Source organism: Neisseria sp. HMSC064D07 (genome assembly GCF_001837185.1).
GTDB classification, from domain to species: domain Bacteria; phylum Pseudomonadota; class Gammaproteobacteria; order Burkholderiales; family Neisseriaceae; genus Neisseria; species Neisseria flavescens_C.
This window is the reverse complement of the sequence record NZ_KV831670.1, coordinates 33,700-80,697: the sequence shown is the minus strand read 5'-3', so window position 1 is coordinate 80,697 and position 46,998 is coordinate 33,700. Positions and strand designations below refer to the sequence as shown.

Annotated in this window: 40 protein-coding genes, 3 tRNA genes and 1 pseudogene; 24 read left to right on the top strand and 20 right to left on the bottom strand. The window is 49.0% G+C overall.

Annotated features, from left to right (window positions below):
* Together HMPREF2608_RS03820 and HMPREF2608_RS03815 are read right to left on the bottom strand one after the other, a co-directional pair.
* Window positions 1-706 (bottom strand): annotated as a pseudogene (locus tag HMPREF2608_RS03820) (glycoside hydrolase family 65 protein); the annotation flags it as partial.
* A gap of 76 nt (window positions 707-782) precedes the next feature.
* Window positions 783-2,135: an SLC45 family MFS transporter gene (locus tag HMPREF2608_RS03815; RefSeq protein ID WP_036493892.1), complete on the bottom strand. Its 1,353-nt coding sequence runs from the start codon at window positions 2,133-2,135 to the stop codon at window positions 783-785.
* A gap of 342 nt (window positions 2,136-2,477) precedes the next feature.
* Between HMPREF2608_RS03815 and ettA the strand changes: the two genes are divergently transcribed.
* The gene (gene ettA / locus HMPREF2608_RS03810) at window positions 2,478-4,154 is read left to right on the top strand and encodes an energy-dependent translational throttle protein EttA (RefSeq protein WP_036493894.1); all 1,677 of its coding nucleotides are present in this window, start codon (window positions 2,478-2,480) and stop codon (window positions 4,152-4,154) included.
* Between the two features lie 63 nt (window positions 4,155-4,217).
* Here the strand turns inward: ettA and HMPREF2608_RS03805 are convergent, their stop codons facing one another.
* On the bottom strand, window positions 4,218-4,853 hold the full coding sequence (locus HMPREF2608_RS03805; protein ID WP_070826028.1) for a multidrug efflux system transcriptional repressor MtrR: 636 nt from the start codon (window positions 4,851-4,853) through the stop codon (window positions 4,218-4,220).
* A gap of 226 nt (window positions 4,854-5,079) precedes the next feature.
* Here HMPREF2608_RS03805 and HMPREF2608_RS03800 point away from each other — a divergent pair, with 226 nt between their 5' ends.
* The 3 genes from HMPREF2608_RS03800 to HMPREF2608_RS03790 are packed head-to-tail and all read left to right on the top strand — an operon-like array spanning window position 5,080 to window position 11,035.
* The gene (locus HMPREF2608_RS03800) at window positions 5,080-6,348 is read left to right on the top strand and encodes an efflux RND transporter periplasmic adaptor subunit (RefSeq protein ID WP_070826027.1); all 1,269 of its coding nucleotides are present in this window, start codon (window positions 5,080-5,082) and stop codon (window positions 6,346-6,348) included.
* A gap of 11 nt (window positions 6,349-6,359) precedes the next feature.
* On the top strand, window positions 6,360-9,572 hold the full coding sequence (locus HMPREF2608_RS03795; protein ID WP_070826026.1) for an efflux RND transporter permease subunit: 3,213 nt from the start codon (window positions 6,360-6,362) through the stop codon (window positions 9,570-9,572).
* A 56-nt stretch (window positions 9,573-9,628) separates the two neighbouring features.
* The gene (locus tag HMPREF2608_RS03790; RefSeq protein ID WP_141761457.1) at window positions 9,629-11,035 is read left to right on the top strand and encodes an efflux transporter outer membrane subunit; all 1,407 of its coding nucleotides are present in this window, start codon (window positions 9,629-9,631) and stop codon (window positions 11,033-11,035) included.
* Between the two features lie 70 nt (window positions 11,036-11,105).
* Here HMPREF2608_RS03790 and HMPREF2608_RS03785 read toward each other — a convergent pair whose 3' ends face one another.
* On the bottom strand, window positions 11,106-12,443 hold the full coding sequence (locus HMPREF2608_RS03785) for a GTPase/DUF3482 domain-containing protein (RefSeq protein WP_070826024.1): 1,338 nt from the start codon (window positions 12,441-12,443) through the stop codon (window positions 11,106-11,108).
* A gap of 574 nt (window positions 12,444-13,017) precedes the next feature.
* Window positions 13,018-13,479: a winged helix-turn-helix transcriptional regulator gene (locus HMPREF2608_RS03780; protein WP_003747450.1), complete on the bottom strand. Its 462-nt coding sequence runs from the start codon at window positions 13,477-13,479 to the stop codon at window positions 13,018-13,020.
* Between the two features lie 216 nt (window positions 13,480-13,695).
* Between HMPREF2608_RS03780 and alr the strand changes: the two genes are divergently transcribed.
* The gene (alr, locus tag HMPREF2608_RS03775) at window positions 13,696-14,754 is read left to right on the top strand and encodes an alanine racemase (protein WP_070826023.1); all 1,059 of its coding nucleotides are present in this window, start codon (window positions 13,696-13,698) and stop codon (window positions 14,752-14,754) included.
* A gap of 59 nt (window positions 14,755-14,813) precedes the next feature.
* Here alr and HMPREF2608_RS03770 read toward each other — a convergent pair whose 3' ends face one another.
* Entirely contained in the window at window positions 14,814-15,557 is a 744-nt protein-coding gene (locus HMPREF2608_RS03770; protein ID WP_036493902.1) for a pseudouridine synthase, read from the bottom strand.
* Between the two features lie 330 nt (window positions 15,558-15,887).
* On the opposite strand from HMPREF2608_RS03770, the gene HMPREF2608_RS03765 reads away from it, so the two are divergent.
* Window positions 15,888-17,969 carry a carbon starvation CstA family protein gene (locus HMPREF2608_RS03765; RefSeq protein WP_070826022.1) on the top strand — a complete coding sequence of 694 codons (2,082 nt, stop codon included), beginning with the start codon at window positions 15,888-15,890 and terminating at the stop codon, window positions 17,967-17,969.
* Window positions 17,959-18,153, top strand: a complete 195-nt coding sequence (locus tag HMPREF2608_RS03760; RefSeq protein WP_070826021.1) for a YbdD/YjiX family protein — start codon at window positions 17,959-17,961, stop codon at window positions 18,151-18,153. Before HMPREF2608_RS03765 ends, HMPREF2608_RS03760 begins: the two co-directional genes overlap by 11 nt.
* A 117-nt stretch (window positions 18,154-18,270) precedes the next feature.
* Here the strand turns inward: HMPREF2608_RS03760 and HMPREF2608_RS03755 are convergent, their stop codons facing one another.
* The 5 genes from HMPREF2608_RS03755 to ppsA form a co-directional block, all read right to left on the bottom strand.
* Window positions 18,271-18,561, bottom strand: coding sequence for a chaperone modulator CbpM (locus tag HMPREF2608_RS03755; RefSeq protein ID WP_049336193.1), 291 nt, complete (start codon window positions 18,559-18,561; stop codon window positions 18,271-18,273).
* Between the two features lie 15 nt (window positions 18,562-18,576).
* On the bottom strand, window positions 18,577-19,536 hold the full coding sequence (locus HMPREF2608_RS03750) for a DnaJ C-terminal domain-containing protein (protein WP_039862375.1): 960 nt from the start codon (window positions 19,534-19,536) through the stop codon (window positions 18,577-18,579).
* 205 nt (window positions 19,537-19,741) lie between these two features.
* Complete coding sequence (locus HMPREF2608_RS03745) at window positions 19,742-20,224, bottom strand: hypothetical protein (RefSeq protein ID WP_070826020.1); 483 nt, start codon at window positions 20,222-20,224, stop codon at window positions 19,742-19,744.
* 171 nt (window positions 20,225-20,395) lie between these two features.
* The gene (locus tag HMPREF2608_RS03740; protein ID WP_070826019.1) at window positions 20,396-21,100 is read right to left on the bottom strand and encodes a peptidoglycan DD-metalloendopeptidase family protein; all 705 of its coding nucleotides are present in this window, start codon (window positions 21,098-21,100) and stop codon (window positions 20,396-20,398) included.
* Window positions 21,101-21,370: 270 nt separating this feature from the next.
* Window positions 21,371-23,755 (bottom strand): phosphoenolpyruvate synthase, encoded by a 2,385-nt coding sequence (ppsA, locus tag HMPREF2608_RS03735; protein WP_070826018.1) that lies wholly within the window; start codon window positions 23,753-23,755, stop codon window positions 21,371-21,373.
* 417 nt (window positions 23,756-24,172) lie between these two features.
* Here ppsA and HMPREF2608_RS03730 point away from each other — a divergent pair, with 417 nt between their 5' ends.
* Window positions 24,173-24,994 carry a posphoenolpyruvate synthetase regulatory kinase/phosphorylase PpsR gene (locus HMPREF2608_RS03730; RefSeq protein WP_003684897.1) on the top strand — a complete coding sequence of 274 codons (822 nt, stop codon included), beginning with the start codon at window positions 24,173-24,175 and terminating at the stop codon, window positions 24,992-24,994.
* Window positions 24,995-25,051: 57 nt separating this feature from the next.
* On the opposite strand, the gene dcd is transcribed toward HMPREF2608_RS03730, so the two are convergent.
* From dcd to rdgC, 4 genes are all read right to left on the bottom strand, one after another.
* Window positions 25,052-25,618 carry a dCTP deaminase gene (gene dcd / locus HMPREF2608_RS03725; protein ID WP_003680541.1) on the bottom strand — a complete coding sequence of 189 codons (567 nt, stop codon included), beginning with the start codon at window positions 25,616-25,618 and terminating at the stop codon, window positions 25,052-25,054.
* A 125-nt stretch (window positions 25,619-25,743) separates the two neighbouring features.
* A complete protein-coding gene (locus tag HMPREF2608_RS03720) occupies window positions 25,744-26,175 on the bottom strand; it encodes an MORN repeat-containing protein (RefSeq protein ID WP_070826017.1) in 432 nt (143 codons plus the stop codon).
* Window positions 26,176-26,197: 22 nt separating this feature from the next.
* Window positions 26,198-26,980, bottom strand: coding sequence for an ADP-ribosylglycohydrolase family protein (locus HMPREF2608_RS03715; RefSeq protein WP_070826016.1), 783 nt, complete (start codon window positions 26,978-26,980; stop codon window positions 26,198-26,200).
* Window positions 26,981-27,058: 78 nt separating this feature from the next.
* Entirely contained in the window at window positions 27,059-27,958 is a 900-nt protein-coding gene (rdgC, locus tag HMPREF2608_RS03710) for a recombination-associated protein RdgC (RefSeq protein WP_070826015.1), read from the bottom strand.
* Between the two features lie 133 nt (window positions 27,959-28,091).
* Between rdgC and HMPREF2608_RS03705 the strand changes: the two genes are divergently transcribed.
* Together HMPREF2608_RS03705 and serS are read left to right on the top strand one after the other, a co-directional pair.
* A tRNA-Glu gene (locus HMPREF2608_RS03705) sits at window positions 28,092-28,167 on the top strand.
* Between the two features lie 124 nt (window positions 28,168-28,291).
* Window positions 28,292-29,587: a serine--tRNA ligase gene (gene serS, locus HMPREF2608_RS03700; protein ID WP_070826014.1), complete on the top strand. Its 1,296-nt coding sequence runs from the start codon at window positions 28,292-28,294 to the stop codon at window positions 29,585-29,587.
* A 66-nt stretch (window positions 29,588-29,653) separates the two neighbouring features.
* Here the strand turns inward: serS and HMPREF2608_RS03695 are convergent, their stop codons facing one another.
* The 3 genes from HMPREF2608_RS03695 to HMPREF2608_RS03685 all read right to left on the bottom strand — a co-directional run bounded on the left by HMPREF2608_RS03695 (window position 29,654) and on the right by HMPREF2608_RS03685 (window position 31,154).
* Window positions 29,654-29,893, bottom strand: coding sequence for a putative hemolysin (locus HMPREF2608_RS03695; RefSeq protein ID WP_070826013.1), 240 nt, complete (start codon window positions 29,891-29,893; stop codon window positions 29,654-29,656).
* Between the two features lie 129 nt (window positions 29,894-30,022).
* Window positions 30,023-30,826: a basic amino acid ABC transporter substrate-binding protein gene (locus HMPREF2608_RS03690; RefSeq protein WP_049347925.1), complete on the bottom strand. Its 804-nt coding sequence runs from the start codon at window positions 30,824-30,826 to the stop codon at window positions 30,023-30,025.
* Between the two features lie 76 nt (window positions 30,827-30,902).
* A complete protein-coding gene (locus tag HMPREF2608_RS03685) occupies window positions 30,903-31,154 on the bottom strand; it encodes an NGO1151 family protein (protein WP_003680526.1) in 252 nt (83 codons plus the stop codon).
* A gap of 165 nt (window positions 31,155-31,319) precedes the next feature.
* On the opposite strand from HMPREF2608_RS03685, the gene HMPREF2608_RS03680 reads away from it, so the two are divergent.
* From HMPREF2608_RS03680 to HMPREF2608_RS03665, 4 genes are all read left to right on the top strand, one after another.
* On the top strand, window positions 31,320-32,120 hold the full coding sequence (locus HMPREF2608_RS03680; protein ID WP_070826012.1) for a hypothetical protein: 801 nt from the start codon (window positions 31,320-31,322) through the stop codon (window positions 32,118-32,120).
* A 121-nt stretch (window positions 32,121-32,241) separates the two neighbouring features.
* Complete coding sequence (locus HMPREF2608_RS03675; protein ID WP_070826011.1) at window positions 32,242-32,802, top strand: DUF3465 domain-containing protein; 561 nt, start codon at window positions 32,242-32,244, stop codon at window positions 32,800-32,802.
* Window positions 32,803-32,945: 143 nt separating this feature from the next.
* Window positions 32,946-34,115 carry an O-succinylhomoserine sulfhydrylase gene (gene metZ, locus HMPREF2608_RS03670; RefSeq protein ID WP_070826010.1) on the top strand — a complete coding sequence of 390 codons (1,170 nt, stop codon included), beginning with the start codon at window positions 32,946-32,948 and terminating at the stop codon, window positions 34,113-34,115.
* An 88-nt stretch (window positions 34,116-34,203) separates the two neighbouring features.
* A complete protein-coding gene (locus HMPREF2608_RS03665; RefSeq protein WP_003747401.1) occupies window positions 34,204-34,410 on the top strand; it encodes a DUF2788 domain-containing protein in 207 nt (68 codons plus the stop codon).
* A gap of 67 nt (window positions 34,411-34,477) precedes the next feature.
* On the opposite strand, the gene HMPREF2608_RS03660 is transcribed toward HMPREF2608_RS03665, so the two are convergent.
* Both HMPREF2608_RS03660 and HMPREF2608_RS03655 read right to left on the bottom strand, forming a co-directional pair.
* Window positions 34,478-35,269 carry a Cof-type HAD-IIB family hydrolase gene (locus HMPREF2608_RS03660; protein ID WP_070826009.1) on the bottom strand — a complete coding sequence of 264 codons (792 nt, stop codon included), beginning with the start codon at window positions 35,267-35,269 and terminating at the stop codon, window positions 34,478-34,480.
* A gap of 198 nt (window positions 35,270-35,467) precedes the next feature.
* The gene (locus tag HMPREF2608_RS03655) at window positions 35,468-36,859 is read right to left on the bottom strand and encodes a 3'-5' exonuclease family protein (protein WP_070826008.1); all 1,392 of its coding nucleotides are present in this window, start codon (window positions 36,857-36,859) and stop codon (window positions 35,468-35,470) included.
* A 115-nt stretch (window positions 36,860-36,974) separates the two neighbouring features.
* Between HMPREF2608_RS03655 and HMPREF2608_RS03650 the strand changes: the two genes are divergently transcribed.
* The 10 genes from HMPREF2608_RS03650 to HMPREF2608_RS03605 all read left to right on the top strand — a co-directional run.
* Window positions 36,975-37,051, top strand: a tRNA-Arg gene (locus HMPREF2608_RS03650).
* A gap of 12 nt (window positions 37,052-37,063) precedes the next feature.
* Window positions 37,064-37,138: transfer RNA gene (locus tag HMPREF2608_RS03645), tRNA-Glu, on the top strand.
* 169 nt (window positions 37,139-37,307) lie between these two features.
* The gene (locus HMPREF2608_RS03640) at window positions 37,308-39,533 is read left to right on the top strand and encodes a DNA internalization-related competence protein ComEC/Rec2 (RefSeq protein ID WP_070826007.1); all 2,226 of its coding nucleotides are present in this window, start codon (window positions 37,308-37,310) and stop codon (window positions 39,531-39,533) included.
* A 316-nt stretch (window positions 39,534-39,849) separates the two neighbouring features.
* Complete coding sequence (locus HMPREF2608_RS03635; protein ID WP_070826006.1) at window positions 39,850-41,370, top strand: calcium-binding protein; 1,521 nt, start codon at window positions 39,850-39,852, stop codon at window positions 41,368-41,370.
* A gap of 90 nt (window positions 41,371-41,460) precedes the next feature.
* The gene (locus HMPREF2608_RS03630) at window positions 41,461-42,969 is read left to right on the top strand and encodes a Tle-like phospholipase domain-containing protein (protein ID WP_210402759.1); all 1,509 of its coding nucleotides are present in this window, start codon (window positions 41,461-41,463) and stop codon (window positions 42,967-42,969) included.
* Window positions 42,970-43,071: 102 nt separating this feature from the next.
* The gene (locus tag HMPREF2608_RS03625; protein WP_070826004.1) at window positions 43,072-43,704 is read left to right on the top strand and encodes a phosphoribosylanthranilate isomerase; all 633 of its coding nucleotides are present in this window, start codon (window positions 43,072-43,074) and stop codon (window positions 43,702-43,704) included.
* A 24-nt stretch (window positions 43,705-43,728) separates the two neighbouring features.
* On the top strand, window positions 43,729-44,331 hold the full coding sequence (locus HMPREF2608_RS03620) for a DNA glycosylase (protein ID WP_070826031.1): 603 nt from the start codon (window positions 43,729-43,731) through the stop codon (window positions 44,329-44,331).
* A gap of 4 nt (window positions 44,332-44,335) precedes the next feature.
* Window positions 44,336-44,746 carry a hypothetical protein gene (locus HMPREF2608_RS03615; RefSeq protein ID WP_070826003.1) on the top strand — a complete coding sequence of 137 codons (411 nt, stop codon included), beginning with the start codon at window positions 44,336-44,338 and terminating at the stop codon, window positions 44,744-44,746.
* A gap of 112 nt (window positions 44,747-44,858) precedes the next feature.
* Window positions 44,859-46,061: a tryptophan synthase subunit beta gene (trpB, locus tag HMPREF2608_RS03610; RefSeq protein ID WP_070826002.1), complete on the top strand. Its 1,203-nt coding sequence runs from the start codon at window positions 44,859-44,861 to the stop codon at window positions 46,059-46,061.
* A gap of 193 nt (window positions 46,062-46,254) precedes the next feature.
* On the top strand, window positions 46,255-46,998 hold a 744-nt coding region (locus tag HMPREF2608_RS03605; protein WP_070826001.1), incomplete at its 3' end, for a DMT family transporter.

Genomic DNA, 46,998 nt, shown 5'->3' with positions numbered 1-46,998 from the left:
CCTGCCAATCGGTTTGGCTGCCGCCTAGGGCTTTGAAGCTGCCGGCGAAGGTTTGCTCGGCGTTGACGATGAATTGTTCCACGCCGAAAGGGTTGGCGACGGTTTGGGTGGCAATGTAGGAGCGGTCGTCTGAAACGCCTTTGTCCAATACCTGCCAGAATTTTTCTTCGTAGTTGGAGTCTTCGTTTTTCACGTCGGCATCAATGATGGAATCGATGCGGACTTGGTGGGTTTTGCCGTCAACGGATACGGCTTCCCAGCGGATGAGAGCCAGCTCTTTTTGCGCGACGGACAGGAATTTGCACACATCGAAACGCACGCCGAATACGGTGAACGAGCGGCGCAACACGCCGTGCTGCATATCGAGTTCGACGGAGAAGTCGGCAACGTCGTTTTTCGCCAAGTCCACCTCTTGTCCATCGACAAAGATTTTGACTTTGCTGAAATTAAGCGCGTTGATGGCTTTGCCGAAATATTTTGGATAGCCGTTTTTCCACCAGCCGACGCGGGTTTTGTCGGGGAACCACACGCCGGCGATGTAGGTGCCTAAGTGGCTGTCGGCGGAGTAGGTTTCTTCAAAGTTGCCGCGCATGCCCATATAGCCGTTGCCCAAGCTGGTCAGGCTCTCTTGCAGCCGTTTGTGCTCTTTTTCCAGTTTTGTCGAACGCAGTGTCCAAGGGCTGACTTCCATGATTCTCGTGTACATTTATGAAGCTCCTGTTATTAAAATTGTCAGATCGGCAAAGGTTTCAGACGGCCTTTGCCGATGGTGTTGAAACGGATTATTCGCCGTGGGTTTCTTTAATCAGGCATACTGAGAAAGCCCCCATCAGCAAGACTGCGCCGGCAACCAAGAACATAGTTGCCTGATGGCTGCCCAGCATAGGGAAGAGGACGAAACTCAGCAGCGAAGCGACGATTTGAGGCATACAGATAGAACCGTTGAACAGGCCCAAATAAGTACCCATGTGTTTGCCTGAGAGGGCATTGGTCACAATCGTCAAAGGATAGGTAATGATACCGGCCCACGCAATACCGATTAAGGTATAAGACAACACCAGCGCGTATTGGTTGCTGATGAAGAAAACGGAGAAGAAACCGAGTGCACCCAAAGCCAAGCAACCGAAATAACCGGCTTTATGGTATTTGTTCGGTACTTTTGCCAGAATAAACGAGCAGATAACGGCAGCAATGGATTGTACCGCCGCCAAAACGCCGTACCAGTTGCCTGCTTCTTGGTAGCCTACGGAAGAAGCATCAGTTGTCTGCCAAACGTTTTCCGCAATCGCGCCTGCCGAGTAAGTCCACATATATTGGAAGGCAAACCAGCAGAAGAATTGTACCAAAGTCACCGTCCAAAACGCTTTAGGCGCGGTTTTCAAGAGTTCGAACCAGTTGGCTTTTTCCTGATTCGCAGCGACGTCGATGCCGTGATAGCGGGCGTAGGTTTCCGGATCGTATTCTTTGACTTTGAAAATCGTGAACGCACTGGTAATAATCAGTAACGCCGCGCCCACATAGAATGCTACGACCACGGTCTGCGGCACAACGCCTTTTTCGGCTGTGTTCGCCAAACCGATATACGCAAACACAAACGGCAGAATCGCCGCCACAACCGCGCCCGTATTCGCTAAGAAACTTTGAATCCCGTAGGCGTAGCTTTTTTGCTCCTCGTTGACCATGTCGCCGACCATCATCTTAAACGGCTGCATCGCCATATTGGAGGATACGTCCAACAGCGCAATCATCAGCGCGCCGAACGACAAAGCCGCCAAAGAAGCGTAGCCGAAACCGAAGCTGCCCGAGTTGGGCATCAGAATCATCACGATAACCGCAATCAGCGTGCCGTAAAGCAGATAGGGCAGGCGGCGGCCGCCCAGGCGCGGCATCCAAGTGCGGTCTGAGTAGTAGCCCACAATCGGCTGAACCAACATACCGGCCAGCGGCGGCAGGATAAAAAACCAGCCCAAATTGTGCGGGTCAGCGCCTAGCGTTTGAAAAATTCGGCTCATTTGCGAGCTTTGAAGGGTAAAGGCCGTCTGAACGCCGAGATAGCCGAAGCTCAGCATCCAAATCGTACTTTTTGCCAGTGAGGGCAAACCTTGTTTTGTTGTTTTTTGCGTATGTTCAGACATGAGGCAAATCCTTATTTTAAAAGTATTTGTATTGGGAAATCTGAAATTGTTTTTAGCGCGGTGTTTCTTTGTCGTTATTATTTGTTTATGTACTTTCAAGGATATAGGCGCATTTTATGGAGCGTATCGAATATTGGCAATGTTTGTTCAAAGATAAACTGGCTTAAATCAAATTTTTTACGGTTTCGTGTTGAAAATTTTGGAGAATGAAAGCATTGGTTCGGCTTTGCTGCATCTTGTGATGCCGATTTCTATTTTCAGACGGCATTTGAACAAGCAAGTATTTGAGCAATCGGTTAAAATGGGCCGTCTGAAATTTGTTTGACCGAATCGAGAAAAACCATGTCCCAACAATACGTCTATTCTATGCTGCGAGTGAGCAAGGTTGTGCCGCCGCAGAAAACCATCATTAAAGATATTTCCCTTTCCTTCTTCCCCGGCGCGAAAATCGGCCTGCTCGGTTTGAACGGCGCGGGCAAGTCCACCGTGCTGCGGATTATGGCGGGTGTGGATAAGGAATTCGAGGGTGAAGCCGTGCCGATGGGCGGCATCAAAATCGGCTATCTGCCGCAAGAGCCGGAGCTTGATCCTGAGAAAACCGTACGCGAGGAAGTGGAAAGCGGTTTGGGCGAAGTGGCCGCCGCGCAGAAACGTTTGGAAGAAGTGTATGCCGAGTACGCCAATCCCGATGCGGATTTTGACGCGCTGGCGGAAGAGCAGGGCCGCTTGGAAGCGATTATTGCGGCGGGTTCGTCCACGGGCGGCGGTGCGGAACACGAATTGGAAATCGCCGCCGATGCGCTGCGCCTGCCGGAATGGGATGCAAAAATCGGCAATCTGTCCGGCGGTGAAAAACGCCGCGTCGCTTTGTGCAAACTCTTGTTGAGCAAGCCCGATATGCTGCTGCTGGACGAGCCGACCAACCACTTGGATGCGGAATCGGTGGAATGGCTGGAGCAATTCTTGGTGCGTTTCCCCGGCACAGTCGTTGCGGTAACGCATGACCGCTACTTCCTCGACAACGCCGCCGAATGGATTTTGGAACTCGACCGCGGCCACGGTATTCCGTGGAAAGGCAATTACTCGTCTTGGCTGGAGCAGAAAGAAAAACGCTTGGAAAACGAGGCGAAATCCGAAGCCGCGCGCGTGAAGGCGATGAAGCAGGAATTGGAATGGGTGCGCCAGAATGCCAAAGGCCGCCAAGCCAAGTCCAAGGCGCGTTTGGCGCGTTTCGAGGAAATGAGCAACTACGAATACCAAAAACGCAATGAAACGCAGGAAATCTTCATTCCCGTTGCCGAGCGTTTGGGTAACGAAGTGATTGAATTTGTGAATGTTTCCAAATCGTTTGGCGACAAAGTGCTGATTGACGATTTGAGCTTCAAAGTGCCTGCGGGCGCGATTGTCGGCATCATCGGCCCGAACGGCGCGGGTAAATCGACGCTGTTCAAAATGATTGCGGGCAAAGAGCAGCCCGATTCCGGCGAAGTGAAAATCGGCCAAACCGTGAAAATGAGCCTGATTGACCAAAGCCGCGAAGGTTTGCAAAACGACAAAACCGTGTTCGACAACATCGCCGAAGGCCGCGATATTTTGCAGGTCGGACAGTTCGAAATTCCCGCCCGCCAATATTTGGGACGCTTCAACTTCAAAGGCAGCGACCAAAGCAAAATCGCAGGTCAATTGTCAGGCGGCGAACGCGGACGTTTGCACTTGGCAAAAACTTTGTTGAGCGGCGGCAATGTGTTGCTGCTGGACGAACCGTCCAATGACCTTGACGTGGAGACCCTGCGCGCGCTGGAAGACGCATTGCTGGAATTTGCCGGCAGCGTGATGGTGATTTCGCACGACCGCTGGTTCCTCGACCGCATCGCCACGCATATCTTGGCTTGTGAAGGCGACTCTAAGTGGGTGTTCTTCGACGGTAACTATCAGGAATACGAAGCCGATAAGAAACGCCGACTCGGTGAAGAGGGCGCGAAACCGAAACGTATCCGCTACAAACCGGTAACACGTTAATTAGGTTTAAACCAAAAGGCCGTCTGAAACTTCAAAGTTTCAGACGGCCTTAAGTTTTAATGTTTAGGATTGTTTTCTTAATTGCGGATGGTTTTCCAATGTATCAATGATGATTTCAATCATACGGGGGGCGGTTTGGGCCAAATCGAAGCCTTGACCTGAAGAAAGCCAGCGCCAAATCAAGCCGTCTAATGAAGACTTGATGAAGATGACCGCCATGTCGATGTCTAAGTTATCCGCCAGGGCTTTTTGTTGTACCGCATCGGTCAGGACGGCAACGATTTTTTCACGCCATAGTGATTGGTGTTTTTTAGCGATGGCAATGACCGCCTCATTTTGCTCGGTGTGTTTGCATTTTAGAAATAAAATGCTGTGGAATTTGTAGTGAAGATCGTTGTGTTGCAGGCGCTCGAAAAAACGGGTCAGGGTTAGTCGGAAGCTTGACCAAGCCTGTTCGTTATTGTTGTTCGAGTCTTCTTTTATGCAGCTTTCGATGTCGTCGCAAATCCGTTGGAACAAGGCGACAAACAAATCTTCTTTGTTTTTGAAATGCCAATACAGCGCGCCGCGCGTTACGCCTGCGGCTTGGGCGATTTCGTTGAGCGAGGTGCGGGCAATGCCTTTCTGATAAAACGTATCCAATGCGGCAAGCATGAGATATTCTTTGGTTTTTAAGGCTTCGGTTTTGGTTCTTCTCATAGTTGTTTTGTGGGGAATGTAAATTTATGGTCCGGATTATAAAAAATTACTTCTGAACATGCAAAAATGTATGTATAATTTAATTCAATACTTGATAGTGTTTCTCAACACTATATAATCAGCCTGTTTTTCATAAAAGCAGGCAATTTCTGTTTGCGAAATATGAGATTAAAGTAATCAATTTTTAATTAGTCAAACCTTTATTTATCATAGAGATAGGAAAATTATGGCTCTTTATGCTTCTAAAATGATGCGTGTCGCGGCAATTGCAGCAGCTACTGCGTTGGCGCTTTCCGCTTGCGGCAAAGGCGATGAAAAAGCAGCCGGCCAACAGGCGCAAGGCAGTCAGCAACAGCAAAAACAACCTGCGCCTGAAGTCCGCGTGGTCACTGTGCATCCGGAAACCGTTGCATTGACAACCGAGTTGCCGGGCCGTCTGGAATCATTGCGTACTGCCGAAGTTCGCGCCCAAGTCGGCGGTATTCTGCAAAAACGCCTGTTCCAAGAGGGCAGCTATGTGCAAGCCGGTCAGCCTTTATATCAAATCGACAGCTCATCTTATGAAGCAAACTTAGAAAGCGCACACGCCCAGTTGGCGAGTGCGCAAGCTACTTTGGCCAAAGCGAACGCCGACCTGGCCCGCTACAAACCGCTGGTTGCCGCCGATGCCATCAGCCAACAAGAATATGATGCGGCCGTAACGGCCAAGCGTTCGGCAGAGGCAGGCGTCAAATCCGCTCAAGCAGCCATCAAATCTGCCGGTATCAGCCTGAACCGCTCCCGCATTACTGCGCCGATTTCCGGCTTTATCGGTCAATCTAAAGTTTCTGAAGGTACGCTGCTGAATTCCGGCGATACCACTGTTTTAGCCACCATCCAACAAACTAATCCGATGTATGTCAATGTTACCCAGTCTGCGAGTGAGGTCATGAAACTGCGTCAACAGGTTGCCGAAGGCAAATTGTTGGCGGCAAACGGCGCGATTGCAGTGGATATCAAATTTGACGACGGTACGGTTTACCCTGAAAAAGGCCGTCTGCTGTTTGCAGATCCGACTGTCAACGAAACAACCGGTCAAATTACCTTGCGCGCCGCCATTCCTAACGACAGAAATATCTTGATGCCGGGCTTGTATGTACGCGTGTTGATGGAGCAAGTGGCAGTAGATAATGCATTTGTAGTGCCGCAACAAGCAGTTACCCGCGGTTCGCAAGATACTGTGATGGTAGTGAATGACAAGAGCGAAATGGAAGCGCGTGTCGTGACCATTGCCCAACAGCAAGGTAGCAATTGGGTTATTACAGACGGCCTTAAAGACGGCGACAAAGTGATTGTTGAAGGCATCAGCATTGCCGCTATGTCGGGTGCTAAACAGGTAACGCCGAAAGAATGGACGCCGCCTGCAAGCGCTGCGGCAGCAACACCGGCAGTTTCAGACGGCCAAGCTGCATCCGAGGCCAAGCCTGAAGCTAAAGCTGCATCTGAAGCCAAATAAGGAACGCGTGAATGTCTAAGTTTTTTATTGACCGCCCCATCTTTGCATGGGTTATTGCGATTTTTATCATCGCAGCGGGTATTTTCGGCATTCAAAAACTGCCGATTTCCCAATATCCGTCCGTTGCTGCACCGACCATTACTTTGCGCGCTACTTATCCGGGCGCTTCTGCTCAGGTAATGGAAGACAGCGTACTGGCCGTTATCGAACGTAATATGTACGGTGTGGAAGGTTTGGACTATATGACGACTTCTGCCAATTCCAGCGGCAGCGGCAGCGTCAGTCTGACGTTTACACCGGAAACCAATGAAGATTTGGCGCAGGTAGACGTGCAGAACAAATTGTCGGAAGTGTTGTCCACATTGCCCTCTACCGTACAACAATATGGTGTAACCGTATCTAAGGCGCGTTCCAACTTCTTGCAAGTGGTCATGCTTTCTTCTGAAAAGCAATCCATTGAGGAAATGAACGATTACGCCCAGCGCAATATCATTCCTGAACTGCAGCGTATCGACGGGGTAGGGCAGGTACAATTGTTTGGTGCGCAACGCGCCATGCGTATTTGGGTTGACCCGAAAAAACTGCAAAACTACAACCTGTCTTTTGCAACGGTAACCAACGCACTGGCTACTCAAAATATCCAAATTTCTGCAGGCTCTATCGGTTCTTTGCCGGCGGCTGCAGGTCAGACCATTTCGGCGACCGTTACTGCGGAAGGGCAATTAAGAACGGCTGAAGAGTTCGGCAACATCATTTTGGTATCAAATACCGACGGCTCTAATGTCTATCTGAAAGACGTTGCCAAAGTCAGCTTGGGTATGGAAGACTATTCTTCTTCCACCCGCTTGAACGGTGTGAACACCACCGGTATGGCAGTGATGCTGTCTAACAGCGGTAACGCTTTGGCAACGGCGACTGCAGTAAAAGAAAAAATGGCGGTTTTGCAGAAGTATTTTCCAGACGGCATGAGCTGGAAAGTTCCTTACGATACTTCCAAATTTGTGGAAATTTCGATTGAGAAAGTGATCCATACGCTTTTGGAAGCCATCGTATTGGTATTCTTAGTAATGTTTCTCTTCCTGCAAAACATCCGCTATACGTTGATTCCGACTATTGTCGTGCCGATTTCGCTGTTGGGCGGCTTTGCCTTTATTTCTTATATGGGCATGTCGATTAACGTATTGACCATGTTTGCGATGGTATTGGTGATCGGTATCGTGGTTGACGATGCGATTGTGGTCGTTGAGAACGTAGAGCGTATTATGGCGACGGAAGGTTTGCCGCCTAAAGCAGCAACCAAAAAAGCAATGGGTCAGATTTCCGGCGCGGTGATTGGTATTACTGCCGTGTTGATGTCCGTATTTGTTCCGCTGGCAATGTTTAGCGGTGCAACAGGTAACATTTACAAACAGTTTGCCTTGACCATGGCGGCATCGATTGCATTCTCCGCATTCCTTGCCTTGACGCTGACGCCGGCATTATGTGCCACCATGCTCAAACCGATTCAGAAGGGTCATCACGAAGAGAAAAAAGGTTTCTTCGGTTGGTTTAACAAAAAATTCGACAGCTGGACACACGGCTACGAAGGCTGGGTTGCCAAAGTCTTGCGCAAGACTTTGCGCATGATGGTTGTCTATATTGGTTTGACTGTTGTGGGCGTATTCCTGTTTATGCGTCTGCCGACTTCCTTCTTGCCGACTGAAGACCAAGGTAACTTGATGTTGAGCGTACAGCTGCCTGCCGGCGCGACCAAAGAGCGTACCGATGCAACTTTGGCTCAAATCACTCAGCTGGCAAAATCTATACCTGAGATTGAGAACATCATTACCGTTTCCGGCTTCAGTTTTTCAGGTTCCGGTCAAAACATGGCTTTGGGCTTTGTCATTCTGAAAGACTGGAGCGAACGTACTGCCCCGGGCAGCGATGCGACTTCTATTTCCGGTAAGTTGACCGGCATGATGATGGCTACGCTGAAAGACGGTTTCGGTTTGGCGATTGTGCCTCCAGCCATTATGGAATTGGGTACAGGCTCCGGCTTGACGATTTACCTGCAAGACCGTAACAACAGCGGCCATGCTGCATTGTTGGCCAAGCGCAATGAGTTGATTGACAAAATGCGCAAAAGCGGTTTGTTTAACCCAAGTACCGTTCGTGCGAGCGGTTTGGAAGATGCGCCTCAGTTGAAAATCGACATCAACCGCTCTGCAGCAGCCGCACAAGGTATTTCGTTCTCTGATATCCGTACTGCTTTGGCTTCTTCTTTGGGTTCGTCTTATGTCAACGACTTCCCAAATCAAGGACGTCTGCAACGCGTGATGGTACAAGCTGATGCGAGTGCCCGTATGCAGCCTGCCGATATTCTGAACCTGACCGTGCCGAACAAATCCGGCGTTGCTGTACCGCTTTCTACCATTGCTACTGTTTCTTGGGAAAACGGTATGGAACAAAGCGTCCGCTTCAATGGTTATCCGGCAATGGAGCTTTCCGGCTCGCCTGTTAATGGCGTATCTTCCGGTCAGGCCATGACTGCGGTACAGCAAATGGTTGATGACATGGGCGGCGGTTACAGTCTGGAATGGGGAGGCCAGTCTCGTGAAGAGGCTAAAGGCGGCTCGCAAACTGTCGTATTGTACGCATTGGCCGCTGCCGCTGTATTCTTGGTATCGGCTGCTTTGTACGAAAGCTGGTCTATCCCGTTGGCGGTTATCCTTGTGATTCCGTTGGGCTTGATTGGCGCGGCATTGGGTGTGACTGGCCGTAACATGTTTGAAGCATTACTGGGCAGTATTCCGGCATACGCCAACGATATCTACTTCCAAGTCGGTTTCGTTACGGTGATGGGTTTGAGTGCGAAAAACGCGATTTTGATTATCGAGTTTGCCAAAGACCTGCAAGCGCAAGGCAAGAGCGCGCTTGAAGCTGCGCTTGCCGCCGCACACTTGCGTTTCCGTCCGATTATCATGACTTCGTTCGCCTTCATCTTGGGCGTGGTGCCGCTCTATGTTGCCAGCGGTGCCAGCTCCGCCAGCCAACGTGCGATTGGTACGACCGTGTTCTGGGGTATGTTGATCGGTACGATTCTGTCTGTGTTCCTTGTGCCTTTGTTCTATGTGGTTGTGCGCAAATTCTTTAAAGAAACTGCACACGAGCATGAGATGGCCGCCAAACACGCCGCTGAAGCCGGCATGATTGAAGACGGTAAACACGATTCAGACAAGCACTAAAGCAAAGGCCGTCTGAAAAATTTTCAGACGGCCTCAAAATGCTAAAGGATTCTAAAATGAAGAAGATTACATTCAAACCTGTACTGACCGCTGTTGCCGCTGCCGTGGCTTTGTCGGCCTGTACCATGATGCCGAAATATGAGCAGCCTCAAGTTGCCGTTGCCGATACGTTTAAATACGACACTGTTGACGACGGTATCCGTGCTGCCGAATTGGGTTGGCAAGACTATTTTGCCGATCCGCGCCTTCACCGCCTGATCGACATCGCATTGGAACGCAATACCGATTTGCGTACAGCCGCACTGAATGCGGAAATCTACCGCAAGCAATATATGATTGCGCGTAATAACTTGTTGCCAACCGTCAATGCCAGCGGTACAGGTTCGCGTCAAGGCAGCTTGAGCGGCGGCAGCGTCAGCAGCCAATACAGCGTTGGTTTGGGCGCGGCTTCTTATGAGCTTGACCTTTTCGGCCGTGTCCGCAGCACCAGTGAAGCCGCGTTGCAAGGTTATTTCAATGTGGCCGCCAACCGCGATGCTGCGCATCTGACCTTGATTTCTACCGTTGCCAAAGCCTACTTTAACGAACGCTACGCTGAAGAAACCATGGCATTGGCACAACGCGTATTGCAAACCCGTGAAGCGACTTACAAGCTCTCGCAATTGCGTCATAAGGCCGGTGTGATTTCCGCCGTTGATTTGCGCCAACAGGAAGCCCTGATTGAATCGGCCAAAGCGGATTACGCATCTGCGGTGAAAAACCGCGAGCAAGCGCGCAATTCCTTGGCTATGTTGATTAATCAGCCTTTGCCCGAAGACCTGCCTGCCGGTTTGCCTTTGAGCAAACAGTTCAAAATGACCAAACTGCCTGCCGGTTTGAGTTCGGACGTGTTGCTCAATCGTCCGGATATCCGTGCGGCCGAACACGCGCTCAAACAAGCCAATGCCAATATCGGCGCGGCTCGTGCGGCGTTTTTCCCACGCATCAGCCTGACCGGTTCGGTTGGTACGGCTTCCGGCGAGTTGAGCGGCCTGTTTAAGAGCGGTACAGGTATTTGGGCTTTTGCACCGTCAATCACTCTGCCTATCTTTGACTGGGGCACAAACAAAGCCAATCTTGACGTAGCCAAACTGCGCCAACAGGCACAAATCGTTGCTTATGAAGCTGCCGTTCAATCCGCATTCAAGGATGTTTCCAATGCTTTGGTTGCACGCGAACAGCTGGATAAAAGCTATGAAGCGTTGAGCAAACAAAGCCGTGCTTACAACGACAGCCTGCGCCTCATCAGCCTGCGTTACAAACATGGTGTATCCAGCGCATTGGATTTATTGGATGCCGAACGCAGCAGTTACGGAGCGGATACTGCTCTTTTGGCCAATCAGTTGATCCGTTTGGAAAACCTTGCCGACTTGTATAAAGCACTTGGCGGTGGTTTGAAACGAGAGACCAAAGCTGCTGAATAAGTATTTGCTAAGATTAAAAGGCCGTCTGAAACATTTAGGTTTCAGACGGCCTTTTTGTTATGCGGCAATTCTAAGCTTTTAATTTCTCGCTTAAAGTGGCGACATAGGCTGCGCGTTCGTTACGGCTGAGTTCGGGCTGGTGTGTGTTAAGCGAAGACCATTTGCGGTTGCTGCGCGCTTTGTTGAGTTCGCTTGGCAATTTGGCAGCATTCCATGGCACTTTGCGTTCTTTTAGCTCGATGTGTGATTGAGCCGCATGGCCACGCGTTTGCAAGACGTGCAACAAATCCAGTGCGCGTGCGGCGAGCAGGGTAAGGGTTTCCGGATCGGTATGCAGGGTTTGTCGGCCGTTGATTTTGTCGGTGATGTCTTGTGCATTGGGCAAAATACCGCCCAATAGTCCGCCGATGGCTGTACCTAAACCAAGCGAGCCGCCAAGCGTGGCAATATCCAAGCCTAAGCCGATGAGCGCGCCTGCGGTTGCGCCGGTACCAGTACGGATGCCGTAATGTTTGAGCAACTCGCTGTCAAACGGATCTTGTTTGAAGGCTTTGGGCATCCATGTGCTGTCGCTGCCGACTTCGTCGTGATAGAAGCGGTAAAGTGTGAACAGGCGTTGTTGCATTTGCCGTTCGAGTTGGCGGATTTCCGATTGCATGACCTCCAAAGTCGGGGCAGGGTCGTCGTTTTCGGCAATTTCTTGGGTGAATGCGGCGGCATCCAGCAGAAAATCGGCAATTTCACGGCGCGCTTCCGTATCCAGCCGTTGCCATTCGCGACGGCGCATATTGATGAGGCGGTCGAGGATGTCGCGCTTGGGTAACATGGTGGCAAGGTTGTCCCACAATCGGATTTCGCCTTCAAAGTCGAAGGCAACGGTATCGAAACCGGCGTAAACATGCAGGTTTCTGCGGGCGAGCATATTGGTCCAAGCGGTCAGGTCTTGATTTTGGGTGAAGTTGAACACGGGCATGATGGGCTTGGCGCACCAAGACAAAATAGTCAGCTCATCTTTGTATTTGTCGAGGACGGGTTCCCGCGCATCGATGACATACATGGCCATATCGCTTTGCATGACTTGGCGCAGTACTTTGGCCTCTTGGTTAAACTCGTGATGCGCTTCATGGCTGTTGAGGAATTGCTGGATGCGCTCAATGCCGTCATCGCGTGCGGATGTATGGGTTTCCAGCCAGTCCAACACGCCGCCGGCATCTTCAAGGCCGGGTGTGTCGTAGAGGTAAACCAAGCTGTCGTCGCCGTCGTTGATAAGGGCTTCTTCGACATGGCGCGTGGTAGAGGGCGCGTTTTTCACTTCGCCGAAGGTACTGTCGCGCAAAAGCGTACGTAAGAGCGAGGTTTTGCCTGTGTTGGTATGGCCGACGACGGCAAGGGAAAGTGGGGTGGTCATGGTCTTTGGGTTGGGTTGATATGGACTATGAATGTGTGAGTATGGAGCTGTTTATCTTTAGTGGCAATATATGTTTCAGACGGTCCTAAATTTTTTTCATATATGGGCGAAAATAGCAAGAAAAAGAGGGGAATAGCGGATTTGTTGTTTTTTAGCAAAATACTTGAAAATAGATAGGAAAACGGTTGACAGGCGGGTAGAAGGCTAGGATAATTCGCGCCGTTGAGTTGCTTGATGCAGCTTGATTTTTCTCCTCTATTTCTCCTTTGTAGACTTGGCGCATATCAAAACGGTATGCGCATTTTTTTATCTATATTGAAACATGATTACATTTAAAATTTGTAAATCGAATAATTAAGAAACTTTACAAGAAAAATACTTGCGCGGTTGAATATCTTGTTGCATAATTCGTTTCGTTAGCTGGTTCGAGTAGTCAGTTAATAGTTTCTCCTCTATTTCTCCTTTGTAGACTTGGCACACATTCTGTCGGATGTGTGCATTTTTTTTGCCTATTTAAAACAAAGGCCGTCTGAATGTTGTAATCTTTCAGACGGCCTTTGTTTGTTGAATAGAATTAGATGTCTAATACTACTTCTTCTTTGACTTCTTCCATGACAACATAGCTGCGGCTTTCGGCTGCAGCCGGCAGTTGCAGCAGGATATTGCCGAGCATATCGCGATAGGCGGACATATTGGGCAGGCGGACTTTGATAAGGTAGTCGTATTCGCCGGAGACTAAGTGGCATTCCAGAATTTGCGGAATCTTCAGCACTTCGCGTTTGAAGTCTTCAAAAATATTGCCGGATTTGGAGCGCAGTTTCAGCTCGACAAAGACCAGGAGGCTTTGGCCTAAAGCATGAGGATTCAGATGGGCGTGATAGCCGGTAATAAGGTTGTCGCGTTCCAAGCGGCGGACGCGTTCGGTTACCGGCGTGGTGGAGAGGCCGACTTTTTCGGCCAATTCAGTCATGGGGATACGTGCGTTTTGTTGTAGGAGTTTGAGAATTTTTAAGTCGGTTTTGTCGAGTTCTTTCATGGCCTTGATGTCTGTCGTTTTCATTTGGATTGAATCATAACCTTAAAACAGCCTGAGAAGAAGCATAAATGCCTAAAGGCGCGCATGAGTTCTAGATTATGAATAGATTAATCTTGTGTATTTCATGGAATCCTGTGTAGTTTTTGACCTATAATATTTACTTCAAAGTAATAGGGCAGGCCGTCTGAAACGGAATGCCGATAAGAGGAATACATTATGCGTCCGCTCAATGCGCAAATCCGTTTGGATAATTTACGTCAAAATTATCGTTTTCTCAAAGAGTTGCACGGCAATAAATTGTTGGCTGTGATTAAGGCCGATGCTTACGGGCATGGCGCGGTCAGATGTGCACACGCGTTGGCGGATATTTCCGACGGCTTTGCGGTGGCAACGGTAGATGAAGGTGTGGAATTGCGTCAAAACGGCATTAAAAATCCGATTGTTTTGTTGGAAGGCGTATTTGAGGCTGCGGAGTATGCGGATGTTGACCGTTATGATTTGTGGCCGGCAATCGGCAGCCAATGGCAGTTGGAGGCGTTTGTGCATCATGAGTGGCAACGTCCGACAACCGTATGGCTGAAAATGGACTCGGGTATGCACCGTGCCGGTTTCTTCCCACATAATTATGCCGCGGCCTATACTGCATTAAAACAATCCGAATCGGTTGAAAATATTGTGAAATTCAGCCATTTTGCCTGCGCGGACGAACCGGAAAACGGCATGACCGAAATGCAGCTTGAAGCGTTTGATTTGGCGTGTGAGGGTTTGGAAGGCGAAGAGAGCTTGGCCAATTCCGCCGCGATTTTGAACGTGCCTGAAGCACGCCGCGATTGGGGACGTGCCGGTCTGGCTTTATACGGTATTTCGCCTTTCGGCGGGGTGGATGAGCGGTTGAAACCTGTTATGCGCCTGACTTCCCGCGTTTTCGGCGAGCGCGTGTTGCAGCCGCATTCTCCGATTGGCTACGGCGCAACGTTCTACACCAGCAAATCTACCCGTGTCGGTTTGATTGCCTGCGGCTATGCCGACGGTTATCCGCGTCGCGCTTCTACTAATTCCCCTGTGGCCGTGGATGGTAAGCGTAGCCGTATTATCGGCAGGGTATCTATGGATATGATTACGGTTGAGCTGGAAGCCTCGAAAGAAGGCTTGGGCGCGGAAGTCGAGCTTTGGGGCGATGTAATTAATATCAATGAAGTTTCCGAAGTTGCCGGTATGATTCCGTACGAAATCCTCTGCAATATTAAACGTGCGAAGTTTACGTATATTGAGTAAGCAGTAAAAGATAAGGCCGTCTGAAATATGTTTTCAGACGGCCTGTTTGTTATCTGCAATTAAAACGATTCGTCAGCGCGTAAATAACGCCATTTGCCCGGCGGCAGTCTGCCGAGTTTGACTTTGCCCATGCGGATGCGTTTCAAACCGACGACGCGCAGGCCGACCAGTTCGCACATGCGGCGGATTTGGCGTTTTTTGCCTTGTCGCAAAATAAAGCGCAACTGGTCTTCGTTTTGCCATTCGACTTTGGCAGGGCGTAATTTTTCTCCGTCCAAACTCAAGCCGTGGTTGAGTAGGGCGAGGCCTTTGTCATCCAGTTTGCCGCGGACGCGGACGAGGTATTCTTTTTCGCTGCTGCTGTTTTCGCCAATCAGTTGTTTGGCAATGCGGCCATCCTGAGTGAGTACCAACAATCCGACAGAGTCGATATCCAGGCGGCCGGCAGGGGCTAAGCCGAATTTGTGCTTTTCGCTGAAAGGGATACGGCTGTCGTCACCTTCCCAATGGTTGTCGGCGGTAATGAGTTCGGCGGCGGACTTATAGCCTTTTTCTGCCTGCGCGCTGACGTAGCCGACAGGTTTGTTCAGCAGGATGGTTACGCGCGCGGCTTGTTTTTCATGGGCTTGTTTGTTGAGGTCGATGCGGTCGCGCTCGGTGACTTTTTGACCGAGTACGGCGGTTTGGCCGTTTACTTTGACCCAGCCTTGCTCGATGTAGCTGTCTGCCTCGCGGCGCGAGCATAAGCCTAATTGCGCCATGCGTTTGGAGAGGCGCATGGTTTCGGAATCGTTGTTTTGCATGGTATGGCAATATAGAGAAATGGGAATATCGGATTATAGCATTGACCGTTTGTCAGGCCGTCTGAAAACTGAATATTTGGGTTTTCAGACGGCCTTTCGTTTGCTATATGTTAAGGAATATTTGGTTTTGAAGTAAAAAATGAAGGGTATATTGTCTGTTTGTGTTAACCTTACGGACGAACTAATCATTTTGTTTTCAGTCGAATTGGGGTTGAAATGACATTTCACTCATGAAATCATGAAGACTATAATGACTGGTCTTTCTGAAGCGCATTAAGGCAGTTTGTCGCTAAAGCAAGCCTTGGTGCATCACGTTTTAAGGATAAATCAATGAAATCGCTCAAATCATTTTTGATCTGGGGCATTGTGGTTTTGGTAGGCTTGGCCTCCTTTACTACTTTAGCTCTCAGCCGTGGCGAGCAAGTCAGTGCGATTTGGATGGTTACGGCCGCCATTTCGGTATACTGCATTGCCTACCGTTTCTACAGTCTTTACATTGCCAACCGTGTGATGCAGCTTGATCCTAACCGTCTGACTCCGGCAGAACGCCACAATGACGGCTTGGACTATGTTCCCACACATAAAGGCGTACTGTTCGGCCACCACTTTGCCGCTATTGCCGGCGCAGGCCCTCTGGTTGGTCCTGTATTGGCAGCGCAAATGGGTTATCTGCCCGGTACTTTGTGGATTATCTTCGGCGTGGTATTTGCCGGTGCCGTACAGGATATGATGGTGCTGTTTGTTTCTATGCGCCGTGACGGTAAGTCTTTGGGCGATATCGTGAAACAAGAACTCGGTACCGTCCCAGGCGTGATTGCATCCATCGGTATTTTGATGATTATGGTCATCATTATGGCGGTGTTGGCGCTGATCGTTGTGAAAGCATTGGTTCACAGCCCTTGGGGTACGTTCACCATCGCAGCGACTATGCCGATTGCCCTGTTTATGGGTATCTACACTCGTTATATCCGTCCGGGCAAAATTGGCGAGATTTCCATCGTCGGCTTTATTTTGCTGATGTTGGCTGTGATTTACGGTGAAGATGTTGCCCACAGCTCCTTCGGCCATTGGTTCGACCTTGACGGCATTCAGCTGACTTGGGCGATTATGATTTACGGTTTCGTGGCTTCCGTATTGCCGGTTTGGCTCTTGCTGACTCCGCGTGACTATCTGTCTACCTTCCTGAAAATCGGTACGATTGCAGCTTTGGCTTTGGGTATCGTTATTGTTAACCCAACCCTGCAAATGCCTGCTGTTACCCACTTTATCGATGGTTCAGGTCCGGTATTCTCCGGTGCATTGTTCCCATTCTTGTTTATTACCATTGCTTGTGGTGCGGTTTCAGGCTTCCATGCGTTGATTTCTTCAGGTACCACACCAAAAATGGTGGAAAACGAAACCCACGTCCGCATGATCGGTTACGGTGGCATGATTATGGAAAGTTTTGTGGCCATTATGGCTTTGGCTGCCGCCGCTTCGCTTGATCCAGGCGTGTACTTCGCGATGAACAGTCCGGCTGCGCTGATTGGTACAGATGCCAACACAGCTGCCGAAGTCATCACCACTAAACTGAATTTCTCTGTTGATGCCGCAACTCTGTTGCATACTGCTAAAGAAGTGGGCGAAAACACCATTCTGTCTCGTGCAGGCGGTGCACCAACTCTTGCAGTTGGTATGGCACACATCATGAGCCGTCTGATTCCGGGTGAAGCCATGATGGCGTTCTGGTATCACTTTGCCTTGCTGTTTGAAGCCTTGTTCATCTTGACCGCGGTTGATGCCGGTACACGCGTTGCCCGTTTCATGATTCAAGACTTGGGCAGTATCTTCTACAAACCATTCGGTAACACCGATTCTATCCCTGCCAACTTGGTTGCAACATTCTTTGCCGTGGCATTGTGGGGTTACTTCCTCTATACCGGCGTAACCGACCCTCTGGGTGGTATCAACTCGCTCTGGCCGTTGTTTGGTATCGCCAACCAAATGCTTGCAGGTGTAGCGTTGATTATGTGTACCGTTGTATTGGTGAAAATGAAACGCGACCGCTATGTTTGGGTAACCTTGGTTCCTGCTGTCGGCGTATTGTTTGTAACCTGCTATGCCGGTTTGCAAAAACTGTTCCACAGCGACCCACGCGTCAGCTTCTTGGCTCATGCAGGCAAATACCGCGATGCCTTGGCCTCAGGCGAAGTCCTTGCCCCAGCTAAAGACATTGGCGAAATGTCACAAATCATCTTCAACGACCAAATCAATGCCGGTCTGACCGCTTTGTTCCTGGCAGTTGTCGTGATTGTCGCCGTGTACGGTTTTCGTACCGCCATGAAAGCCCGCAAAGTCGGCTGGCCAACTGCTAAAGAAATTCCAGCAGTGTACCGCGACGGTAAACAGCCGGAGGCTCAAAGTGAAGCATAAGCTTGCCTCTTGGTGGAAAACCATCAAGTTGACAGCGAACTTGATGGTCGGTGTCCCGGATTATGAAAATTACGTTGCCCGTCAACGCAGACATAATCCCGACGCACCGGTCATGACCGAGCTGCAATTCCAAGACTACTGCCGCAAACGCCGTTGCGGCGGCAACGGTGGACGCTGTTGTTAATGAAGGCATAAAAAGGCCGTCTGAAAATATTTTCAGACGGCCTTTCATTATGGAATATCAATAAAAATCAAAAACTTTGTCTTGTCATCAATATTTAATTGAACAACTTGCCAATATTTACTCTTCTTCGAGCAGGACCAGCGGACGCTGTATTTTTCTGAGTTCTTCCACCTCGTCCAACAGCCGCATAATCAGCCCCAATGCAGGAATGCCGGCCTCAAAATCACGGCTTAAGCGTTGTGCGCGACGGATGCGGGCAAGATGAAAACCACTGAAGGTGCTTTTTTCGGGCACTCCATCTATGCTGATGATGTCTTCTGCTATAAGTTCCAACAGCCAATCACGACGGCAGCGGCTGGCGGCAACGATTTCTTCAAAAGTAAGGGTAACATCGGAGGACTGAATCATAATTTATCCTTTCTCTTATGCTTGTTTCGCGGCAAAGTGTTCGGCTAATTTTTCCCATGCGGCACGGTCGGCTTCGCTCTCTACTGGCGGAACATTAATGCGGATATTGAGATAAAGGTCTCCGGCTTCTTTTGCAGGAATACCTTTGCCTTTGAGGCGGATGCTTTTACCGCTTTGGCTGTTGGCAGGCAGATTGACCTGCAAGCGGCCTGAAGCGGTAGGGACGATGATTTTGCCGCCCAATACGGCTTCCCAAGGTTTGACATCTATTGTTTGATATACGTCTTTCCTGTTTTTGACGTATAAATCAGGTTGGTCGTGGAACTTGATTTTTAAGTACAAGTCACCGTTTTCTCCACCGTTATATCCCGGCAAACCTTGACCGGCCAAACGGATTTGTTGGCCTTCTGCAATGCCTTTGGGGATTTTGACGTTGAGGGTTTTATTTTGATAAACCGCACGTCCGTATTCGTCTAGAGTTGGCACATTCAAAGTCATGCTACGTTCTGCGCCAACATACGCTGCGTAAATATCAATACTCAATTCAGCATGTTGATCCTCGCCTTTTATTGGGCCGCGGGGTTGCTCGGAACGAGTGTGGGATTGGCGGAATGATGAAAACAGATCTTCAAAATTGAAGTCTCCCGCTCCGAACGGTTCGCCTTCATGACGTTCATAGCGGAAGCCGCCGCCGTTAAATCCATTGCCAAACGGATTGCCGCCTTGACCGAACGGATTGCCTCCGGCGCTGCGTCCGTAAGGATTAGCCAACATTTCATCGTATTCGGCCCGCTTTTCTTTGTCGGAAAGCGTTTCGTAGGCACGGTTGATTTCTACCGTACGTTCGGCTGCGTCAGGTTCTTTGCTGACATCGGGGTGGTATTTGCGCACCAGTTTTCGGTAGGCTTTTTTGATTTCGGCCTCATCCGCATCTTTGGCAACGCCTAGTATTTCATAATAGTTTTTTTCTGCCATGTTATTCCTTTGACTGCTCATATACAAAATTCTTATATTTTTAATAATTGAGGGTAGATATTCTAAAATCAAGGGCATTGGAAATAAAATTCTCTATTTCTGACAATGATTAATGGGTAATTTATTTCTTTGTTTTTAGAGAAATAGAAAATATAAAGGCCATCTGAAATACGGTTTTTCAGACGGCCTTTATCAAATTGGGGTTTTATTTGTCTTGAGTATTTTTTTGTTCGCGAACCACCCATTGTGCAATGTCAGAACCCAAAACTTTAGAAGTGCGATTTAAGACAGCACAAGAGCTTTTATAAGCGCCAAACATGCCGCCAGAAGAGTTGCGGGTAAAGGTTTTTTTATTAACTTGTTTGCCGTCAACATACAAAGTGGCTGAAACCGCCATCCCTTTGGCGTGACCGATAAAGGCATTGCCTGCGCTCATGGCGGAAGTAATGGCGATATCTGCGTATGTGCCTTGTTTTTTACCATCACGGACAACCGTTACATCACTTTTGGCTGCAGTTTCTTGCAAAGATTTGGACATAATACTGCCCACTTCTAAACACTCGGAAACAATACGGGTATCGATTTCTTCTTTATCGCGGTAAGGAATGCTTTCATCAATATGGACATCTGCGCTGGCAAATGCAGATGCAAACAAGAATGCGGTTGCAAGGATGCGGTTAGGAGACATAGTAGGGTACCTGAAATGGAATGTTAAAAAGAGTTGTTATTGTATAATGGCGTTTACACTCAATCAACATAAGTTAAATAGGAAAAGATTTTGTTGAAATAGCTGTTATAGCAAGATAATCAAAAGGCCGTCTGAAATAAAGTTATTTCAGACGGCCTTTTGATTAAGGTATTAATTTGTTCTAGTCAAATAAGGCAGGGGATCGACTGCTTTGCCGTTTAGACGAACTTCAAAATGCAGCTTGACGCTGTCTGTATCGCTGCTGCCCATGGTGGCGATAACTTGGCCGGCTTGGACTTTTTGATCTTTTTGTACTAAAAGCGTGTCGTTGTGGGCATAGGCGGTAATGGTGTAGTCGTTGTGGCTGATTAAAATTAGCTTGCCGTAGCCGCGGACTTCTTCGCCAACGTAGATAACGGTACCGGCTCCGGCGGAACGGATTTGTTGGCCTTGTGTGCCTGCAATATCTATGCCTTTGCTGGTTGTGCTGTTGTATCGTTGGATAATGGAAGATGAGGCGTTATCGGTCGGCCATTGCAAACTTAACCGATTGATCGGGGTAACGGCGGTTGCTTGGCGTTGCTGCGTAGCAGTATTGCGGGAGGCAACATGACGGCGGACGCGCAATACTTGGCCGACTTCGATTTGTGAGGCGTTGGGAAGGTTGTTCCATGCAACCAATGTATTGACGTTTTGTCCGTACCGTTTGGCGATTTGGGTCAGGGTATCGCCGGGACGGACTTTGTAGTAGCCGTCGGGTACGGCGCGGTTGGAAGAAGTGTTGTTGCCGGCGCAGGCTGCTAAGACGGCAATGGTGCTGATGAGTGCCAGACGTTTTAAGGCCGTCTGAAAGGTGGAAATAAAATTTGTATTCATGAGTTGTTTCTAAAGGTATCGTTATACTGTATATGATAGATAGGAAGAGTGAAAAAAGGTTCACTCAAAAGGCATGGGATAAAATACATAAAGGCAGTATATTAACATTGAAAATTTGTGGATATGGCGGCATATTTTTTTATCATTTTGATGATAAAGGACTTTTTCAGCAAGGTAAAAGAAAGTGAAAGTTTTTTCAGACGGCATTGAATAAGGCAATAAAAATCCCCTGCCGAGATAGATGGGCAGGGGATTTTGGTCTCATCGAACTTATTTGTTCAATTCGTTAGCCAAATACAGCCAAGTTTCAATCACGGTATCAGGGTTGAGCGATACGCTTTCGATACCTTCTTGAACCAGCCATTTGGCAAAGTCCGGATGGTCTGACGGGCCTTGACCGCAAATGCCGACGTATTTATTTTGTTTGCGGCAGGCAGAGATTGCCAAGTGCAACATCACTTTAACGGCAGGATTGCGTTCGTCGAAGGATTCGGATACCAAACCGCTGTCACGGTCGAGGCCGAGGGTCAGCTGGGTCATGTCGTTAGAGCCGATGGAGAAGCCGTCGAAGTATTGCAGGAATTGTTCTGCCAATACAGCGTTGCTTGGCAACTCGCACATCATGATCAGGCGCAGGCCGTTTTTGCCGCGTTCCAAACCGTTTTCTTTCAGGGCTTTGACAACAGCTTCGGCTTCACCCAAAGTGCGGACGAATGGAATCATGATTTCGACGTTGGTCAAACCCATTTCGTCACGGACACGTTTCAAGGCTTTGCACTCGAGTGCGAAGCAGTCTTTGAAGCTGTCAGCAACATAACGCGCTGCACCACGGAAGCCCAACATTGGGTTTTCTTCGTGCGGTTCGTAGATGCTGCCGCCCACCAAGTTGGCGTATTCGTTGGATTTGAAGTCAGACATACGGACGATGGTTTTGCGTGGGTAAACCGAAGCAGCCAAAGTTGCCACGCCTTCTGCGATTTTATCGACATAGAAGTCGACAGGAGAAGCGTAGCCGGCGATGCGGCGGGTAATTTCCGCTTTCAATTCGTCGTCTTGTTTGTCAAATTCCAACAAAGCTTTAGGGTGGATACCGATTTGACGGTTGATGATGAATTCCATACGTGCCAAGCCGATACCTTCGCTAGGCAGGTTGGCGAAGCTGAATGCCAATTCAGGGTTACCAACGTTCATCATCACTTTGACAGGGGCTTTAGGCATGTTGTCCAAAGCAACATCGGTAATTTGTACGTCCAGCAGACCGGAGTAGATGAAGCCGGTATCGCCTTCGGCACAAGATACGGTAACTTCTTGGCCGTCTGAAAGCAGATCGGTTGCGTCTCCGCAGCCGACTACGGCCGGAATACCCAATTCACGCGCGATAATCGCTGCGTGGCAGGTACGGCCGCCGCGGTTGGTCACGATGGCAGAAGCACGTTTCATTACCGGCTCCCAATCCGGGTCGGTCATGTCGGTAACGAGTACGTCGCCTGCTTCAACGGAATCCATCTCTGAAGCATCTTTCACCAAGCGAACTTTACCTTGGCCAACTTTTTGACCGATGGCACGACCTTCGCACAAGACAACTTTTTCGCCGTTGATAGAGAAGCGGCGCAGGTTGCGGCTGCCGTCTTCTTGAGATTTTACAGTTTCAGGGCGTGCTTGCAGGATGTAGAGTTTGCCATCCAAGCCGTCGCGGCCCCATTCGATGTCCATTGGGCGGCCGTAGTGTTTTTCGATGGTCAGCGCGTAATGAGCCAACTCGGTTACTTCGGCATCGGTAATGGAGAAGCGTTGACGGTCTTCTACAGGTACATCAACGTTGGTGACAGATTTACCGGCTTCGGCTTTGTCGGTAAAGATCATTTTAATTTGTTTCGAACCCATGGTTTTGCGCAGGATAGCCGGTTTGCCCGCTTTCAAAGTAGGTTTGAATACATAGAATTCGTCAGGGTTGACCGCGCCTTGTACGACGTTTTCGCCCAGGCCGTAAGAAGAGGTAACGAAAACGACTTGGTCGTAACCGGACTCGGTATCGATGGTGAACATCACACCGGACGCGCCGCTGTCGGAGCGCACCATGCGTTGTACGCCGGCTGAAAGGGCAACGATGTCGTGTTCGAAGCCTTTGTGGACACGGTAAGAAATGGCACGGTCGTTGTACAGGGAAGCGAATACATGGTGCATGGCTTCTTTAACGTTTTCCAAGCCGTTGATGTTCAAGAAGGTTTCTTGTTGACCGGCAAAAGAAGCATCCGGCAAGTCTTCTGCTGTTGCGGAAGAACGTACGGCAACGGAAATGTCCGCACCGCCGGCATCGGCAACCATTTTGTTCCAAGCTGTTTCGATTTCAGCATCCAGCTGCTCAGGGAACGGGGTATCCAAAATCCATTGACGGATTTCTTTACCCACGCGTGCCAATTCGGCAACGTCTTCAACATCCAGTTGTTTCAGGGCTTCGGAAATACGCTCGCTCAGACCATTGTGAGCCAGGAAAGCACGATAAGCTTCGGCTGTGGTTGCAAAACCGCCGGGAACGCGCACGCCTTTTTCAGTCAGTTGGCTGATCATTTCGCCCAAAGAGGCATTTTTACCGCCCACTCGCTCAACGTCAGTCATACGCAGGTTTTCAAACCAAATAACGTAGTTTTCGGCCATTTGTGTGTCCAATCCAATCCAAAAAATGTTAAAAAAGAAACAAATCCGCCTGCTTATTGTAGCCATTCGTTTGATGGCTGTCATGTGTTTTATCTTTTTAAAAATCACAAATTCGTCTGTGATATTGTGCTTTTCAGGCGTGTAGCCTTCTGAAATGTGAATATCAGATTCATGTTTTTACGTGTTATCTTCTTGTTAAATATGGAAAACAAAATAAGTTAATAAATTTGATAAACAAGATTTATTTTGTAATTTTAGAATAAAATTCTACAAAATAGCAAAAAATAAAATTTTGTGCCAATTTAAAAATTGTTCAAATTTGTTGTAATCCTGTGTAATCTCTCGGGAATCGCTTTATTGCAAAGGCTGTAACTGCTATGATTGCCGTCTGAAACGTTACCCTCAAGAGGATTCATTATGACTGATCCACGCCAAGTCTTCTATATTTCCGACCGAACCGGCCTGACCGCTGAAAATATCGGTGAAGCCTTGCTGAACCAATTTGGCAATGTTGAGTTCAAACGCCATACCTATCCGTTTATCGATACGCCTGAAAAAGCGCGTGCTGTTGTAGACAAAGTCAACCAGTCAGCTGAAAAATTCGGTGTGCGCCCGATTGCTTTTGTCAGTGTGGTCAATGACGAAATCCGTGAAATCATCAAGAAAGCCAATGCGTTCCATATTAATTTCTTTGAAACCTTTCTCGGTCTTTTGGAAAAGGAACTCAATACGGAGGCGGTTGCCGCCCAGCAGGGGCACCACAGTATCGGCAATACCCAACGCTATGATGCGCGTATGGAGGCGGTCAATTTTTCACTGAATCATGATGACGGCGTCAGCGATAAAAACCTGCAGGAAGCGGATGTGATTTTGATGGGCGTGTCCCGTTCGGGCAAAACGCCGACCTGTCTCTATCTGGCCCTGCAATACGGTATCCGTGCCGCAAACTATCCATTGATTCCCGATGATTTGGAATCGACCGATTTGCCGCGTATGGTCAAGCCTTATAAAGACAAGCTGTTCGGCTTGACCATTCAGCCTGAGCGTCTGCAGGCTATCCGTCATGAACGCCGTCCTAACTCGACCTATGCCAAAATCGATACTTGCCGCAGCGAGATTGCTGATGCGCAAAATATGTTCAAACGCCACGGAGTACCGTTTACCAATACAACGGATAAATCAGTGGAAGAACTCGCCGTTCATATCTTGCAGGCTTGCAAGCTGAAACGCCGTTTCTAAATTAAATGATAAAAGGCCGTCTGAAACTTCAGACGGCCTTTTTTTTATTTTGTATATTTAAGTCTTAGGCAGGGTAACACCGGTTTGTCCCATGTATTTGCCGTTACGGTCTTTGTATGAAGTTTCGCAGACTTCATCACTTTCAAAGAACAAGACTTGAGCCACGCCTTCGCCTGCATAAATTTTGGCAGGTAAGGGGGTGGTGTTGGAAAACTCAAGGGTAACGTAGCCTTCCCACTCAGGCTCGAACGGGGTAACGTTGACGATGATGCCGCAGCGTGCGTAGGTGGATTTGCCTAAGCAGACGGTCAGGACGTTGCGCGGGATGCGGAAATATTCGACTGTGCGCGCCAGTGCAAAGGAGTTGGGCGGAATGATGCAGCAGTCATCTTCGACTGTAACGAAGTTTTTCGGGTCGAAGTTTTTCGGGTCGACGATGGTGCTGTTGATATTGGTGAAGATTTTAAATTCATTGGCACAGCGGATGTCGTAGCCGTAGCTGGATGTGCCGTAGGAAATGATGCGTTGGCCGTTGGCCTCTTTGATTTGGTTGGGCTCGAACGGCTCAATCATGCCGTGTTCTTCGGCCATGCGGCGTATCCATTTGTCGGATTTAATGCTCATGGTGGTTGTCCTGGGGTAAGGGTTGTTTGGAAATTCTTTAAAATCAATACAACAGCCTTTAGGCAGGCTTGTTCATTGATGTTTCAGACGGCCTAAAAGCTGGATAAGGCCGTCTGAAAGGCTGTTTATTTGGTTTTGGAAGCAGATTTTTTAGGCAGTTTGACTTCTTTAATCATACCGTCTTCGCATTTCATGATGAAGACTGGTGTGCCGTTTTGAGAGGCGGTAAAGTTTCCGTGCGCCCTACCTTTTTTGAACACGCCCTCCAGCGTCATATTGCGTAATTTGGCGCTGTTGGAGGAGAAAGGTTCGATAAAGGTTTCACTGTTGCTGGAAACGGTATATACGCCTTTGCCGTCAAATTTGCCGTCTTTAAAGGCTCCGACATAGCTGCGGCCGTCTTGGCATTTCCATGTGCCTTTGCCGGATGGTTTGCCGTCTTTGCCGACATCGCCATCGTAAACGCAACCTTTTTCCTGATAAGGATTGATGGTTTCGGCAATGGCAGGCGTACCCAGCATGAAGGCGACGGGAAGTAGGGCGAGGTATTTCATCATTTATTCCTTTTTGCAGGCAGTTTCAGACGGCCTGATATTGGGATTCAAAAGTCAGCAGGGTTTCAGCAATACGGCGTGGCAATATGGCTAAAGCGTGTTCGCGTATAGACGTAGGGATACCATGGTAGGCTTCGGCAATACTGCCGGTAATGGCCGCCAAGGTATCGCTGTCTCCGCCCAGGGAAACTGCCAGTCGGATGGCGTGTTCAAAATCATCGCTTTCAAGAAAGGCGGTAATCGCTTGAGGTACGGTTTCCTGGCAGCTTTCGTTGAAATGATAATGCGAGCGGATTTGATTGCAACTTTGGCTCAAGTCGTAGCCGAATTGCCGTGTAATGTTTTCTTTGATTTGCGCTTTGCCTATACCGGTACGCGCCCAAAAGATGGTGGCAGCTACAGCTTGCGCGCCTTTAATGCCTTCCGGGTGGTTGTGCGTTACGATAGCGGATTGTTCGGCAAAATGTAGGGTTTCTTCCAATGTGGCAAATGCCCAACCAACGGCAGAAACACGCATGGCCGAGCCGTTGCCCCAGCTATTATAAGGTTCTGGATCTTTCCATTCTATCCATTGTGAGAAGCGGCCGCCATATGAGCCTTTAGGGCAGGGATATGCCCTGCACCAGCTTTGTAAGATTAAGGCTAAATCATCGTTGCAGCCTTGTAAAACCCAATCGGCGATGGCAACAGTGCAAATCGTGTCATCGGTAAAGTCGCTGTCGGGGCTGAAAATGTCAAAATCGGTGTGGCGGTAGTTGTCAAACTCGAATCGTGATCCGGCAATATCGCCAATGACTGCACCCAACATCATGACATCCTTTCTGATACTTCTATTTATATTTCAGACGGCCTTTGATATTTCCCAATCAAAAGGCCGTCTGAAAAATTACTCTTGCCAGCCGCCCAAATAAGAAACCAGTTCTTCTAACATGGTGCTGATGGCTTCGGTCATCAGGATTTGCGAGGCAAAGGCGAGGCTGGCGGCATCGTCGCCGTTGCTTTCGGCTTCTTCTTGCAAAACGTCCAGATACTGGATGCGTTTGAGCGTAAAGTCTTGGGTGAGGATGAACGCGATTTGTTCGCGCCATACCAAGCCCAGCTGGGTAACGGTTTTGCCATTTTTGACGTGTTGTACCACTTCATCGGTGGTCAGGTCTTGTTTGGAAACTTTGACGACCGGAACAACATCGCCTACGCCTTTGAGTTCGCAGTCGCTGTCTAATTCAAAACCGCCTTCGCAATGGCCTTGCAGCAGCCAGCTGGTCATCAGGGAGGAGGGCGATTGTTTGGTGTTGGGCAGGGCTGCTTCCAAACCGCCCAAGGCTTCGCGCAGTTTGGTCAGGATATTTTCCGCTTTGGCAGATGCGGCATTGTTGACCAAAAGATACCCGTGGCGCGTGTCGAAAATCGCCTGTGTGCGGCTGCTGCGCGTAAAGGCACGGGGCAGCAGGTCGTCAGTAATCTGTTCTTTCAGCTCTTGTTTTTCCTTACGGCCGACATTGCGCGCTTCGTTGTTTTGGATTTCCAAAACCTTTTCATCCAAAATATCGCGGATCACGCCGGCAGGCAGGACTTTTTCTTCTTTTTTCAGGGCAACGCGCCAAGTGTAATCGGCAGGGAAAACCAGCTCTGGCGAAAAGGAAACCGGCGTGGAAAAGCCTTCGCTAAACCAGTCCAAACCCTGACAATGGGCAAATTCGGATTGCGCCAATTTGTCGGCAAGGACTTCCAATTCGGGCAACTTGTCTTTGTTGAGCGGATAAAAACTGATTTGCTTAAACCACATGGCGAGTTTTCCTTTTTATTAAAACCGGCATTATACAGGGAAAATAACATACGGAAATCGGCAGCATCTTTAAAAATGCAGTAAAGGCGTTGACAGAAGAAAAGGCTTTCTGTATAGTTCGCGCTTCGGTTACGCGCCCATCGTCTAGAGGCCTAGGACACTGCCCTTTCACGGCGGCAACCGGGGTTCGAATCCCCGTGGGCGTGCCAAAATTCTTAAAAAACGCTCCTGCTTTTGCAGGGGCGTTTTTTGTTTTCAGACGGCCTGTCGCTGTGAAAATATCTTTAAATTGGTTTACAATAATGCCATTCTGAATCTTAACGAGAGAAAACAATGTTAGACATCCAATTGCTCCGCAGCAATACCGCCGCGGTTGCCGAACGTTTGGCCGCACGCGGTTACGAGTTTGATACCGCGCGTTTCAACGCTTTGGAAGAACAACGCAAAGCCGTTCAAGTGAAAACAGAAGAGTTGCAGGCTTCGCGCAACAGTATTTCTAAACAAATCGGTGCGTTGAAAGGCCAAGGCAAACACGAAGAGGCTCAAGCTGCAATGGATCAGGTTGCCCAAATCAAAGCGGATTTGGAGCAGACTGCCGCTGATTTGGATGCCGTTCAGAAAGAATTGGATGCTTGGTTGCTAAGTATTCCGAACCTGCCGCACGAAAGTGTGCCTGTCGGTAAAGACGAAACTGAAAACGTTGAGGTCCGCAAAGTCGGTACGCCGCGAGAATTTGACTTTGAAATCAAAGACCATGTTGATTTGGGCGAGCCTTTGGGCTTGGATTTCGAAGGCGGTGCGAAACTTTCCGGCGCGCGCTTTACCGTCATGAAAGGTCAAATCGCCCGCCTGCACCGCGCACTGGCACAATTCATGCTCGATACGCACACGCTGAAACACGGCTATACCGAACATTACACGCCTTACATTGTGGATGACCTGACCCTGCAAGGTACGGGTCAACTGCCTAAATTTGCAGAAGATTTGTTCCACGTTACCCGCGGCGGTGATGAGAGTAAGAAAACGCAATATCTGATTCCGACCGCCGAAGTAACGCTGACGAATACTGTTGCCGACAGTATCGTGGCCAGCAGCAATTTGCCGTTAAAATTGACTGCGCATTCCCCATGTTTCCGCTCCGAAGCGGGCGCATACGGTAAAGACGTGCGCGGTTTGATTCGCCAACACCAATTCGACAAAGTGGAAATGGTGCAAATCGTTCATCCGGAAAAATCATACGAAGCGCTGGAAGAAATGGTCGGCCACGCTGAAAATATTTTGAAAGCATTGGAACTGCCATACCGCGTGATCACTTTGTGTACCGGCGACATGGGTTTCGGCGCAACTAAAACCTACGACTTGGAAGTTTGGGTTCCGGCGCAAAATACTTATCGTGAGATTTCCAGCTGCTCCAACTGCGAAGATTTCCAAGCTCGCCGCATGAAAGCGCGTTTCAAAGATGAAAACGGTAAAAACCGTTTGGTGCATACTTTGAACGGCTCAGGCTTGGCAGTCGGCCGTACTTTGGTGGCGGTATTGGAAAACCATCAAAATGCTGACGGCAGCATTAATGTTCCTGCCGCGTTGCAACCGTATATGGGCGGCGTGACCAAATTGGAAGTAAAATAATCGCTGTTTAAAAGAAAAAGGCCGTCTGAAACTTGGGTTCAGACGGCCTTTTATATGGTTTAGCAATTATTTGTTGTGTTGACGGAAATATTCCCATTCTTCAACGACTTTACCGTCGGGCAAGTGGCACACGCCGTATTCATTGCCGTCTTTGTCTTTTTTGATTTCGGATTTTCCGCCTTGTTTGACGCAGAATTCAGAAGCTGGATTGGCCACGCCGACCTTAGGAGATTCTTGTTTTTCAGAAGCGGAGCAGGCGGCCAAAGCAGTTGCGGCAGCGAGGCTGAGGATAAGGGGTTTGATCATGGCGCGTCTTTCATTTGAAGGATAAAAACAAGCGGATTATAAGGGATGCTTACGTTTAATGGCGTTAACCAGATTAAAGGCCGTCTGAAAAGTTTTCAGACGGCCTTTAGTTTAGGAAGTCATACCGGATTATTTGGCTGCTTCGGTTTTTTCGCCTTCTTTAGCAAAGTATTTGGCGTAAATTTTGTCGTATTCGCCACTTTCGCGTACTTTTTTCAGCGCATCGTTCAACATTTTGATGGTTGCTTCGTCGCCTTTGCGTGCAGCGATACCGTAGTTTTCGATGGTGAAGTCAGGCAGGGAGATGAAATCCAAGCCTTTAGTCGGGTTGTTTTTCACATAGTTTGCAATGACCGCGCTGTCGCTGACGACGGAGTCCAAACCGCCGTTTTCCAATTCTTTGATAATCAGGGGAACGCTTTCAAAGCGGGCGATTTTCGGATTGTCGTTGCCCAAGAGTTTGGAAACGGAGAAGTCGCCGGTGTAGCCGGTTACCACGCCGACTTTGGCCATGTTTTTCAGGTCTTCGGAAGAAGCTACTTTTTTGCCTTTTGGAACGAGGACAACTTGGGTGATTTCAAAGTATGGATCGCTGAAGAGCATGCTTTGTTTGCGGTCGTCAGTGATGGTTACGCCGGACATAACGATGTCCACATCGCCGTTGTTCAGAGAAGGGAAGAGGCTTTCCCATGGCTGGTGTTTGAATTCGACTTTGAAGTTGCCGGCTTTGGCCATGGCATTCATCAAATCTACGTCAAAACCTTCTACTTTGCCGGCAGAATCCAAAGATTCAAATGGGGCAAACTCGGCGTTGGAGCCGACACGGTACACTTTATCGGCAGGAGCAGAGGCATTGTTGCTTTGACCGCCGCAGGCAGTCAGGGCAAGGGCGGAACAAGCGAGGGCAGTGGCCAGCCATTTTTTCATGTTCATGATATGTGCTTTCTTAATAAAATGTTAACGGATAAAATCTTAGTTTAGCATAATTTTGTGAACAAACTAGCCGAAATCAGTGGTCTTTTTCTCGGAAAAATGCGTAGGTTACGTCATGGAAGAGGTCGGTGTGCGGGCTGTCTTCGTAGCTCAATTCCGCCAACGCGTCTTCAAAGGCAAGTTGGATGGATTCTACGGCATCGTTGGCCATGTCGGAGGGCAGGGAGCGGATGAGGCCTTTGAGGGCGGTGGCGAGGACGTGGTTTTGCATACGCAAAGCGTCGTTGGCCTCTTCCAGATATTCGAGGCGTTGTTCGATGCTGCTCATGATGTATCCTTGAGGGTATATTAAATAAAATAGTGATTATATAGTGAATTAATATTAAAATGTGACGCTTGCGCCGGCTTGCCGGATATGTCCAACCATCGGCCGCAGTTCAAGTGTTTTTTGTTTGAATGCGGTTCACAATAAAAATGAAAAAACGAGATTATTATGGAAAACAACCGTCTTGACCCCTCAGCCCTCGAGGAAGAAGACCTGAATTGGGAAAAACGCCTGGAAAGATTGCGTCAGGCACGACAATTTAATACTGCGCCGACTCATGCGCCATTGGTCAAAAAATCGGACGAAGCTGTCGATGCTGCGTCCAAACCCGCGTCTAAAAAAGAATATAAACTGGATGCTGACAATCGTGAAAAAGTATTGGAAGAATATTTGTACCGTTGGCAGTTGGAACACAATACTGCCCTTGCAGACGATGGCGAAGCAGTGGAAACCGATGCGATGGTGGTTTTGCAGGACAACTGGTTGAGCGCGCAATCGGCATTGCAGGCTGCGGCTTCAGAGCGTCACATTGAATCGACCCGAACCGTCAGACTGAATCCGAAATCGGGTGCCGTAGATTTTGATGCGCCTGAAGTGGAAGAAACTGAAAAAACGGAAAATGATGATGCGGAAGCGGCTGAAGAGGCGGTTTCAGACGGCCTTGAACAAGAACCGGCCATTAATGTCCATATCAATGTATTGAACCCGCAAGCGATTGGCCGTCGGGAAGTATTCTGCGTTTCTGAAAAAGATTTGACCGAGCGTCTGATTAAGCGTTTGCGCCCTCATGTGGCCGATGCGGTCAACGGCATGATTCGGATTGCCGTGCAAAAACAAATGGCCTTGTTCACTTATCAGTTGCAGCAAATGCTGAACGAGCAGGCACCGGGTTTGGTGGAGGATGTATTGGAACACAACGTCAAACGTATCTTGGACGATATGAAGACTGAAATGAAATACCGCCGTTGAGTATCCAGGCCGTCTGAAAAGTTTCAGACGGCCTTCGGCGTAAATTTCCCTTAAAATTTTACGAAGCGTGTATAATAGCGGCTCACGTTTTCGTGATAAATATCCTTTCTAAATAGTTGATATGCCCGATGCAGAATCGGGCATTTTTTTTGAGATTGTTATGAATAAAAATAAAATCATTGTATTGCTGATTGCTTTGGTTGCCGTATTTGCCTATAACAAAATGCAAAACAAGCAGCCGGTACAATCGCAGAATCAGCAGAAAATAGAAGCCGTTCAAAAACAAAATAATGCGGGTAAAAAGAATGCCGATACAGTTCAGCAGCAAATCGGTTCGGGTAAAGAATCAGCCGAAGTGGTTTTGAAACAGGCGTTTGAAAACGAACAAAGCGATATTCAGGTTGAGGGCGAGGGCTCGGTATGGAAAACCCTGCCGGATGACAACAAAGGCACGCGCCACCAACGCTTTATCTTGAAGCTCTCCAGCGGCCAGACGCTTTTGGTGGCACACAATATCGACCTTGCCGATAAGATTAAGGGTTTGAAAAAAGGCGATAAAGTAGCATTTTACGGCGAATACGAATGGTCGGAGCAGGGCGGCGTTATCCATTGGACGCACCATGACCCGTCAGGCCGGCATACTGACGGCTGGTTGAAACACGATGGCCGCCTTTATCAGTAAAAACGGTTTTTCTGTTTTTTTAGACAGCCCGAAACACGGCCTTCGGCTTGAAAGATGGTAGAAATCGGCGCAAAATGTTAACAAGTTAAACAGACGGAAAATATTGTTCCGTCCATTGGAATACACAGTAGATTGGAGAATAAATGAACAAAAAACTTCATCCGCAAACGCTGGCCATCCGGGGCGGCAAAGAGCAGACCGAATATCGCGAACACAATCAGGCGCTGTTTTTGACCAGCAGCTTCATGTGGGAAAGCGCGCAACATGCGGCAGATTTGTTTTCCAAAAAAATTAAAGGCTTTACCTATACCCGTACAGCCAATCCGACTACTGCCGCTTTTGAAAAACGCATTGCCGCATTGGAAGGCGCAGAGCGCGCGGTAGCCACTTCGACCGGTATGTCCGCGATTCAGGCAGCGTTTTTTACCTTCTTGCAAGCTGGTGATCATGTTATTTCCAGCCGCAGCCTGTTTGGTACAACTGTCGGTTTCATCAATAACATCGTTACCAAGTTCGGCATCGAAGTCAGCCATGTATCGCCGGTTGATGTAGATGAATGGAAAGCGGCAATCAAGCCCAATACCAAACTGTTTTTCTTGGAAACTCCGTCCAACCCATTGGGCGAAGTTGCCGATTTGGAAGCTTTAGCCGAACTGGCGCACAGCATCGGCGCGCTTTTGGTGGTGGACAATAGCCTCTTATCGCCCGTCGGTTCGCAGCCTTTGAAACACGGTGCGGATATTTCCGTTTCTTCCGCAACCAAAGCCATCGACGGCCACGGCCGCGTGATGGGCGGCGTATTGGCCGGTTCGGAAGAATTGATGACGCAAGTTGCCATATATTGCAACTCTTGCGGTTTGGCAATGTCTCCGTTTAACGCATGGCAGTTGTTGAGCGGTGTAGAAACCTTGTCGCTGCGTATGGAAAAACAGTTCGACAATGCATTAAAAATCGCCCAATGGCTGCAACAACAGCCGCAAGTCCAAGCCGTATATTACACCGGTTTGCCCGACCATCCGCAGGCAGAGCTTATCCGCAAGCAACAAAACGGTGGCGGCATCGTCATCGGCTTTGAAGTCGCCGACCAAGAAGCCGCATGGAAAGTTGTGGACGGCGTGGAGCTTTTCTCCCGTACTGCCAACCTCGGCGATGTGCGCTCGACCATCACCCATCCGTGGACAACCACGCACGGCCGGATGCAGCCTGAAGAAAAACTTGCCGCCAATATCCGCCCGGGCTTGATCCGCCTCTCTGTCGGCTTGGAATACGTTGACGATTTGATTGATGATTTGCAACAAGCATTGAACAAATAATCTAAAAACAAATTTCAGACGGCCTTAAATTTTAATAGGCCGTCTGAAAGCAATTAAACACACATCTTAAGAATAAAAGGAAAAAATAATGTCTGAAGCAGAATTCGCCTCGTGGGCAATGAAAATCCTCCTCACCGGCCTGATTATCTTTTTAGGTTTTATCGTTTGGAACTTGGGTAAAGAATCCAAAGCCGGCAAATTCGGCATTGCCATGTTATTCTTGGTTTTGGGCTTGGGTGTGTTTGGATTCGTATTTAAAGAGTTGCTGATTAGCTTTTTGGTATTGCCGAAGTAGGCAGGAAGTTTATTGATAGAACAAGGCCGTCTGAACATTTTTTCAGACGGCCTTTTGATTTGATGTTTTAAATTACGCCCAATTCTTGCAAGCCACGCAATACGCCGTCTTCATCGACACTTGGGCAGACGAATTGTGCGGCAGCTTTGGCTGCTTCTTCGCCATTGCCCATGGCAACGCCAAAGCCGACGGTTGACAGCATTTCCAAGTCGTTAAAGCTGTCGCCGAATGCCATCACTTTGCTCATATCAATGCCCAGTTTTTCCACTGCGTGGGCGATGCCCCGTGCTTTTGAACCTTCTTTGCGCAGCAGGTCCACAGCATATTCATGCCAGCGGACGGATTTGAAGCCGTGTTGCTGGGTCAGCGGTTGCAGGATTTTTTCTTCCTCCTTATCCACAAAGACCAACATTTGATAAACAGGTTGTTTGCGGAAATATTCTTTGTCCGTCAGGAAGTTGGGCAGGATATGCGATAAGCCTTCGACAACGCGCGGCGAATGGGAGGAAACGGCAATTTCTTGGTTGTTGACAAAGGCGTAGTCTATTTTGTGTTGTTCAAGCAGGTTGATGGCGGTTTCGATGTCGGCAATGTCCAAAGGGTAGCTTTGCAGGGGTTCACCGCGAAAGGAAATATATTGGCCGTTGATGGTAACGAGCATGTCGATACCGCATTCTTGAATTAAGGTTTTGACTTTGGCGGGAATGGCGGCTTCCGGACGGCCGGTGGCAATCGCTGTCAGAATACCTTTGGCTTTCAATGCGCGCATGGCTTGTGCGACCGAAGGACGTAAGGTATCTGTGTATTTGCGGTAGAGGGTGTCGTCGATGTCAAAGAAGATGATTTCAGGGTTGTTCATGGTTTACTCGTTGGGCTGGGTATACACAGCTTTCATTGAAAATTGTGTGAACAGCTTGTGTATAAATCGGTTTAGTATTTGATTGCTATTATAAAAATAAGTTCTGATTAAAATTTAGGCAGAGTTTTATTTTGAGAATAAAGCGGAAAGTTATTCACAATAGGCCGTCTGAAAATTTGGTTTTCAGACGGCCTTGTTTTAAGCAATCAAACGGATATTTTCTTTGTCTTGCCTGAATTTGTTTTTAATCACGAGAGGCAGGCTGCTGTCGAAATACCAGCTTCCATCAGGCAATGCCAACGCGCCGCCGGCGCAGAGCAGGGTAATGCTGTTTCCAGTCAGGGGGTCGGTTTCGGTAATTTCAATTTCGTGCGCTTTGCCCCAATCGGTTACGGGGAGTAGGGCGGCAAGCTCGGTAATGCGTTGGTTTTGATGTTTGATGCCGTTTGGCTGGCGGCAGTCGCCGTTGCATTTTCCGACGGCCTCGACAGGGCAGGGTTCGCCCTTTGCGTAGCTGGTCGGCAAAATGTTGAGTGAATCTGGACAGAGCCTGTGTTCTTGCGACCATTGGGTCAAAGCGCGTTTGGCTGCTTTTTTGTGGGCAAATAAACCGTATGGACGCCAGTTTCTGGTGCCGCTGTTTAACAAGACAATGCGTGCTTGAAGGCTGCCGTGTTCGTCAGCGATAAAGCGGACGGTAGAAAACGATGTGGACTTTTCAGACGGCATCAGTTGGTATTCCTGCATGGTCTGGGCTTTGAGCCATAATGTATGGAGCTGCCCGACTGCCGGAATAAAACGGATGGAGGCTGCGGCTTTGATGTGCGGCGGCAGTTTTTTGCTGTGCAGCAGGGTGGCGGTTTCGCTGTATGCGCGTTCATGTGCTTCAATGGCTTGGGCTTTGCCGAAATGGTCAAACCAAACCAATACGCCGTAACTGTCGGGCAGGGCATAGAGCTGGTGGGCAAGCGAATCAGGCAACCAAGTGGGCAACATTTTCGGATTCATCAATACATGGACGTGTTCGTCCCATTGTTGATGATTTTTTTCTGCCAAACTTAATTCGAGATAATCACATAATGCGGCAACATCGGTCATGGCGCGGTGGCGGTTGGCCGTCTGTATGCCGGTGCGTTCGATAATGCTGTCGAGGCTGTGTTTGTAAAATTCAGGATACAGGCGGCGCGACAGTTGAACCGTACAGAGCGAGGGGGCGGCAAAGTCAGTATGGATACGGGCAAACTCGTGGCGCAGGAAGGTGTAGTCAAAGCGGCTGTTGTGGGCAACAACCACTGCACCTTGCAATAGCGGCAACAAATCGGCTGCAATATCGGCAAAGACAGGCGCGTTTTTCACTGTTTCATCATGAATCCCGGTCAGTCTGGCAACAAATTCGGGTATGCTGCGGCAAGGATTGACCAATTGCTCGTAATGTGTGGCGCTTCCTTGCTCAAAACGAACAAGGGCGACTTCCGTTATCCTGTCTTGATAGAAATTTCCACCGGTCGTCTCCAAATCCACCACGACCACAGGCCGTCCCAAACGGGAAAATGCTTCGGATAAGAGCGGCCAGCGTGCGAAATCTGACATTTTATTCTCTGTAAATTCAATAGCAAATGCGCATTTTACACGCTGTCTGCAAGTTTTCCAAATAAAACGCTTGACAGTAAATAGCCCTCTCTTTATAATTCAAATCTTTCTTGATGCACCCGTAGCTCAGTTGGATAGAGTATCTGGCTACGAACCAGAGGGTCGGGCGTTCGAATCGCTCCGGGTGCGCCACAAGATTTATCCGCGCCCATCGTCTAGCGGTTAGGACATCGCCCTTTCACGGCGGTAACCGGGGTTCGATTCCCCGTGGGCGTGCCAGTTTATAAAAAAGCGCAATCTGTTTCAGGTTGCGCTTTTTTGCGTATATCGGTTTTGAAATGATTTGAACCTCTCTTTTTATCTGCTCATGCAGGTTGGCATTTGTCATAATCTAATAAAAGCATTTATTATTACATATCTAATAATCATAATTTAAGGAAAAACGTTCATGGCGTGGCAGTTTGTGTTGCCTGCTTGGGTGGTTGGGGTAGTGCTTTCGTTTGCTTTGCCGTTTGTGCCGCCATGGTGGGTTTGGTTGTCTGTAATCATTGGCGCGCTTGCGTTGTGTCGAAAATTTGCTGTGGCTTGGTTGGTGCTGGCTGTTTGTATGGGCATGGCGTTTGGGGTGTGGCGGACAGGGCTGGTGTTGGCCGGTCAATGGCCTGTAGGGGAGGTGACGGCTAAAGTTTTGACGGTTGAAGTGGCGGATATGCCGCGTGATGATGATCGGCGTGTGCAGTTTGCGGCAAGGGCTTGGGATGGGCGTGGGCAGGCTTTTGATTTGATGTTGTCGGATTATCAGCGGCGCGATTGGGCGGTGGGCAGCAGGTGGTCTGTATCGGCGCGGGTAAGGCCGGTAATCGGTGAAGTGAATGTGCGCGGTTTGAACCGTGAAACATGGGCTTTGGCCAATGGTATCGATGGCATGGGTACTTTGGGGCGCGACAGGAAACTCGTGCGGCAAGGTGGTGGTTTTGGTTTGGCTGATATGCGTGATGCGGCAAGCCGGAGTTGGCAGAGAACGGCGGACAAATATCCTGAGTTTTCAGACGGCATAGGGCTGATGCGTGCTTTGAGTATTGGCGAGCAATCGGCGTTGCGGCCGCCTTTGTGGCAGGCATTCCGGCCTTTGGGACTGACGCACTTGGTCAGTATTTCGGGCTTGCATGTGACGATGGTGGCGGTATTGTTTGCCTGGCTGATTAAGCGAATTTTCCGTTATTTGCCGTGGATTCCGGCAAAACCGCGTGTGTGGATATTGGCTGGCGGTGTTGCCGGTGCTTTGTTTTATGCGCTTTTGGCCGGTTTTTCTGTACCGACGCAACGCAGTGTGTTGATGTTGGCTGCGTTTGCGTGGGCATGGTGGCGCGGCAGTGGCGGCTCGGGCTGGACGGCGTGGTGGCAGGCCTTGGCCGTTGTTTTGCTGTTGGACCCGTTGGCAGTATTGGGCGTGGGAACGTGGTTGTCTTTCGGTTTGGTTGCTGTTTTGATTTGGGCTTCATCAGGCCGTCTGAAAGAGTCGGGTTGGCGTTTGGCTGTACGGGGGCAATGGGCGGCAACGGTATTGTCGGTGGTATTGCTGGGCTATTTGTTTGCTTCGTTACCTTTGCTCAGTCCGTTGGTTAATGCGCTGGCTATTCCTTGGTTTTCTTGGGTGTTGACGCCGTTGGCTTTGCTGGGTTCGGTTTTCCCGTTTGAACTTGTCCAGTTGGTAGCGGCATTTTTGGCGGAATATACTTTACGCGGTTTGGTATGGCTGGCTACGGTATCGCCTGAATTTGCCGTCGCAGCGGCGCCCGTGCCTTTGCTGGTGTTGGCGATGATGGCGGCTTTGCTGTTATTGCTGCCTAAAGGCATAGGCTTGAAACCTTGGGCATGTCTGGTTTTATTGGGTTTTGTGTTTTACCGTCCTGCCAAGTTGGAGGAGGGGGTGGCAAGAGTTACGGTGATGGATGCAGGGCAAGGTTTGTCGGTGTTGGTGCAAACGCGTAACCGCAATCTTTTGTTTGATACAGGAACGGAGCAAGTGGCGCAAACAGGTATTGTGCCGAGTTTGAATGCTATGGGTGTGCGCCGTTTGGACAGCCTGATTTTGTCGCACCATGATATTGATCATGACGGTGGTTTTCAAAGTGTAGCGGCTGTCGGTACCGATAAATTGCTTGCCGGACAACCTGAGTTTTATCCGAATGCGGAGTTTTGCCAAGAAGACAAATGGCAATGGGACGGCGTAGATTTCGAGTTGCTCAGGCCGTCTGAAAATGCGGGCAAGGAAGATAACGACCAAAGCTGCGTATTGCGTGTTGTGGCAAACGGCAAAGCCTTGTTGATAACCGGCGATTTGGGCGTGAAGGGCGAGGCCGGTTTGATTGAGAAATACGGCAATGCGCTGTATAGTCAAGTGTTGGTATTGGGACATCACGGCAGCAGCACGGCTTCGTCAGGCAGCTTTCTGCATACGGTTTCGCCACAATATGCCGTGGCATCCAGCGGCTATGCCAATGCCTACAAACATCCGACCGTTGCCGTACAAAATCGTGTCCGCGCGCATGGTATTACTTTGTTGAGAACGGATTTGTCAGGCGCGTTGGTGTTTGCTTTGGGACAGGGCGATATATTTCAAGGCCGTCTGAAAAAGGATAAGTTTTATTGGCAGAAGAAACCGTTTGAGTAAAAAGGCTAAAAGGCCGTCTGAAAGACTTTTTCAGACGGCCTTAATATTTTTTATTGATGGGCATTATCCAAATTTTGTGTGAATCCAATTGTGGATAGTTTGGTTTGATATTTGATAATAAAGAATAAATTAATTGTGATGAAAAAATAGGCAGTTTAAAGATAGGGTAATAATTACAAAGTCATTTTATAACTGTTGTTAATTTGATAAGCATTTTGAATCTGTTCGGCTGAATAAATTCACTTGTTTTTAGCTTGCTTATATAATCTAAACGCATTATTGCACATTCAAATTAAATTTAACAAAGGGAAAAGAAATGACTGAAACTCAAAACCAACCTAATAACGAAGAGTCCGTAGTTATTATCGGTACGCGTCGTGATGATGTGCTGTATGGCAGCTTGGGACACAATATTTTTTACGGCGGTTTAGGAAACGATACCTTTATTGTGAACAACCGGAATGACCAAATTGTTGAAAGGTACGGCGAGGGTACGGATACGGTTTATACCCATACGACTTATACGTTGCCGAATTATGTTGAAAACCTGACGATGACCGGCCACGATAATATTTTTGGTTTCGGTAACAATTCCGACAACGTCCTCATCGGCAACAGCGGCAACAACCGTTTGAGCGCCGGACGTGGCAAGGATGTTCTTTACGGTGGGGCGGGTAATGACTTACTGCTGGCAGGCGATGATGACGACAAACTTTATGGTGGCGACGGCAACGATATTTTGCGTGGCGATCATGGCAACGATTATTTGGAAGGAAACGAAGGCGACGATGTTTTAGACGGCGGAATCGGTGCAGACGTAATGCGCGGCGGTAATGGCAACGATACATATTATGTAGACAGTCAAAACGATGTCGTTATCGAAGAAGCCAATGGCGGCATTGATACGGTCTACACAGGTATGACTTACCGTTTGCCAACTCATGTCGAAAACCTGACCTTGACCGGCAGCGGCAATTATTTCGGCTTCGGCAACCATTCCGACAACGTCTTAATCGGCAACATCGGCAATAACCGTTTGATCGGAGGCCGCGGCAATGATGTGCTTCGAGGAGAGACAGGCTATGACTTGCTGTTGGCGGGCGATGGTGACGACAAACTTTACGGCGGTACCGGCAACGATATTTTACGCGGCGATGCCGGTAATGATTATTTAGATGGCGGCGAAGGAAATGATACGCTTGAAGGCGGTAGCGGAGACGATACTTATGTATTCCGCCGTGGCAGTGGCCATGATGTCATTTCAGACAATCTGGGTCATAACAGCATTCATTTTGAAGGTTTGAGTATGAAGGATATCAGTCTTACTACTCGTCCAAGCGCTAGTAATCCTGCCCTTAAAGATTGGGTATTTACGATTCGTGAAACAGGCGAAACATTGACCCTTAAAGAGCAACACAAGACCTATTCATCTGTATCTAAGTATAAATTCGCGGATAAGGAAATGGATGTTGCTGAAATCTTCAAATATCCCGAGCACGATGCCAGCGAAGACAGCGTAACCATGCGTGTGCTTTATAAAGATGGTCATGCCGTCACACATGCCGCCGTACAAGGGCAGCATCTTCAGACGGCCTCTTTGCAGTATTGGGAAAATATTGCCACTCAAAAAAGAGCCAATGATATTGTCCGACCCAGTTATAAACAGGCGCAACATTCTATCTTTACCAAAGACAGTGATGGCGACGGTTTGGTCGATGCTATCGACCGCCATCCGCAGGAGTGGAATGTTTCCGAGCGTGATTTGCGGATGTTCTCTTCATTGGCGTATCACTCTCCATCTGAACTGCATACTTTATTTAAAGGCGATTATTGGTAGAATACGCAATATGCTTCTATTGCTGAGAAGATTAACAGTAAATATTTTAGCAATCAGGCCAATGTATCTGAGCTGGTTGGGAAATGGCAATTGCTTAGGGCCGATAGTCCGGGAAGTGGTTTGGATTATGCGATTTTCGGCAATTCGAACAAGAAGGGCGGTTGGGAAAATGTCGTGGTAGCGTTTAGAGGTACGCAGGCTACCAGCATTAAAGATGTTTTGGCTGATTTGAAAATTGTGACCGGTAATTTGCCGGAGCAAACCAAATATTTGGATGAAATTGCACGCTATATTGATACGCTTCATGCCAAAAATGTGTATTCGACCGGACATTCGTTGGGCGGCTATCTTGCAGAATACTTTGCCGCACATACCATGCAACAGCGTTATGACTGGGCAAGCGATTTTAAACGCAGCAGTCTGTTTAATCCGGCTGTTTTGAATGTGGGCAAAGCCTCGCCTGAAGCCTTAAAACAAGCACGGGATATGGCCGATAAAATGGCGAAAACACGTATCACGGACGACTCGGATACAACACAGGCACGCCATCTGTATGAGACCAATTCGTATGTAATCAAAGGCGAATGGGTTGGAGATGGTTTTTCAGGTAAAACAGGTGCGGGTATTGGTGCAGTAGTCGGTGGGCTTTTGTTTGGACCAATTGGAGCAGGTGCACTTGCATTTGCAGGTGCTGCTGCGTCCCAAGTTCATAAAGGATTGGGCAGATACCCGAATGCCAAGGTTTTGGATTTTAAAAGCGATGATGTATGGGGCAAACACAATATGACCAGCTTTTATGAGTCTGATACCAAACTTGAACAATACTTCTCCCAAGGTAAACGTATCGACAAGCATTACAAAAATCCTTATTTGATGGATTCTGACCAAGACGGTTTTTCAGACGGCATTGAAAAGAAATGGGGTAGCAGCAGTAATGATGCCCAAGAAACACCATACGCAACCGGTACCTCTGCCATTTATACGGATGACCGACCTATGCTGGCGGTGGTTCAAACTGAGGATGCGGCCGGTAACGTCCTGTCACTCAAAGGCGTGGAAATGACGGCACACCAGCAGGGCGATAAGATGGCATATGCGGCAAACGGTAACGAAATCGACTTAGGTAAAAACGGCTTTGATTGGTCTGTCAGCATCAGTGGAGACAACAAAGGCGTAGCGGCCTTGCATGGCAGCGCGGCTGACGATGTATTGAAAGGCAGCGATGGCAATGATTATCTGGCAGGCGGACTGGGTGGCGATACCATTGTTACCGGCGAGGGTAGAGATACGGTGGCATTTACTGCATGGGATGTCCGCGAGGGCAAACTGGATCACTTGCTGGATTTCAATCCAGTCAAAGACAAGTTGGATTTGAGCGCCATGCGTCCGCTGCTTAATGAGAAAGAAAGCCAGGTCGGCTGGGCGGATTTGTTTGTCCGCGATGTGGATACATTCAGTCCCGACCGCTCGTATCTTGTGTTCAACAGCGCCCAAAAAACCTTGGCGTATCGGGGCGCAGGAGCTGAAAGCAGCACAGAGTTCGCACGTTTCTACAATGAAGATGTTGCGCAGCTGACAGCCGCCAATATTCTTGGCTGATGGTTGTTTTAAAGTTTAAGGCCGTCTGAACCTGATATTTCATGTTCAGACGGCCTTAAACTTATATAATATCCGACCCATCTATTTAAAAAGGCAATCCCCATGAACACCATACGCACCAAAATTTGCGGTATTACCCGACCTGAAGATGCGCTGGCCGCGGCCGAATTGGGCGCGGATGCTATCGGGCTGGTGTTTTACGCCAAGAGTAAACGGGCAGTGAGTATTGAGCAGGCGCAGGCGATTGTGAAAAATCTGCCGCCGTTTGCATCGGTGGTGGCCTTGTTTGTGAATGAAAACGAGCAAACCATCCGCGAGATTTTGCGTCAGGTGCCGATAGATGTGATTCAGTTTCACGGCGATGAAGACGATGATTTTTGCCGTCGGTTTGACCGCCCGTATTTGAAGGCCGTACGTGTACAGTCCGCTGCCGATATTCAGACGGCCTGTGCCAAATTTCCGAATGCCCGCGCCTTGCTGTTTGATGCTTATCATCCGACCGAATACGGCGGTACGGGACAAAGTTTCGACTGGACCATGTTGCACGGCAATATCGGCAAACCGTGGATACTTGCCGGCGGATTGACTGCGGAAAACGTTGCCGAAGCGGTGAAAATCAGTGGCGCGGCGGCGGTGGATGTGTCCGGCGGCGTGGAAATCTCCGGCGGGATTAAGAGCAGGGAGAAAATGGCGGCGTTTATTCAGGCAGTAAAGGCCGTCGGAAATTTTGTTTGAATGAAAAACAACCGGAATACAGATATGCAAGAGCCAATCGTCGAGTCTCACCCTTTCGCAGCCTTGTTGCCACCGCAGGCAACGGTCATGATGATGGGGACGTTTCCGCCTAAAGAAGAGAAACACGCGATGCAGTTTCATTATCCGAATTTTCAAAACGATATGTGGCGTGTTTACGGGCTGGTGTTTTTCGGCGATGCGGCACATTTTCAAAAGCAGGGCGAAAAGGCGTTTGATGCCGATAAAATCAAAGCGTTTTTGAGTGAAAAGGGGATTGCATCCTGTCCGACCGTATTGAAGGCAATACGCGAACATGGCAATGCTTCGGATAAATTTTTAAAAGTGATAGAAACCGTCGATTTGGTGGCAGTATTGGCGCAAATGCCCGAGTGCCGCCATCTTTGCACCACCGGCGGCAAGGCAACCGAAGTTTTGTTGGAGATTCAGGGCTGCGGCATGAAAATGCCGAAGACTGGCGAAACAGTGCTGTTCCCCTATGCTGGACGTGAGTTGACCCTGACGCGTCTGCCTTCGACTTCGCGTGCCTATCCTTTGAGTTTGGCGAAAAAAGCGGCGGCGTATCGGGCTTTTTTTGAAATGGCTGGATTGACTGTTTTTCAGGAGTAAGGCGATGGACCGTTATGAAATTTCTTTAATGACGTTTATGGCTTTGTGGTGGCTTTTTAATGTCGTCTCAGTGTGGTTGAAGGCCAAACAATGGCACATTAGGGTATTGTTGGGCGGAACGCTTTTGTATGTGATACAAATATCTGCAGTCATTATGTCTGTTAACGGCCTTAATTGGATATTTTTGAACGTAAGCACTATAAATACCAATGAGTTGATTATTGCTTTGCTTGTGCTTAACTTTCTGGGTTGTTGGTTGCTGGCGCTGTGGCTGGGGATGTTGGCATTGAAACTATGCCTGAGAAACAAAAACGAAGAAAAATATATCGCGCCGCCGTTGGGTGCGGCATTGCTTACAACATCGAGCTGTACGCTGTTGTTCCTATTTTGTCTGCTGATATTATTATTCAATTAGTTGCCGACAAGATGAATGGAAAACGGCTATAATTGCTGACAATTTTTACTTTCAGACGGCCTTGTACTGAATCAGGCCGTCTGAAACCATAAAACGAACAAGGAAAAATCCCATGAAAAATTATTACGTTCCCGACGAGAACGGCTTTTTCGGCGAACACGGCGGCCTGTACGTTTCCGAAACCCTGATTCCTGCTTTGCAAGAATTGGCAGAAGCCTATAAAGCAGCGAAAGAAGATCCTTCATTTTGGGAAGAGTTCCGCCATGATTTGAAACACTATGTCGGCCGTCCCAGCCCTGTTTACCATGCCGCGCGATTGTCCGAGCATTTGGGCGGCGCACAAATCTGGCTGAAGCGTGAAGATTTGAACCACACCGGCGCGCACAAAGTCAACAACACCATCGGTCAGGCATTGCTCGCCCGCCGCATGGGCAAAAAACGCGTGATTGCCGAGACCGGCGCGGGTCAGCACGGCGTGGCTTCTGCCACCGTTGCCGCACGCTTCGGCATGACTTGCGACGTGTATATGGGTGCGGACGATATCCAACGTCAAATGCCCAACGTGTTCCGTATGAAGCTGCTTGGCGCGAATGTCGTCGGCGTCGACAGTGGCAGCCGCACTTTGAAAGACGCGATGAACGAAGCCATGCGCGAATGGGTTGCCCGCGTGGACGATACGTTCTACATCATCGGTACTGCCGCAGGCCCTGCGCCGTATCCGGAAATGGTACGCGATTTCCAATGCGTGATCGGCAATGAAGCCAAAGAACAAATGTTGGAAGCCATCGGCCGCCAACCTGATGTTGCCGTTGCCTGCGTGGGCGGCGGCTCGAACGCCATCGGTTTGTTCCATCCCTATATCGAAGAAGAAAACGTGCGCTTGGTCGGCGTAGAAGCAGGCGGTTTGGGTGTGGATACGCCCGATCACGCCGCACCGATTACCAGCAAAGCCCCTATCGGCGTATTGCACGGTTTCCGCAGCTATTTGATGCAGGATGAAAACGGTCAAATCTTGGGTACGCACTCCGTTTCCGCAGGCTTGGACTACCCAGGCATCGGCCCGGAACACAGCCATTTGAACGACATCAACCGCGTGGAATATACCGTTGCCAAAGACGACGAAGCACTTGAAGCCTTTGATTTGCTTTGCCGTTTTGAGGGCATTATTCCTGCGCTGGAATCCAGCCATGCCGTTGCTTGGGCGGTGAAAAACGCGCCGAAAATGGGCAAAGACCAAGTGATTTTGGTCAACCTCTCCGGTCGAGGCGATAAAGACATTAATACCGTGGCAAAACTCAAAGGCATTGAGTTGTAAGTCTTATTGATTGAGCAGCAAAGGCCGTCTGAAAAAGCTGGATTTCAGTCTTTCAGACGGCCTTTGTTTCCGTAATGATTAGCGTAGTATTTTATCCGCGCAAACTCTATTAAGTATCGGCGGCTAAGGAAATTTATCCTTCCAAACCGAGCTTGTACGCTTTCTAAACCGATTATTCAAGTTATCCATCACCATGAAACATTTAGCAATCCATCTAAAACTATTGGGCATGGCGGCGTTTTGGGGCGCATCTTGGCCGATGGGGCGGATGCTGGGACAGGCGCTGCCGCCTTTAACGGGCGGTATGCTGCGCTTTTTGATGGCGGCAATCTTGCTTTTGGGCTGGCTGTTTGCACGGTATCGGTTGCGTACTTTGGCGGTTTTGTCGCGCAAACAATGGCTTGGGTTGGCACTGGCGGCGGCATTCGGCGTATTTGGTTTTACTGTGTTGTCTATGCTGGGTTTGCAGCGGCTTCCTGCTTCAAGGGCGACGGTGTTGGTCACGTTCAATCCTGTGCTGACGATGTTTTTTGCAGCTTTGCTGTTTGGCGAGAAGCTCAACGGCAAGATTGTGTCGGGTATGTTGTTGGCAGTGGCAGGCTCGATATGGGCGGTTACGCATGGCGAGATTGCGGCATTTTTATCGGGCGGCGGCATAGGGTGGGGCGAAGTGCTGGTGTTTTTCAGCCTTTGCTGCTTGGTTACTTATACGATGATAGGCAGGGCGGTGTTGCAGGGGATTGATGCGCTGACGGTCACTGTAGCCACCGCTTGGCTGGGTGCAATGATGTTGCTGCCGCCTGCGTTGATTTCAGACGGCCTGCCGTTTGGTATGCTTGCCGAAATGGACGGCAGGGGTTGGTTTGCTTTGATTGGCCTGTCTGTCGGGGCAACGGTCTTTAGCTATGCGTGGTATTTTGAAGGCGTGAAGACTTTG

Bases quoted from the DNA above. Each gene is read 5' to 3' on its own strand.
- HMPREF2608_RS03690 (WP_049347925.1), bottom strand. From the start codon at position 30,826: ATGAACATGAAAAAATGGCTGGCCACTGCCCTCGCTTGTTCCGCCCTT.
- HMPREF2608_RS03780 (WP_003747450.1), bottom strand. From the start codon at position 13,479: ATGAAAGAACTCGACAAAACCGACTTAAAAATTCTCAAACTCCTACAA.
- HMPREF2608_RS03815 (WP_036493892.1), bottom strand. From the start codon at position 2,135: ATGTCTGAACATACGCAAAAAACAACAAAACAAGGTTTGCCCTCACTG.
- HMPREF2608_RS03755 (WP_049336193.1), bottom strand. From the start codon at position 18,561: ATGATTCAGTCCTCCGATGTTACCCTTACTTTTGAAGAAATCGTTGCC.
- serS (WP_070826014.1), top strand. From the start codon at position 28,292: ATGTTAGACATCCAATTGCTCCGCAGCAATACCGCCGCGGTTGCCGAA.
- HMPREF2608_RS03795 (WP_070826026.1), top strand. From the start codon at position 6,360: ATGTCTAAGTTTTTTATTGACCGCCCCATCTTTGCATGGGTTATTGCG.
- HMPREF2608_RS03785 (WP_070826024.1), bottom strand. From the start codon at position 12,443: ATGACCACCCCACTTTCCCTTGCCGTCGTCGGCCATACCAACACAGGC.
- HMPREF2608_RS03740 (WP_070826019.1), bottom strand. From the start codon at position 21,100: ATGAATACAAATTTTATTTCCACCTTTCAGACGGCCTTAAAACGTCTG.
- HMPREF2608_RS03750 (WP_039862375.1), bottom strand. From the start codon at position 19,536: ATGGCAGAAAAAAACTATTATGAAATACTAGGCGTTGCCAAAGATGCG.
- HMPREF2608_RS03790 (WP_141761457.1), top strand. From the start codon at position 9,629: ATGAAGAAGATTACATTCAAACCTGTACTGACCGCTGTTGCCGCTGCC.
- HMPREF2608_RS03660 (WP_070826009.1), bottom strand. From the start codon at position 35,269: ATGAACAACCCTGAAATCATCTTCTTTGACATCGACGACACCCTCTAC.
- HMPREF2608_RS03770 (WP_036493902.1), bottom strand. From the start codon at position 15,557: ATGCAAAACAACGATTCCGAAACCATGCGCCTCTCCAAACGCATGGCG.
- HMPREF2608_RS03805 (WP_070826028.1), bottom strand. From the start codon at position 4,853: ATGAGAAGAACCAAAACCGAAGCCTTAAAAACCAAAGAATATCTCATG.
- HMPREF2608_RS03695 (WP_070826013.1), bottom strand. From the start codon at position 29,893: ATGATCAAACCCCTTATCCTCAGCCTCGCTGCCGCAACTGCTTTGGCC.
- dcd (WP_003680541.1), bottom strand. From the start codon at position 25,618: ATGAGCATTAAATCCGACAAATGGATACGCCGCATGGCCGAAGAACAC.
- HMPREF2608_RS03765 (WP_070826022.1), top strand. From the start codon at position 15,888: ATGAAATCGCTCAAATCATTTTTGATCTGGGGCATTGTGGTTTTGGTA.
- ettA (WP_036493894.1), top strand. From the start codon at position 2,478: ATGTCCCAACAATACGTCTATTCTATGCTGCGAGTGAGCAAGGTTGTG.
- HMPREF2608_RS03615 (WP_070826003.1), top strand. From the start codon at position 44,336: ATGGACCGTTATGAAATTTCTTTAATGACGTTTATGGCTTTGTGGTGG.
- HMPREF2608_RS03655 (WP_070826008.1), bottom strand. From the start codon at position 36,859: ATGTCAGATTTCGCACGCTGGCCGCTCTTATCCGAAGCATTTTCCCGT.
- rdgC (WP_070826015.1), bottom strand. From the start codon at position 27,958: ATGTGGTTTAAGCAAATCAGTTTTTATCCGCTCAACAAAGACAAGTTG.
- HMPREF2608_RS03685 (WP_003680526.1), bottom strand. From the start codon at position 31,154: ATGAGCAGCATCGAACAACGCCTCGAATATCTGGAAGAGGCCAACGAC.
- HMPREF2608_RS03730 (WP_003684897.1), top strand. From the start codon at position 24,173: ATGACTGATCCACGCCAAGTCTTCTATATTTCCGACCGAACCGGCCTG.
- HMPREF2608_RS03800 (WP_070826027.1), top strand. From the start codon at position 5,080: ATGGCTCTTTATGCTTCTAAAATGATGCGTGTCGCGGCAATTGCAGCA.
- metZ (WP_070826010.1), top strand. From the start codon at position 32,946: ATGAACAAAAAACTTCATCCGCAAACGCTGGCCATCCGGGGCGGCAAA.
- trpB (WP_070826002.1), top strand. From the start codon at position 44,859: ATGAAAAATTATTACGTTCCCGACGAGAACGGCTTTTTCGGCGAACAC.
- HMPREF2608_RS03720 (WP_070826017.1), bottom strand. From the start codon at position 26,175: ATGATGAAATACCTCGCCCTACTTCCCGTCGCCTTCATGCTGGGTACG.
- ppsA (WP_070826018.1), bottom strand. From the start codon at position 23,755: ATGGCCGAAAACTACGTTATTTGGTTTGAAAACCTGCGTATGACTGAC.
- HMPREF2608_RS03625 (WP_070826004.1), top strand. From the start codon at position 43,072: ATGAACACCATACGCACCAAAATTTGCGGTATTACCCGACCTGAAGAT.
- HMPREF2608_RS03635 (WP_070826006.1), top strand. From the start codon at position 39,850: ATGACTGAAACTCAAAACCAACCTAATAACGAAGAGTCCGTAGTTATT.
- HMPREF2608_RS03640 (WP_070826007.1), top strand. From the start codon at position 37,308: ATGGCGTGGCAGTTTGTGTTGCCTGCTTGGGTGGTTGGGGTAGTGCTT.
- alr (WP_070826023.1), top strand. From the start codon at position 13,696: ATGCGTCCGCTCAATGCGCAAATCCGTTTGGATAATTTACGTCAAAAT.
- HMPREF2608_RS03680 (WP_070826012.1), top strand. From the start codon at position 31,320: ATGGAAAACAACCGTCTTGACCCCTCAGCCCTCGAGGAAGAAGACCTG.
- HMPREF2608_RS03715 (WP_070826016.1), bottom strand. From the start codon at position 26,980: ATGTTGGGTGCAGTCATTGGCGATATTGCCGGATCACGATTCGAGTTT.
- HMPREF2608_RS03665 (WP_003747401.1), top strand. From the start codon at position 34,204: ATGTCTGAAGCAGAATTCGCCTCGTGGGCAATGAAAATCCTCCTCACC.
- HMPREF2608_RS03675 (WP_070826011.1), top strand. From the start codon at position 32,242: ATGCCCGATGCAGAATCGGGCATTTTTTTTGAGATTGTTATGAATAAA.
- HMPREF2608_RS03620 (WP_070826031.1), top strand. From the start codon at position 43,729: ATGCAAGAGCCAATCGTCGAGTCTCACCCTTTCGCAGCCTTGTTGCCA.
- HMPREF2608_RS03745 (WP_070826020.1), bottom strand. From the start codon at position 20,224: ATGTCTCCTAACCGCATCCTTGCAACCGCATTCTTGTTTGCATCTGCA.